Origin of the sequence: Microbacterium sp. NPDC057658, assembly GCF_042799975.1 — a bacterium.
In the GTDB taxonomy this organism is placed as follows: domain Bacteria; phylum Actinomycetota; class Actinomycetes; order Actinomycetales; family Microbacteriaceae; genus Microbacterium.
The window spans coordinates 1,937,576-1,991,808 of record NZ_JBHVHT010000001.1; the positions used below are offsets into that span (position 1 = coordinate 1,937,576).

Annotated in this window: 60 protein-coding genes, 1 tRNA gene and 1 other RNA gene (2 of these 62 running past the window's edge); 41 read left to right on the plus strand and 21 right to left on the minus strand. The window is 69.7% G+C overall.

All coding sequences use genetic code 11. The features are described 5' to 3' along the window. Positions 1–196: the 3' end of a GDSL-type esterase/lipase family protein gene (locus tag ACFU8V_RS09135; protein ID WP_025103208.1), read on the plus strand. The gene continues 1,745 nt to the left of window position 1, outside the view; only the last 196 of its 1,941 coding nucleotides appear in the window; its start codon lies beyond the left edge, outside the window; its stop codon occupies positions 194–196. A gap of 13 nt (positions 197–209) precedes the next feature. Here ACFU8V_RS09135 and ACFU8V_RS09140 read toward each other — a convergent pair whose 3' ends face one another. After that, complete coding sequence (locus tag ACFU8V_RS09140; RefSeq protein ID WP_378870610.1) at positions 210–1,520, minus strand: UDP-glucose dehydrogenase family protein; 1,311 nt, start codon at positions 1,518–1,520, stop codon at positions 210–212. 358 nt (positions 1,521–1,878) lie between these two features. Here ACFU8V_RS09140 and ACFU8V_RS09145 point away from each other — a divergent pair, with 358 nt between their 5' ends. The 5 genes from ACFU8V_RS09145 (at position 1,879) to ACFU8V_RS09165 (ending at position 7,301) form a co-directional block, all read left to right on the plus strand. Beyond that, the gene (locus ACFU8V_RS09145) at positions 1,879–4,152 is read left to right on the plus strand and encodes a polyribonucleotide nucleotidyltransferase (protein WP_378870612.1); all 2,274 of its coding nucleotides are present in this window, start codon (positions 1,879–1,881) and stop codon (positions 4,150–4,152) included. A 214-nt stretch (positions 4,153–4,366) separates the two neighbouring features. Then, complete coding sequence (locus tag ACFU8V_RS09150; RefSeq protein WP_025103211.1) at positions 4,367–5,395, plus strand: aldo/keto reductase; 1,029 nt, start codon at positions 4,367–4,369, stop codon at positions 5,393–5,395. Positions 5,396–5,468: 73 nt separating this feature from the next. Further along, on the plus strand, positions 5,469–6,071 hold the full coding sequence (locus ACFU8V_RS09155; RefSeq protein WP_025103212.1) for a histidine phosphatase family protein: 603 nt from the start codon (positions 5,469–5,471) through the stop codon (positions 6,069–6,071). Between the two features lie 55 nt (positions 6,072–6,126). Beyond that, a complete protein-coding gene (gene dapB / locus ACFU8V_RS09160) occupies positions 6,127–6,867 on the plus strand; it encodes a 4-hydroxy-tetrahydrodipicolinate reductase (protein ID WP_378870616.1) in 741 nt (246 codons plus the stop codon). Beyond that, a complete protein-coding gene (locus ACFU8V_RS09165) occupies positions 6,867–7,301 on the plus strand; it encodes a hypothetical protein (RefSeq protein ID WP_082749918.1) in 435 nt (144 codons plus the stop codon). Before dapB ends, ACFU8V_RS09165 begins: the two co-directional genes overlap by 1 nt. A gap of 12 nt (positions 7,302–7,313) precedes the next feature. On the opposite strand, the gene ACFU8V_RS09170 is transcribed toward ACFU8V_RS09165, so the two are convergent. From ACFU8V_RS09170 to ACFU8V_RS09180, 3 genes are all read right to left on the minus strand, one after another. Continuing rightward, complete coding sequence (locus ACFU8V_RS09170; protein WP_085607318.1) at positions 7,314–7,739, minus strand: OsmC family peroxiredoxin; 426 nt, start codon at positions 7,737–7,739, stop codon at positions 7,314–7,316. An 84-nt stretch (positions 7,740–7,823) separates the two neighbouring features. Then, positions 7,824–8,396 carry a DUF4395 domain-containing protein gene (locus tag ACFU8V_RS09175; RefSeq protein WP_249522009.1) on the minus strand — a complete coding sequence of 191 codons (573 nt, stop codon included), beginning with the start codon at positions 8,394–8,396 and terminating at the stop codon, positions 7,824–7,826. A 20-nt stretch (positions 8,397–8,416) separates the two neighbouring features. Further along, positions 8,417–8,830, minus strand: coding sequence for a thioredoxin family protein (locus tag ACFU8V_RS09180; RefSeq protein WP_338565905.1), 414 nt, complete (start codon positions 8,828–8,830; stop codon positions 8,417–8,419). Positions 8,831–8,943: 113 nt separating this feature from the next. On the opposite strand from ACFU8V_RS09180, the gene ACFU8V_RS09185 reads away from it, so the two are divergent. From ACFU8V_RS09185 to ACFU8V_RS09195, 3 genes are read left to right on the plus strand one after another with little or no spacing between them, the layout of a single operon-like run. Then, the gene (locus tag ACFU8V_RS09185; RefSeq protein WP_085607322.1) at positions 8,944–9,753 is read left to right on the plus strand and encodes a thymidylate synthase; all 810 of its coding nucleotides are present in this window, start codon (positions 8,944–8,946) and stop codon (positions 9,751–9,753) included. After that, positions 9,750–10,226, plus strand: a complete 477-nt coding sequence (locus tag ACFU8V_RS09190) for a dihydrofolate reductase (protein ID WP_062634903.1) — start codon at positions 9,750–9,752, stop codon at positions 10,224–10,226. Before ACFU8V_RS09185 ends, ACFU8V_RS09190 begins: the two co-directional genes overlap by 4 nt. Continuing rightward, positions 10,226–10,987 (plus strand): SDR family oxidoreductase, encoded by a 762-nt coding sequence (locus tag ACFU8V_RS09195; RefSeq protein ID WP_126893037.1) that lies wholly within the window; start codon positions 10,226–10,228, stop codon positions 10,985–10,987. The genes ACFU8V_RS09190 and ACFU8V_RS09195 overlap by 1 nt, the downstream gene beginning before the upstream one ends. A gap of 7 nt (positions 10,988–10,994) precedes the next feature. Here ACFU8V_RS09195 and ACFU8V_RS09200 read toward each other — a convergent pair whose 3' ends face one another. Next, entirely contained in the window at positions 10,995–11,534 is a 540-nt protein-coding gene (locus ACFU8V_RS09200) for an NUDIX domain-containing protein (protein ID WP_126893036.1), read from the minus strand. 78 nt (positions 11,535–11,612) lie between these two features. On the opposite strand from ACFU8V_RS09200, the gene dapA reads away from it, so the two are divergent. From dapA to dapF, 13 genes are all read left to right on the plus strand, one after another. Next, the gene (gene dapA / locus ACFU8V_RS09205) at positions 11,613–12,590 is read left to right on the plus strand and encodes a 4-hydroxy-tetrahydrodipicolinate synthase (RefSeq protein WP_126893035.1); all 978 of its coding nucleotides are present in this window, start codon (positions 11,613–11,615) and stop codon (positions 12,588–12,590) included. A 53-nt stretch (positions 12,591–12,643) separates the two neighbouring features. Next, a complete protein-coding gene (locus tag ACFU8V_RS09210) occupies positions 12,644–14,320 on the plus strand; it encodes a ribonuclease J (protein WP_378870626.1) in 1,677 nt (558 codons plus the stop codon). Between the two features lie 91 nt (positions 14,321–14,411). Further along, positions 14,412–17,126, plus strand: a complete 2,715-nt coding sequence (locus tag ACFU8V_RS09215; RefSeq protein ID WP_025103224.1) for a DNA translocase FtsK — start codon at positions 14,412–14,414, stop codon at positions 17,124–17,126. Then, complete coding sequence (gene pgsA, locus ACFU8V_RS09220) at positions 17,126–17,701, plus strand: CDP-diacylglycerol--glycerol-3-phosphate 3-phosphatidyltransferase (protein ID WP_025103225.1); 576 nt, start codon at positions 17,126–17,128, stop codon at positions 17,699–17,701. The genes ACFU8V_RS09215 and pgsA overlap by 1 nt, the downstream gene beginning before the upstream one ends. Then, positions 17,698–18,186, plus strand: coding sequence for a CinA family protein (locus tag ACFU8V_RS09225; RefSeq protein ID WP_338565912.1), 489 nt, complete (start codon positions 17,698–17,700; stop codon positions 18,184–18,186). The genes pgsA and ACFU8V_RS09225 overlap by 4 nt, the downstream gene beginning before the upstream one ends. A gap of 141 nt (positions 18,187–18,327) precedes the next feature. Then, a complete protein-coding gene (locus ACFU8V_RS09230; protein ID WP_025103227.1) occupies positions 18,328–18,636 on the plus strand; it encodes a helix-turn-helix domain-containing protein in 309 nt (102 codons plus the stop codon). A gap of 18 nt (positions 18,637–18,654) precedes the next feature. After that, positions 18,655–18,879 (plus strand): DUF3046 domain-containing protein, encoded by a 225-nt coding sequence (locus ACFU8V_RS09235; RefSeq protein ID WP_025103228.1) that lies wholly within the window; start codon positions 18,655–18,657, stop codon positions 18,877–18,879. A gap of 260 nt (positions 18,880–19,139) precedes the next feature. Continuing rightward, positions 19,140–20,186, plus strand: coding sequence for a recombinase RecA (gene recA, locus ACFU8V_RS09240; RefSeq protein WP_025103229.1), 1,047 nt, complete (start codon positions 19,140–19,142; stop codon positions 20,184–20,186). A 389-nt stretch (positions 20,187–20,575) separates the two neighbouring features. Further along, complete coding sequence (locus ACFU8V_RS09245; protein ID WP_231729436.1) at positions 20,576–21,049, plus strand: regulatory protein RecX; 474 nt, start codon at positions 20,576–20,578, stop codon at positions 21,047–21,049. Between the two features lie 49 nt (positions 21,050–21,098). After that, positions 21,099–22,643 carry a tRNA (N6-isopentenyl adenosine(37)-C2)-methylthiotransferase MiaB gene (gene miaB, locus ACFU8V_RS09250; RefSeq protein WP_060921069.1) on the plus strand — a complete coding sequence of 515 codons (1,545 nt, stop codon included), beginning with the start codon at positions 21,099–21,101 and terminating at the stop codon, positions 22,641–22,643. Next, positions 22,640–23,551 (plus strand): tRNA (adenosine(37)-N6)-dimethylallyltransferase MiaA, encoded by a 912-nt coding sequence (gene miaA / locus ACFU8V_RS09255; protein ID WP_025103232.1) that lies wholly within the window; start codon positions 22,640–22,642, stop codon positions 23,549–23,551. The genes miaB and miaA overlap by 4 nt, the downstream gene beginning before the upstream one ends. A gap of 34 nt (positions 23,552–23,585) precedes the next feature. After that, positions 23,586–24,134 (plus strand): dihydrofolate reductase family protein, encoded by a 549-nt coding sequence (locus ACFU8V_RS09260; protein ID WP_025103233.1) that lies wholly within the window; start codon positions 23,586–23,588, stop codon positions 24,132–24,134. A gap of 9 nt (positions 24,135–24,143) precedes the next feature. Beyond that, entirely contained in the window at positions 24,144–25,016 is an 873-nt protein-coding gene (dapF, locus tag ACFU8V_RS09265; RefSeq protein WP_378870635.1) for a diaminopimelate epimerase, read from the plus strand. 20 nt (positions 25,017–25,036) lie between these two features. On the opposite strand, the gene ACFU8V_RS09270 is transcribed toward dapF, so the two are convergent. After that, positions 25,037–25,678: a class I SAM-dependent methyltransferase gene (locus ACFU8V_RS09270; protein WP_025103235.1), complete on the minus strand. Its 642-nt coding sequence runs from the start codon at positions 25,676–25,678 to the stop codon at positions 25,037–25,039. A 66-nt stretch (positions 25,679–25,744) separates the two neighbouring features. On the opposite strand from ACFU8V_RS09270, the gene hflX reads away from it, so the two are divergent. Further along, a complete protein-coding gene (hflX, locus tag ACFU8V_RS09275) occupies positions 25,745–27,256 on the plus strand; it encodes a GTPase HflX (RefSeq protein ID WP_126893028.1) in 1,512 nt (503 codons plus the stop codon). Positions 27,257–27,266: 10 nt separating this feature from the next. On the opposite strand, the gene ACFU8V_RS09280 is transcribed toward hflX, so the two are convergent. Then, positions 27,267–27,932 (minus strand): SIMPL domain-containing protein, encoded by a 666-nt coding sequence (locus ACFU8V_RS09280; protein WP_303708454.1) that lies wholly within the window; start codon positions 27,930–27,932, stop codon positions 27,267–27,269. A gap of 142 nt (positions 27,933–28,074) precedes the next feature. On the opposite strand from ACFU8V_RS09280, the gene ssrA reads away from it, so the two are divergent. Continuing rightward, positions 28,075–28,444, plus strand: a transfer-messenger RNA (tmRNA) gene (gene ssrA / locus ACFU8V_RS09285). Positions 28,445–28,573: 129 nt separating this feature from the next. After that, a complete protein-coding gene (locus ACFU8V_RS09290) occupies positions 28,574–29,083 on the plus strand; it encodes a hypothetical protein (protein ID WP_378870640.1) in 510 nt (169 codons plus the stop codon). Between the two features lie 27 nt (positions 29,084–29,110). Here the strand turns inward: ACFU8V_RS09290 and ACFU8V_RS09295 are convergent, their stop codons facing one another. Next, complete coding sequence (locus ACFU8V_RS09295) at positions 29,111–29,455, minus strand: hypothetical protein (RefSeq protein WP_378870643.1); 345 nt, start codon at positions 29,453–29,455, stop codon at positions 29,111–29,113. A gap of 213 nt (positions 29,456–29,668) precedes the next feature. Here ACFU8V_RS09295 and ACFU8V_RS09300 point away from each other — a divergent pair, with 213 nt between their 5' ends. Both ACFU8V_RS09300 and ACFU8V_RS09305 read left to right on the plus strand, forming a co-directional pair. Then, positions 29,669–29,896, plus strand: a complete 228-nt coding sequence (locus ACFU8V_RS09300; RefSeq protein WP_025103246.1) for a DUF2188 domain-containing protein — start codon at positions 29,669–29,671, stop codon at positions 29,894–29,896. Between the two features lie 67 nt (positions 29,897–29,963). Beyond that, positions 29,964–30,278 (plus strand): hypothetical protein, encoded by a 315-nt coding sequence (locus ACFU8V_RS09305; RefSeq protein WP_025103247.1) that lies wholly within the window; start codon positions 29,964–29,966, stop codon positions 30,276–30,278. Positions 30,279–30,335: 57 nt separating this feature from the next. Here the strand turns inward: ACFU8V_RS09305 and ACFU8V_RS09310 are convergent, their stop codons facing one another. From ACFU8V_RS09310 to ACFU8V_RS09320, 3 genes are all read right to left on the minus strand, one after another. After that, positions 30,336–30,509, minus strand: coding sequence for a hypothetical protein (locus tag ACFU8V_RS09310; protein ID WP_157544451.1), 174 nt, complete (start codon positions 30,507–30,509; stop codon positions 30,336–30,338). A 94-nt stretch (positions 30,510–30,603) separates the two neighbouring features. Next, complete coding sequence (locus tag ACFU8V_RS09315; RefSeq protein WP_025103249.1) at positions 30,604–31,152, minus strand: hypothetical protein; 549 nt, start codon at positions 31,150–31,152, stop codon at positions 30,604–30,606. A gap of 16 nt (positions 31,153–31,168) precedes the next feature. Next, the gene (locus tag ACFU8V_RS09320; protein ID WP_025103250.1) at positions 31,169–31,966 is read right to left on the minus strand and encodes an inositol monophosphatase family protein; all 798 of its coding nucleotides are present in this window, start codon (positions 31,964–31,966) and stop codon (positions 31,169–31,171) included. Positions 31,967–32,121: 155 nt separating this feature from the next. Here ACFU8V_RS09320 and ACFU8V_RS09325 point away from each other — a divergent pair. Next, positions 32,122–32,194, plus strand: a tRNA-Lys gene (locus ACFU8V_RS09325). Between the two features lie 197 nt (positions 32,195–32,391). Here the strand turns inward: ACFU8V_RS09325 and ACFU8V_RS09330 are convergent. The 8 genes from ACFU8V_RS09330 to ACFU8V_RS09365 form a co-directional block, all read right to left on the minus strand. Beyond that, on the minus strand, positions 32,392–32,667 hold the full coding sequence (locus ACFU8V_RS09330; RefSeq protein ID WP_025103251.1) for a hypothetical protein: 276 nt from the start codon (positions 32,665–32,667) through the stop codon (positions 32,392–32,394). 29 nt (positions 32,668–32,696) lie between these two features. Beyond that, the gene (locus ACFU8V_RS09335) at positions 32,697–32,966 is read right to left on the minus strand and encodes a hypothetical protein (protein WP_126893022.1); all 270 of its coding nucleotides are present in this window, start codon (positions 32,964–32,966) and stop codon (positions 32,697–32,699) included. Between the two features lie 64 nt (positions 32,967–33,030). After that, the gene (locus ACFU8V_RS09340) at positions 33,031–33,372 is read right to left on the minus strand and encodes a hypothetical protein (protein WP_025103253.1); all 342 of its coding nucleotides are present in this window, start codon (positions 33,370–33,372) and stop codon (positions 33,031–33,033) included. A gap of 145 nt (positions 33,373–33,517) precedes the next feature. Then, a complete protein-coding gene (locus tag ACFU8V_RS09345) occupies positions 33,518–34,210 on the minus strand; it encodes an SOS response-associated peptidase (protein WP_378870651.1) in 693 nt (230 codons plus the stop codon). A 78-nt stretch (positions 34,211–34,288) separates the two neighbouring features. Further along, positions 34,289–34,771, minus strand: a complete 483-nt coding sequence (locus ACFU8V_RS09350; RefSeq protein WP_025103255.1) for a YbaK/EbsC family protein — start codon at positions 34,769–34,771, stop codon at positions 34,289–34,291. A 22-nt stretch (positions 34,772–34,793) separates the two neighbouring features. Beyond that, the gene (locus ACFU8V_RS09355) at positions 34,794–36,032 is read right to left on the minus strand and encodes an MFS transporter (RefSeq protein WP_025103256.1); all 1,239 of its coding nucleotides are present in this window, start codon (positions 36,030–36,032) and stop codon (positions 34,794–34,796) included. Then, the gene (locus ACFU8V_RS09360) at positions 36,029–36,466 is read right to left on the minus strand and encodes a MarR family winged helix-turn-helix transcriptional regulator (protein ID WP_025103257.1); all 438 of its coding nucleotides are present in this window, start codon (positions 36,464–36,466) and stop codon (positions 36,029–36,031) included. The genes ACFU8V_RS09355 and ACFU8V_RS09360 overlap by 4 nt, the downstream gene beginning before the upstream one ends. A 35-nt stretch (positions 36,467–36,501) precedes the next feature. Continuing rightward, positions 36,502–37,290 carry an IclR family transcriptional regulator gene (locus ACFU8V_RS09365; RefSeq protein WP_025103258.1) on the minus strand — a complete coding sequence of 263 codons (789 nt, stop codon included), beginning with the start codon at positions 37,288–37,290 and terminating at the stop codon, positions 36,502–36,504. 103 nt (positions 37,291–37,393) lie between these two features. Between ACFU8V_RS09365 and ACFU8V_RS09370 the strand changes: the two genes are divergently transcribed. Genes ACFU8V_RS09370 through ACFU8V_RS09380 form a run of 3 tightly spaced genes read left to right on the plus strand, consistent with a single transcriptional unit; the run spans position 37,394 to position 40,014 of the window. Further along, a complete protein-coding gene (locus tag ACFU8V_RS09370; protein ID WP_025103259.1) occupies positions 37,394–38,167 on the plus strand; it encodes a CoA transferase subunit A in 774 nt (257 codons plus the stop codon). Between the two features lies 1 nt (position 38,168). Further along, positions 38,169–38,837: a CoA transferase subunit B gene (locus ACFU8V_RS09375; RefSeq protein WP_025103260.1), complete on the plus strand. Its 669-nt coding sequence runs from the start codon at positions 38,169–38,171 to the stop codon at positions 38,835–38,837. Beyond that, entirely contained in the window at positions 38,830–40,014 is a 1,185-nt protein-coding gene (locus tag ACFU8V_RS09380; protein ID WP_025103261.1) for an acetyl-CoA C-acetyltransferase, read from the plus strand. Before ACFU8V_RS09375 ends, ACFU8V_RS09380 begins: the two co-directional genes overlap by 8 nt. A 21-nt stretch (positions 40,015–40,035) precedes the next feature. Here ACFU8V_RS09380 and ACFU8V_RS09385 read toward each other — a convergent pair whose 3' ends face one another. After that, entirely contained in the window at positions 40,036–40,335 is a 300-nt protein-coding gene (locus tag ACFU8V_RS09385; protein WP_025103262.1) for a hypothetical protein, read from the minus strand. Positions 40,336–40,542: 207 nt separating this feature from the next. On the opposite strand from ACFU8V_RS09385, the gene ACFU8V_RS09390 reads away from it, so the two are divergent. The 8 genes from ACFU8V_RS09390 to ACFU8V_RS09425 all read left to right on the plus strand — a co-directional run bounded on the left by ACFU8V_RS09390 (position 40,543) and on the right by ACFU8V_RS09425 (position 50,678). Then, on the plus strand, positions 40,543–41,799 hold the full coding sequence (locus ACFU8V_RS09390; protein WP_378870658.1) for an MFS transporter: 1,257 nt from the start codon (positions 40,543–40,545) through the stop codon (positions 41,797–41,799). Positions 41,800–41,864: 65 nt separating this feature from the next. After that, a complete protein-coding gene (locus tag ACFU8V_RS09395) occupies positions 41,865–43,271 on the plus strand; it encodes a trehalose-6-phosphate synthase (RefSeq protein WP_025103264.1) in 1,407 nt (468 codons plus the stop codon). Between the two features lie 42 nt (positions 43,272–43,313). Beyond that, positions 43,314–44,111: a trehalose-phosphatase gene (otsB, locus tag ACFU8V_RS09400; protein WP_025103265.1), complete on the plus strand. Its 798-nt coding sequence runs from the start codon at positions 43,314–43,316 to the stop codon at positions 44,109–44,111. Between the two features lie 9 nt (positions 44,112–44,120). Further along, entirely contained in the window at positions 44,121–45,839 is a 1,719-nt protein-coding gene (gene ilvD / locus ACFU8V_RS09405) for a dihydroxy-acid dehydratase (protein WP_025103266.1), read from the plus strand. A gap of 70 nt (positions 45,840–45,909) precedes the next feature. Then, a complete protein-coding gene (locus ACFU8V_RS09410) occupies positions 45,910–47,709 on the plus strand; it encodes an acetolactate synthase large subunit (RefSeq protein WP_025103267.1) in 1,800 nt (599 codons plus the stop codon). A 3-nt stretch (positions 47,710–47,712) separates the two neighbouring features. Next, positions 47,713–48,222 (plus strand): acetolactate synthase small subunit, encoded by a 510-nt coding sequence (ilvN, locus tag ACFU8V_RS09415; RefSeq protein WP_025103268.1) that lies wholly within the window; start codon positions 47,713–47,715, stop codon positions 48,220–48,222. A gap of 59 nt (positions 48,223–48,281) precedes the next feature. Then, on the plus strand, positions 48,282–49,310 hold the full coding sequence (gene ilvC / locus ACFU8V_RS09420; protein WP_025103269.1) for a ketol-acid reductoisomerase: 1,029 nt from the start codon (positions 48,282–48,284) through the stop codon (positions 49,308–49,310). Positions 49,311–49,412: 102 nt separating this feature from the next. Continuing rightward, positions 49,413–50,678 carry an alpha-L-fucosidase gene (locus tag ACFU8V_RS09425; protein WP_025103270.1) on the plus strand — a complete coding sequence of 422 codons (1,266 nt, stop codon included), beginning with the start codon at positions 49,413–49,415 and terminating at the stop codon, positions 50,676–50,678. Between the two features lie 19 nt (positions 50,679–50,697). On the opposite strand, the gene ACFU8V_RS09430 is transcribed toward ACFU8V_RS09425, so the two are convergent. Continuing rightward, complete coding sequence (locus tag ACFU8V_RS09430; protein ID WP_378870666.1) at positions 50,698–51,849, minus strand: ROK family protein; 1,152 nt, start codon at positions 51,847–51,849, stop codon at positions 50,698–50,700. A gap of 199 nt (positions 51,850–52,048) precedes the next feature. On the opposite strand from ACFU8V_RS09430, the gene ACFU8V_RS09435 reads away from it, so the two are divergent. Together ACFU8V_RS09435 and ACFU8V_RS09440 are read left to right on the plus strand one after the other, a co-directional pair. Further along, complete coding sequence (locus tag ACFU8V_RS09435; protein WP_025103272.1) at positions 52,049–53,308, plus strand: ABC transporter substrate-binding protein; 1,260 nt, start codon at positions 52,049–52,051, stop codon at positions 53,306–53,308. Positions 53,309–53,351: 43 nt separating this feature from the next. After that, positions 53,352–54,233: the 5' portion of a carbohydrate ABC transporter permease gene (locus ACFU8V_RS09440; protein WP_025103273.1), read on the plus strand. The gene runs 24 nt beyond the window's last position; only the first 882 of its 906 coding nucleotides appear in the window; it begins with the start codon at positions 53,352–53,354; its stop codon lies off the right edge, out of view.

The window sequence follows — 54,233 nt, forward strand, 5'->3', positions numbered from 1 at the left end:
TGCGCTGGGAGCGCTGGATGCGGCGTTGCACGAGAACGAGCCGATCGGACGAGCGGCCTGGTGGCGGCAGTACGCGCTCCCGTGGGTGTGGCGACGACTGCACGGCCGCGCCGCGGGAGACGGGCGTCGGGCGAAGCACGACGACTACGTCTACCTCGGGCGCTCCACCGTGCCGCAGGACGCCAGCGTGGTCTGACGGGCGCGAGGCCTCAGCGTCGCCCCATCCCGTGGTAGGTCCAGCCGGCAGCTCGCCAGGCGTCGGCGTCCAGACAGTTCCGCCCGTCGATCACGATGCGGCCCCGCACGAGGCCGCCGGCGTGCTGGGGATGGAGCTCCCGGCGGTACTCGTCCCACTCCGTGACGACGACGACCGCATCCGCGTCCCGCAGGGCCTCGTCCCTGGACGAGGCGTACCCGAGCTGCGGATGCCGTGCGCGGGCGTTCTCGATCGCCGCGGGGTCGGTCACCACGACATCGGCGCCCAGTCCGCGCAGCCGCACGGCCACCTCCAGGGCGGGGGAGTCGCGGACGTCGTCGCTGAAGGGCTTGAAGGCCGCGCCGAGGACGGCGATCCTCCTCCCGAAGACGAGGCCGCCGAGCGCATCCACCACGAGGCGCACCGCCCGATCCCGTCGGCGGAGGTTGATGGCGTCCACCTCGTGGAGGAACCCGACGGCCTCCCCGCGTCCGAGCTCCTCGGCGCGCGCCGCGAACGCGCGGATGTCCTTGGGCAGGCAGCCGCCCCCGAACCCGATCCCCGAGCCGAGGTAGCGGCGGCCGATGCGCGAGTCGTGTCCGAGTGCTTCGGCGAGGAGGGTGACGTCCGCTCCGGCCGCCTCGGCGATCTCGGCCATGGCGTTGATGAACGAGATCTTCGTCGCGAGGAACGCGTTGGCGGCGCCCTTCACGAGCTCAGCGGTGGCGAGGTCGGTGACGAGGAAGGGCGCGCCCGCGTCGATCGCCGCGGCGTACACGCGGCGGAGCAGGTCGACGGCGGCGGCGCCCTGCCGGGTGTCCTCGGCGCCGACCACCAGACGGTCGGGGCGGAGGGTGTCGTGGACGGCCCAGCCCTCCCGGAGGAACTCGGGGTTCCAGGCGAGCGTCGCGCCGGTCTCCGCGATCCGACGGGCGAGACGGGCCGCGGTGCCCACGGGGACCGTCGACTTCCCGGCGACCACCGCGTCCGGCTGCAGGTGGGGGAGCAGCCCGTCGATCGCCGCGTCGACGAAGCGGAGGTCGGCTGCGGGCCTGGAGGCGGACTGCGGGGTGCCGACCGCGAGGAAGTGCACCTCCGCCCCGGCAGCGGCCGCCGGATCCGCGGCGAAGCGCAACCGCCCTGACCGCACTCCCTCCTCGAGGAGCTCGGCGAGGCCGGGCTCGAAGAAGGGCGCGGCGCCCGCGGTGAGGTCGGCGACCTTGCCCTCGTCCACGTCGATCCCCACGACATCGTGACCGAGCGAGGCCATCGCCGCGGCGTGCACCGCTCCCAGATACCCGCATCCGATCACTGACATCCGCATGCGCTCAGCACAGCCGAGCCTTCTCTCGCTCCGGCGCACGCGCGGTGAACACCGGGTGACGGTCGGGTGTCGGGACCGGGTCGCGCGCGGAGCCCGGGTCTTTTGGGCACACGCTGGTAGTGTGGTCGAGGGCGACCCCGGTCACCCGACAATTTCACATCGACTCATGGAGCGATCGGCGGAGAAGCTGGTCCCCTGTGGTGGGTTCCTCGGCGCATGTCGGGTGACTTTCTACTGGTGGCCAGCGCAGGCGAGATTCGCGGGAATGCCCGCGCGCCCGAACCCTTCCGTTCCGCTCCTTTGAACACGCTCGCGCGTCACACGGATTCGCGAGTCTAAACAAAGAAGGAGAGACCTCTTGGAAGGTCCTGAAATCACCGCCACCGAGGCCGTTCTCGACAACGGCCGTTTCGGCACCCGCACCATCCGCTTCGAGACCGGCCGCCTCGCGCAGCAGGCTCAGGGCGCCGTCGCCGCCTACCTGGACGGCGAGACCATGCTCCTGTCGGCCACGAGCGCGGGCAAGCACCCGCGCGAGGGCTTCGACTTCTTCCCGCTGACGGTCGACGTCGAGGAGCGCTCCTACGCCGCCGGCAAGATCCCCGGCTCGTTCTTCCGTCGTGAGGGTCGTCCCTCGACCGAGGCGATCCTGGTCTGCCGTCTGATCGACCGTCCGCTGCGCCCGTCGTTCGTCGACGGCCTGCGCAACGAGGTCCAGATCGTCATCACGGTCCTCTCGATCGCGCCGGGCGAGTTCTACGACGCCCTCGCGATCAACGCCGCGTCCGCGTCCACCCAGATCTCGGGTCTGCCGTTCTCGGGCCCCGTCGCCGGTGTGCGCCTCGCGTTCATCCCCGGTCACGGCCAGCACGAGGACCAGTGGGTCGCGTTCCCGACCGCCGAGCAGGTCTCCGAGGCCGTGTTCGACCTCATCGTCGCCGGCCGCGTGGTCACCAAGGCCGACGGCTCCGAGGACGTCGCGATCATGATGGTCGAGGCCGAGGCGACCGAGGGCAGCTGGAACCTGATCAAGGCCGGCGCCACCAAGCCCGACGAGACCATCGTGGCCCAGGGCCTCGAGGCCTCGAAGCCGTTCATCGCCCAGCTCGTCAAGGCCCAGGCCGAGCTCGCCGCCACCGCGTCGAAGGAGCCGGGCGTGTACCCGGTCTTCCCCGCGTACAGCGACGAGGTCTACGACTTCGTGTCCGAGCGCGCGTTCGCCGAGCTGAGCGACGTCTACCAGATCGCCGACAAGACCGAGCGCCAGAACGCCGACGACGCGATCAAGGACCGCGTCAAGGCCGAGCTCATCGAGGCCACCGAGGAGGGCTCGCTCCCGGCTGCGGCCCCGCTGGAGTTCTCCGCGGCGTACAAGTCCGTCACGAAGAAGATCGTGCGTGGTCGCATCCTCACCGAGGGCACCCGCATCGACGGCCGCGGGCTGGCGGACATCCGTCCGCTCGACGCCGAGGTGCAGGTCATCCCGCGCGTGCACGGCTCCGCGATCTTCCAGCGCGGCGAGACCCAGATCATGGGTGTCACCACGCTGAACATGCTCAAGATGGAGCAGCAGATCGACTCGCTGTCGCCCACGACCAGCAAGCGCTACATGCACCACTACAACTTCCCGCCCTACTCGACCGGTGAGACCGGCCGCGTGGGTTCGCCGAAGCGTCGCGAGATCGGGCACGGCTTCCTCGCCGAGCGCGCTCTGGTGCCGGTTCTGCCGAGCCGCGAGGAGTTCCCGTACGCGATCCGTCAGGTGTCCGAGGCGCTGAGCTCCAACGGCTCCACCTCGATGGGCTCCGTCTGCGCGTCGACCCTCTCGCTCCTCAACGCGGGTGTGCCGCTGCGCGCCCCCGTCGCCGGCATCGCGATGGGCCTCGTCTCCGACGAGGTCAACGGGGAGACCCGGTACGCGGCGCTGACCGACATCCTGGGTGCGGAGGACGCGCTCGGTGACATGGACTTCAAGGTCGCCGGCACGAGCGAGTTCGTCACCGCCATCCAGCTCGACACGAAGCTCGACGGCATCCCGTCGTCGGTGCTCGCGGGCGCGCTGACCCAGGCCAAGGACGCTCGTCTGACGATCCTCAACGTCCTGAACGCCGCGATCGACGCTCCCGACGAGATGGCACCCACCGCGCCACGCGTCATCAGCGTCCAGATCCCGGTCGACAAGATCGGCGAGCTGATCGGCCCGAAGGGCAAGACGATCAACGCGATCCAGGACGAGACCGGTGCGCAGATCTCCATCGAGGAGGACGGCACCGTCTACATCGGCGCGACCGACGGCCCCTCGGCCGAGGCCGCCCGTGCCCAGGTCAACGCGATCGCCAACCCGACCAACCCGGAGGTCGGCGAGCAGTTCCTCGGCACCGTCGTGAAGATCGCCACCTTCGGCGCCTTCATCTCGCTGCTGCCGGGCAAGGACGGTCTGCTGCACGTCACCGAGGTGCGCAAGCTCGCCGGTGGCAAGCGTGTGGAGAACGTCGAGGACGTGCTCTCCGTCGGCCAGAAGATCCTCGTGAAGATCACGAAGATCGACGACCGCGGCAAGCTGTCGCTCGAGCCCGTGCTCGACGATGCGCCCGCTGCGGACGAGGCTCCGGCCGAGGACGCCGCCGAGTAAGACAACGGATGACACGGAACCCGGGTCTCTCCGTCGGAGGGGCCCGGGTTCCGTCGTCTGTGCCGTGATCGAAACGTTATGGGAAGTTTGCGCGCCGTTCCCCGGATTGGTCGGGACGTTCGCGCACGTCGCATACCCTCGAAGTACGCACCGGGGGGTGCCAGCGAAGCAGTGATGTCGATCGGCTCCGGCCGATCACGGCGGGGGTGAGAGTATGCGGTTGTTCAGCGTAGGCGCAGGAACACCTGCTGAACGCGCCCCGCAGGAGCACGAGGACCACCCGTCCGCCCCCATCCCGATCGTCGGGCCCGGCGTGGGGGAGTCCATCCGCGCCGCCCTCGGCGAGACCGGGTACGAGACGTTCCCGCTGATGCTCGGCGCCGCGGAGTTCGGATGGAACGTCGATCTCGAGACGAGCCACGGCATCCTCGACCGCTACGTGGAGTTCGGCGGCAACGCCATCCATACCGCGGACGGGTTCTCCGGCGGGCGGAGCGAGCATATCCTCGGGCAGTGGCTGCGGTCGCGGGACCAGCGCGAGCGGGTGGTCCTGAGCGTGCGCATCGGAGCGCACGCCGACAACCCCGGCCTGGGATCGGTCAACCTCGTCCGTGCCGTCGAGGGGTCGCTGACCCGGCTCGGCGTCGAGCGCATCGACGTGCTGTACCTGGACGCCACGCTGGATGCGACGACCAACCTCGAAGACACCCTGGCCACGGTCGAGTGGCTCGTCGAGGCGGGGAAGATCGGGGCGCTCGGCGCGTACGGCTTCACGCCGGAGAGGCTCGTCGAGGCGCGGATCCTCGCGTCGGCGGGATATCCGCGCATCACGGTCATCGACACGCCGTACAACCTCGTCCGTCGGCAGCCGTTCGAGGGCGACCTGCGGCTCGTCGCCGGCGCGCAGAACCTCGCCGTGACGCCGTCCCACGCGCTGGAGCACGGATTCCTGTCCGGCCGTCACCGGACGAAGGCGGTCGCGTCGCGCGGCGTCCGCGGCGAGCAGCTCCGGGGTCACCTCAACCGCCGAGGGACCAAGGTGCTGCGTGCGCTGGATCAGGTCGCGGCGGAGCTCGCCGTGCCTGTCGCGGCCGTGTCCATCGCGTGGCTGCTCGCGCAGCGCACGGTCGCCGCGCCGATCGTGAACACGTTCGCGACCGACCACGTCGACGAGCTCATGCAGGGCGCGGGCGTGACGCTGTCCCGGGTACAGGTCGCCGACCTCACCCGCGCGGGCGCCTGAGCTCGCGGCGCCCGTGACATAGGGTGGAAGAGGAAGACCGGCGGATGCTGGCGACGAGGCGAGCGAGCGAGTTGTGACGCACTACATATATCTGGTCAGACACGGTGAACATCAGGATGCCGAGCACGGCCTCGCCGACGGACCCCTCTCCCCGCGCGGTCAGCGGCAGGCGGAGCTCATCGCGGATCGCCTGTCCGGCCTCCCGCTCGACGCCGTCTGGCATTCGCCGCTCCTCCGCGCCGCGGAGACGGCGCGAGCGATCGCCGGCCGACTCCCCTCCGTGGATCCGGAGCCCTCCGCTCTGCTCTTCGACTGCGTGCCGACGGGGATGACGGAGGAGACGCCGGCCGTGTTCGAGCCCTTCTTCGGCTCCGTGACCGAGGCGGAGATCGAGGCGGGCCGCGCGCAGATGTCCGATGCCGTCAACGAGTTCCTCGTGCGGAAGACCGGCGACGTGCACGAGGTGCTCATCACCCACAACTTCGTGATCTCGTGGTTCGTGCGCGAGGTGCTCGCCGCACCGGACTGGCGCTGGATGACCCTGAACCAGTCGCACTGCGGGTTGACGGTGATCGCGCAGAAGCAGGGACGGCCATGGACCCTGCTCACGCACAACGACACCGGCCATCTTCCGATGGAGCTGCGGACGGGCATCCCGGACGCGCTGCTGGTCTGATCGACGCCTCCGCGCGCCGCGACCCCCGGCCGACGCCCGGAAATAGACTGGACGCATGACCACGAAGGTAGCCCTCGTCGGCGGGACCGGAAAGCTCGGGACGATCATCGCTGCGGTGATCGAGGAGCTCGAGGGCTTCGAGGTGAGCCGGGTGCTGACGTCGGCGAGCGACCTGTCGGAGCTCGCGGGCGCCGACCTCGTGATCGATGCCTCAACCCCGCAGGTCAGCATCGACGTGGTGCGCACGGCCGTGGAGTACGGGCTCAACATCCTCGTGGCCACCTCCGGCTGGTCGGCGGAGCGGATCGCCCTCGTCCGGCCGCTCGTCGAAGCCGCCGACACGGGAGCGGTGTTCATCCCGAACTTCTCCCTCGGCTCCGTTCTCGGCTCGGCCCTCGCGGCGGCCGCCGCGCCCTACTTCGGCTCGGTCGAGATCGTCGAGGCACACCGGGAGACGAAGGTGGACTCGCCCAGCGGGACAGCCGTCCGCACGGCGGAGCTCATCGCCGCCGCGCGCGCGACGCAGGGTCCGGTGAGTGCGCCGCATGCCGATCAGCGCGCCCGAGGTCAGCAGGTCGGCAGCGTGCCCATCCACTCGCTCCGCCGCCCCGGGGTGATCGCCAAGCAGGAGGTGATCCTGTCCGGTCCGGGGGAGTCGCTGACCTTCACGCATGACACCACCGACCCGGGCCTGGCGTATGCGCCGGGGATCCGCCTGGCCGTGCCCTATGCGGCCACCGCCACCGGCGTCGTGGTGGGCCTGGAGAACATGCTCGACATCGGCATCCGCTCGTGATGTCGCGGATCGGGGTCGGGCTGATGGCCGCGGCCCTCCTGCTCTACCTCGTGGTGGCGGGCTGGCTCGCCGTCATGTTCCTCGCCGTGGGCACGCCTGTCTCCATCGGGATGGGCATCACGCTCCTCGTGCTCGCACCCGTGGGCGGGTGGGCGCTGGTGCGCGAGATGCTCTTCGGGTTCGGTGCCGACCGTCTGGGACGCCTGCTCGACGCCGAGGGCGGTATGCCGCCCGTGGAGACCGAGCTCACGCCCAGCGGACGCATCGCCCGCAAGGATGCCGACGCGCTCGTCGCGCGCTACACGGCGGAGGCGGAGGCGGCGCCCACCGACTGGCGGGCGCGCTATCGCCTCGGCGTCGTGCAGGACGCGGCGGGACGCCGCAAGGACGCCAGGGCGAGCATCCGACAGGCGATCAGCCTCTCCCGCGCCTGAGGTCCACGCGGCTCAGGCGAGAGTCGCCTCGAGCGTGATCTCGATGCCCGCGAGAGCCTGGGACACCGGGCAACCGGTCTTCGCCCCCTCGGCGATCTCCTGGAACTTCTCCGCGGTCAGACCCGGCACGGTCGCGTTGACGTTGAGGTGGCTGCCGGTGATGCCGACGCCCGGCTTGAAGGTGACCGAGGCGCTGGTGTCGACGCGCTCCGGGGGCGTGCCGTTCTCGGTGAGTGCGTGCGAGAGCGCCATGCTGAAGCAGGAGGCATGGGCCGCGGCGATGAGCTCCTCCGGCGTCGTGGTCGTCTCGCTGCCCTCGCTGCGGGACTTCCAGTCGATCGGGAACGTCCCCAGATGCGAGGAGGAGAAGGCGACCGTGCCGGAACCCTCCGTGAGCGATCCGGTCCAGGTGGCGGCGGCTTCACTGGTGACGGGCATGGTTCCTCCGGTTCTGACGCCACCGGGGGAGCGGCGTCGCTTGCTCGTCAGCCTACCGAGCGACCGGGCCTTCGGGAACCGGCGTCAGGCGGCGCGGCGCGGTCGGCCGGTGAGCCCGACGCGCTGCAGCAGGAGGTAGAGCTGGCACCCGAGGCACAGTCCGAACACGGCGTTGAGGAAGGCGGCGAGGAACGCGGCGGCGGTGGCGATCGGAAGGGCCCACGGCACCCCGGCGAGGTGGAGCAGGAGGCCGAATCCCACGACGACGAGACCAACGCCCTGGGCGAACCGCGGGGGACGCGGATCCTCCAGCTCTGCGGGCGGCGCGAGGCGCGGACGGACGAGGCGGCGGTAGAGGACGCCCCACGGGGCGGTGGCGGGAGAGACGACGCCCCAGAGGAACAGGAGCGCGATCAGTGTGGCGAGGAGGAAGCCCGGGTCGAGGACACGCGCGACCGGCCCCGCGGCGGAGACCGCCCACCCGCCTCCTCCGATGAACGCGAACTCCGACGACGCCGTGAGCGCGAACCAGCCATCGGTGGTCCGCGCGGTGGAGATCCCGATGAGGGCCAGGAACGTCGCGACGGCGAGCAGGAGTGCGGTGATCCCGGCGGCGAAGCGGGGCCCGCGCGGATCGATTCCGGGGGGAGGGTTCATCATCTGCTCCAGACGGGGTCTCAGACGGCGGCGAGGGCGTGGGTCAGGCTCTCGCGAGCGGGTATGCCCGCGAACCGGGCCCTGACGCGCCCGGTGGCGTCGAGCACGAAGGTGGTCGGTGTCTGCAGCACACGGTAGCGCGCCGAGAGATCCGGGCGGTGCGTGAGATCGACCTCGATGTGCGCGAGGCCGGCGTCCTCGGACGCAAAGGTGCCGAGAAGACGACGCACCTGGGGGCAGCGGGCGCAGGTCTCCGTGCTGAACTGCACGAGCGTCGCCGTGGCCCCCAGCACCGCGTCCTCCGCATCAGCGGGATCGAACCGCAGGTCGCCGCCGTCGCGGCGGCGACCCTCTCTCCCGCGGAGCACGAGCCCGACCACGGTGGCGAGCACCAGAAGCGCGGCCAGGGCGGCGAAAGCGAGCGCGGGGGACATCCCTCGAGGCTAGAGCCGTGATCGCAGAAGCGTCGCGATGTTTCGGTCCGTGACGTGCGGATCGCGTCACGGCCACCGCCCCCGCCGGGAGCGGGGCGGGTATCCTGACAACCATGAGCGCCGCTGTCCCGACTCCGTACGAAGACCTGCTCCGCGACGTGCTCGAGACGGGCACGCACAAGAGCGATCGCACCGGGACCGGGACCACGAGCGTGTTCGGGCGGCAGATCCGCTTCGATCTCGCGCAGGGCTTCCCCCTCATCACCACGAAGCGCGTCCACTTCAAGTCCATCGCGTACGAGCTGCTCTGGTTTCTGCGTGGCGACTCCAACGTCCGGTGGCTTCAGGAGAACGGCGTCTCGATCTGGGACGAGTGGGCGGACGAGGACGGCGACCTCGGCCCGGTGTACGGCGTCCAGTGGCGGTCCTGGCCGACTCCCGACGGCGGCAGCATCGATCAGCTGACCGAGGTCATCGAGCAGATCCGGCGCTCACCCGACTCGCGGCGCCTGCTCGTCTCCGCCTGGAATCCCGCGGACATCCCGGACATGGCCCTCGCACCGTGCCACGCACTGTTCCAGTTCTACGTCGCCGACGGAAAGCTCTCCTGCCAGCTCTACCAGCGCAGCGCCGACATGTTCCTCGGCGTCCCCTTCAACATCGCCTCCTACGCGCTGCTGACGATGATGATCGCGCAGCAGGTGGGGCTGGAGCCCGGCGACTTCGTGTGGACCGGCGGGGACTGCCACGTCTACGACAACCACGTCGAGCAGGTGCGCGAGCAGCTCACGCGAGAGGCCTACCCGTACCCGACGCTGCGCTTCGCGCGGAAGCCGGAGTCGATCTTCGACTACCGGTTCGAGGACTTCGTCGTCGAGGACTACCAGCACCACGCACCGATCAGGGCGGCGGTGGCGGTATGACCTGGGTGGGGCTCATCTGGGCCGAGGCCGCCGGAGGCGTGATCGGCGCCGAGGGCGGCATGCCCTGGTACGTGCCGGAGGATCTGGCGCACTTCAAGGAGACCACGCAGGGCGCTCCGGTCGTCATGGGACGCAAGACCTGGGATTCGCTGCCCGAGCGATTCCGCCCCCTGCCCGGTCGCGACAACATCGTCGTGACCCGCCAGCAGGACTGGACGGCGGAGGGCGCCCGCCGTGCGTCCACGGTGTCCGAGGCCGTGCGCGGCCAGGAGAAGGTGTGGATCATCGGCGGTGCGGAGATCTTCCGTCAGGTGATCGCGGACGCCGACCGGCTCGAGGTCACGGAGCTCGACCTCACGGTCGACGGCGACACGTTCGCTCCGCCCAAGACCGGGTGGCGCGTGGTGGACGAGGGGGACTGGCAGACGTCCCGCACCGGCGTCCGGTATCGCTTCCTGAGGTACGAGCGCTGATGCCCACCGCACTGATCACCGGAGCCAGCGCGGGGCTGGGCGCCGAGTTCGCCCGTCAGCTGGCACGTCGACGCGCCGACCTCGTGCTCGTGGCCCGCTCGGAGGAGTCGCTCTCGGCTCTCGCGGGGGAGTTGCGCGGCGAGTGGGGAGTGGCTGTCGAGGTGCTCCCGGCCGATCTGTCCGAGGAGGCCGGCGTCGAGCTCGTCGCGGCTCGGCTCCGTGATCGGGACGATCCGATCGACCTGCTCGTGAACAACGCCGGGTTCGGATTGCCGTTGCAGTTCGCCGACAACGACATCGAGGACGAGGTGCGGCATCTGCGTGTGCACGTCGAGGCCTCCATGCGCCTGATGCACGCGGCCCTGCAGACCATGCGGGGGCGGGGCGGTCGGATCATCAACGTCGCCTCGGTGGCCGGTTTCATCTCGCGGTCGACGTACTCCGCCTGCAAGGCCTGGCTCATCGACTTCAGCCGGTGGGCGAACATCGCCTACGGCCCGGACGGCGTGAGCGTCACGGCGCTTTGCCCCGGTTTCACGCACACGTCCTTCCACGAGCGGATGGGTCTCGCGGTCGGCGAGGAGGGCGTGCCGACCTTCCTGTGGCTCGATGCCCGAGACGTCGTGCGCGAGGGGCTCCGCGACGCGGCGCGGGGCAAGGCCGTGTCCATCCCCTCCGTGCGGTACAAGGCCGTCGTGGCCGCGACGAAGGTGCTGCCCCGGTCCCTCACCGCGGCGGTCGCCCGTCGGGGTCGGGTCTGACCCGCCGTCAGCGGAACCTCCCGAGACGGATCCCGGCGAGGGCGATGGCGGCGATCGTCTCGCCGTCCGTGATGCGGCCGTCGGCGATCATCCGCAGGACCTCGCTGAACGCCACCCACTCCACGGTGTCGATGCCCTCTTCCGCGCGGCTGTCGACCGCATCGTCGACGCGCTCGATCTCCCGGGCCAGGAAGACGTGCTCCGTGGCCTCCGCGACGCCGTCGAGCGCGTGCGTCGTACCCAGATGCTCCCACCGGAGCGCCCGGTACCCGGACTCCTCGAGGAGCTCGCGTTCTGCGGCGGCACGCGGGTCCTCGCCGTCGGTGCCGCCGGCGGGCACCTCGACGGACGTGCCGATCGTGTAGCGATCGACGGTGACCAGGCAGACCCGGTCGTCGGCGTCCATCGCGACGATGAACACCGCCGGGTTCCGCACCGTCATGACGCCGTAGACGCCCCGGCCACCCGGTCCGGTGACGTCGTCCTCGCGGACGCGGATCCAGGCGTTCTCGTAGGTCGTGCGTGAGGCGTGCGTGATCCAACCCATGGTGCGAGCCTACGGCCGACAGGGGAGGAGGACCGGACGCGTCCGCGACAGCGGCATCCGACCCGATACGCTGGACGCATGACGCACTCGGGCAACCCCTTCGGACAGGTTCTCGTCGCGCTCGTCACTCCGATGACGGCCGACGGCGAAGTCGACTGGCCCGCCGTCGAGAAGCACATCGATGACGTGATCACCGCAGGCGCGGACGGCATCGTCGTGACGGGAACGACCGGCGAGACCTCGACCCTGACGGACCCGGAGAAGCTCAAGCTCGTCGAGGTCGGCAAGTCCGTCTCGGCGGGACGCGCGAAGATCATCACGGGTGGCGGATCGAACGAGACCGCGCACGCCATCGAGCTGTACAAGGCCAGCGAGAAGGCCGGCGCCGACGGCATCATGATCGTCACGCCGTACTACAACAAGCCGACGCAGGCGGGCATCCTCACGCACTTCCGGCTCGTCGCCGATGCGACCGACCTGCCGGTCATCCTGTACGACATCCCCGGGCGGACCGGTGTCCCGATCAAGTACGAGACGATCCTCCGGCTCGCCAAGCACCCGAACATCGTCGCCGTGAAGGATGCGAAGGGCGACTTCTCCGAGGTGAGCCGTGTGCTCAACCAGACCGACCTCATGTACTTCTCCGGTGACGACGCGAACGTGCTGCCGCACCTTTCGATCGGCGCGACCGGCCTCATCGGCGTGACGGCGAACGTCGCCGCCGCTCCGTACCGGACCATCATCGACGCGGTGAACCGTGGCGACCTCGCCACCGCGACCGCCGAGCACAAGCGACTGGAGCCGCTGGTCCGGGCCGTCATGACGCACGTCCCCGGCACGGTCGCCGCGAAGTACATCCTGCACGGGCTGGGCCGCATCTCCAGTCCGCGTGTCCGCCTTCCCCTCGTCGGCCCGGAGGAGTGGGAGGCCGCCCTCATCGAGGACGAGCTCGATCTCGTCAGCGGCGTGCCGGGGGCGGACTTCTCGAACTTCCGGCCCGACCGCAACGCGGCCGCGGGCGGCGCCCTGCCGAAGGTGCACGGCACGACGCGCTGAGCCGCGTCACCCTGAACGAACGGACGCGTGGAGTGTCCGACTGAGGAGACAGCATGTCCATTCCCCTGGCCGAACCGTCCGCTCTCGACGAAGGGACGCTCCGGGTCATCCCGATCGGCGGCCTGGGGGAGATCGGTCGCAACATGACCGTGTTCGAGTACGCGGGCAAGATCCTCATCGTGGACTGCGGGGTGCTCTTCCCGGAGGAGCACCAGCCCGGCGTCGACCTCATCCTCCCCGACTTCGAGCCGATCCGTGACCGTCTCGACGACATCGTGGGCGTGGTGCTGACGCACGGGCACGAGGACCACATCGGGGCGGTTCCGTACCTGCTGCGGCTGAAGAGCGACATCCCGCTGATCGGCTCCGGACTCACGCTCGCCCTCGTCGAGGCGAAGCTGAAGGAGCACCGCATCAAGGCCTTCACCCTGACCGTGAAGGAAGGCCAGCACGAGAAGGTCGGGCCGTTCGACCTCGAGTTCGTCGCGGTGAACCACTCCATTCCGGACGCGCTGGCCGTCGCGATCCGCACCCCCGCGGGCATGGCCCTCGCCACCGGCGACTTCAAGATGGACCAGCTGCCCCTGGACGGCCGCATCACCGATCTGCGCGCGTTCTCGCGCCTGGGGGAGGAGGGCGTCGACCTCTTCCTCGTCGACTCCACCAACGCCGACGTCCCCGGCTTCACGCCCACGGAGCGCTCCATCGGCCCGGTCCTCGACCAGGTCATCGGCAAGGCTCCGCGCCGCGTGATCGTCGCGAGCTTCTCCAGCCACGTGCACCGCGTGCAGCAGGTGATCGACGCCGCGCACGCGCACGGGCGTCGGGTCGCGTTCCTCGGCCGCAGCATGGTCCGCAACATGACGATCGCGGAGCAGCTCGGCTACCTCAAGGTGCCGGCGGGCGTGCTGATCGACTTCAAGAAGGCACGCGACCTCCCGGACGAGCAGATCGTCTACATGTCGACCGGTTCGCAGGGCGAGCCGATGGCCGTGCTGAGCCGCATGGCCAACATGGACCACGCCATCGAGGTGAGCGAGGGCGACACCGTGATCCTGGCGTCGAGCCTCATCCCGGGCAACGAGAACGCCGTCTACCGCGTCATCGACGGGCTCACGAAGCTGGGCGCGAACGTCGTGCACAAGGCCAACGCGCGGGTGCACGTGTCGGGGCACGCCGCGGCCGGCGAGCTGCTCTACTGCTACAACATCCTCAAGCCGAAGAACGTCCTCCCTGTCCACGGGGAGTACCGGCACCTGATCGCCAACGCCAAGCTCGCCCAGGACACCGGGATCCCCGAGCAGAAAACGATCATCGCCTCCAACGGCACCGTGATCGACCTGAAGGACGGCGTCGCCCGGGTGGCCGGGCAGCTCGACCTCGGGTTCGTCTACGTCGACGGCTCGACCGTCGGCGAGATCACCGATGCCGACCTCAAGGACCGTCGCATCCTCGGCGAGGAGGGGTTCATCTCGGTCATCGTCGTCGTGGATGCCGCGACCGGGCGCATCATCTCGGGGCCGGAGATCCACGCGCGCGGCGTCGCCGAGGACGACGCCGTGTTCGACGACGTCGCTCCGAAGATCGTCGCCGCGCTGAAGGAGGCGTCCGGCAACGGCGTGCGCGACACGCACGCGCTGTCGCAGGTCGTCCGTCGGACGATCGGCCGCTGGGTGAACCAGAAGCTGCGTCGTCGCCCGATGATCGTCCCTCTCGTCATCGAGGCCTGACCCTCGGATCACGGCGTGCCGTCGCGCGCCGTGATCGTCGAGTTCCGCGTGGTGACGCGGAGATGTCGGTCGCGGGTCGTACCGTGGAGGCATGGCCAGGAGCAGCACCAAGACCGAGCGCGCCTCGACGAGCGCCCCGTCGCGCCCCAAGCGGCAGGCGGCTCCGAAGGCGCAGCCCGCACCCAAGAAGTACATCGACGAGGCGGACAAGCCGCCCGTCGCCGCGCGCGCCTGGAACGGGCTCGCGCACGGCGTCGGCGGACTCTTCCGGGCCTTCGGGCCGGAAACGCTGCAGAAGGACGACCGCAGGGACGGATTCCCGTTCCTGCTGGTGATCCTGGCGGCGCTCGGTGCCGTCAACGAGTGGTTCTTCATCGGCAACGAGGTCGCGGCGAACATCAGCGCCTACTCGGTGGGGCTCTTCGTCGGTCGGGTGGCCTTCATCATGCCGGTGCTGCTGCTTCTCCTGGCGGGATGGCTGTTCCGGCACCCGTCGTCCGTGCACGACAACGGGCGCATCGGGATCGGCTTCGGGATGTTCGTGCTCGCTCTGGCGGGCATCTTCCACGTCGCCGGCCCTCGTCCCCACCCGAACCAGGGCATGCCCGCGCTGAGCGAGTCGGGTGGTCTGCTCGGATGGCTCGTGGGGCAGCCCCTGACGTACCTGACCGACATTCCGGCGTACCTCATCCTCGGGCTGCTCGCCGCCCTGAGCATCCTCATCCTCACGAAGACGCCGCCGAACCGCATCGGTGCCCGCCTGGGAGACCTCTACGCGTGGATGTTCGACGCGGAGCGCCCGGAGAAGCCGGCGAAGGACACCGCGGCCGCGGTCGACGAGGCCGACAAGGTCGACGACCCGGACGTGCTGCCCTGGTGGCGACGCAACAAGACCGGTCGCGAGGAAGACCCCGACGAGGGCACGCTCGCGTCCGACGACATCACCGCGCTCCTGTCCACCACGGAGGCCACGCCGGCATACGACCAGGCCGTGACGGTGGCGAACCCGTACGACGCGGCGACCGAGGTGCTCAGCGACGTGCGCTCCGTGACGGACGCGCTCGCGGAGCAGCAGACGACCGCGCTGCTGGACGACGAGTCGGACACCGGCGAGATGCCGGAGCTGCCCGGACTGGACGGCTTCGGCACGGAGGGCCCCGGCGACCGCGGTCCGCAGGCCCCCGTGGCCCCCTACATCCTCCCGTCGCCGGGCGTGCTGTCCGAGGGACCGCCTTCGGTGGCCCGCTCGGAGGCGAACGACCGCATCGTCGAGCAGATCACCAGCGTCCTCGACCAGTTCAAGGTCGACGCCAAGGTCACCGGCTTCTCCCGCGGTCCGACGGTCACGCAGTACGAGGTCGAGGTCGGCCACGGCGTCAAGGTCGAGAAGATCCTGCAGCTCAGCAACAACTTCGCCTACGCGGTCGCCTCCAACGACGTACGCATCCTCTCGCCGATCCCCGGCAAGAGCGCGATCGGCATCGAGATCCCGAACACCGACCGCGAGACGGTCGCCCTCGGCGACGTGCTGCGCTCGGCGGCCGCGCAGAAGAGCACGCACCCGCTCACGATCGGCGTCGGCAAGGACGTGGGCGGCAACTTCGTCGTCGCCAACCTCGCGAAGATGCCGCACCTCCTGGTGGCGGGCTCGACGGGGTCCGGTAAGTCCAGCTTCGTGAACTCGATGATCACGAGCCTGCTCATGCGGGCGCGCCCGTCCGACGTGCGCATGGTCCTCATCGACCCGAAGCGTGTGGAGCTGACGAGCTACGCCGGTGTCCCGCACCTGATCACCCCCATCATCACGAACCCGAAGAAGGCCGCCGAGGCGCTGCAGTGGGTCGTGAAGGAGATGGACATGCGGTACGACGACCTCGCGTCGTTCGGCTTCCGCCACATCGACGACTTCAACCGCGCCGTGCGTGCGGGCGAGGTGGAGGTGCCCCCGGGCAGCGAACGGGTGCTCAAGCCGTACCCGTACCTCCTCGTCGTGGTCGACGAGCTCGCGGACCTCATGATGGTCGCCCCGCGCGACGTCGAGGACTCGATCGTCCGCATCACGCAGCTCGCCCGAGCCTCCGGCATCCACCTGGTGCTCGCCACGCAGCGCCCGAGCGTCGACGTCGTCACCGGCCTCATCAAGGCGAACGTGCCGTCCCGTCTCGCGTTCGCGGTCACAAGCGTCACCGACAGCCGCGTGATCCTCGACAGCCCCGGCGCCGACAAGCTCATCGGACAGGGTGACGCGCTCTTCTCGCCCATGGGCTCGTCGAAGCCGTTCCGACTGCAGGGTGCGTGGGTCGACGAGAAGGAGATCGACGCGGTCGTCAAGCACGTCACGCGTCAGGCGCGTCCCGAGTACCGTGCCGACGTCCAGGAGGCGATGGAGCCGACGAAGAAGAAGGAGGTCGACGAGGACATCGGCGACGACCTCGAGCTCCTGCTCGCGGCGGCCGAGCTCATCGTCTCCTCGCAGTTCGGATCGACGTCGATGCTGCAGCGCAAGCTGCGGGTCGGCTTCGCCAAGGCCGGACGCCTCATGGATCTCCTCGAGTCGCGCGAGGTCGTCGGCCCCTCGGAGGGCTCGAAGGCGCGCGATGTGCTCGCGACCCCCGAGCAGTTGCCGCAGGTCATGGCGAAGCTCCGCGGCGAAGACGTTCCGTCGGCTCCTGCGGCTCCGGCTGCGCCCGCCGCCGCAGCGGTGCCGCCGGCCGAACGGGATCCGTTGGAGGCGCAGTACGACGGTCTGCCGGTCGTCGAAGCGGAGGGCGACGAAGACGCCTGGGGCCTGACGGGACGCGACTGATGGCGATCCCTCGGCAGCTCCCCAACGCCATCACGGTGGCGCGCATCCCGCTCGCCGTGGTGTTCTTCGTCCTCCTGCTCGTCGGCGGGACGTACGGCCTCGCCGATCTCACCGTGCGCTGGATTGCCGCCGTCCTCTTCATCGTCGCCATCTCGACCGACTGGGTCGACGGCTACCTCGCACGTCGCTACGACATCGTCAGCGACTTCGGCAAGCTCTGGGATCCGATCGCGGACAAGCTCCTCACCGGCGCCGGATTCGTCGGGTTGGCGATCCTGGGCGAGGTCTCCTGGTGGATCGTCGTGATCATCCTCGTCCGCGAGTGGGGGATCACCATCCACCGGCTGGTCGTCGCGAGCGAGCACGTTGTCGCGGCCGCCTGGATGGGCAAGATCAAGACGGCCTTCCAGGGCGTCGCCCTCGGCTGGGCTCTCCTGCCGCTGCACGTGTTCATCGGGCTCGGCCCGTGGACCGTCGTGACGACCGTCCTCATGGTCATCGTGCTCGTGCTCACCGTCGTCAGCGGGATCGACTACATCGTCGCGCAGGTGCGCGGCGCGCGTCAGAGCCGATGAGCGGCACGACGCCGGCCGAGGCTCTGGAAGCTCTGCGTGAGCGCGGCTGGACCCTCGGTGTCGCGGAGTCGCTCACCGGCGGTGCGGTGTGCGCGGCGCTCGTCGCGGTTCCCGGCGCCTCCGCGGTGCTCCTCGGCGGCGTCGTCGCCTACGCCACCCCCGTCAAGCACACGCTGCTCGGCGTCGACACCGAGCTATTGGAGCGATACGGACCGGTGCACCCGGAGGTCGCGCGGCAGATGGCTGCCGGAGTGCGCGAGGCCGTCGGGGTGGACGGTCTCCCCGCCGATGTCGGGGTGTCCACCACGGGGATCGCGGGCCCGGAGTCCCCGGATGGGCAGCCCGTGGGCACCGTCCACATCGGCGTGGTCACCCCGACGGTGAGCCGGACCCGACCGTTCCGCTTCGAAGGGGACCGCGAAGCGGTGCGAGCACAGACGGTCGCGGCGGTCCTCGACGTGCTGGCTGCTGCGCTGCGGGAATAGCGACCCGCCGCGTCATGTTGATACGGATGTGCTCACATTTAAACCACAGAGTGCAAGGGTAGATTCTGTGCAAGCCAGGAGGACTAGACTGGCCGTCTCTTCGAGGGAGACCTCGATTCACGAACTGCGGAGGAGGTTCCGATGATTCTTGTACGACAGGAGATCGGCGACGTGCTGAGGGACTTCCGTCTGCAGAAGGGGCGGACGCTCCGGCAGGTCGCGAGCAAGGCATCCGTCGCTCTCGGTTATCTCAGTGAGGTCGAGCGCGGACAGAAGGAGGCCTCGAGCGAGATCCTCGCCTCGGTGGCAGAGGCGCTCGACGTCCCCATCTCCACGATCATGCGCGAGGTCGGGGACCGCATCTCGGTGCTCGAAGGAATCCAGGTCTTCCCGGACGTCGTTCCGGACGACCTGGTCGCGTCCGTGGAGCCCGAGCTCTCGCTCCGCTGACACGCGGAGATCACCCTTATGCGACGCAGTGAGTTCCTGCGCGCCGTCGACGCCGAGTTCCATACCCGAGCCTCTTCTCTGGTGAATGACCTCGTGCTCTCCGGCATGGGGGGACGAACGGCGCTCGAGGCTCTCGAAGCCGGGGTACCTCCGCGCGACATCTGGCTCGCGCTCTGCGCCGACATGGATGTCCCCGAATCCCGTCGCCACGGCGTGGGGCGTCTGGAGCCGCGCGGCCGGTGACGGCGGCTTCCCGGGTGTGCGGAAGTCCGACACGCCGGACCGGCGTGTTGTCGAAAATCTGTTCGAACCAGGCGTAGTCTTCTGCACAAGTGGTCAGACGGTTCTGGTCCCCACGATCCGCGGCTCCTCGACGCAATGTCGGAGGCCCGCCGTACCGTGAGGTCCAGGCTGAAAAGCCATACGCCTTGTCGGAGAGTTCCTTCCGCCGGAAGAGCCGCGACAGCCTACAGGCGGCAGCACACGCGCAGAAGGAGCACACCATGCCATCACCCGCCGACCGCGAGAAGTCCCTCGAGACCGCCCTCGCCCAGATCGACCGCCAGTTCGGAAAGGGCTCGGTCATGCGGCTGGGCAGCGATGAGCGTGCCCCTGTGGCCGTCATCCCCACCGGCTCCATCGCCCTTGACGTCGCCCTCGGCGTGGGAGGTCTGCCGCGTGGCCGCATCGTCGAGATCTACGGCCCGGAGTCCTCGGGTAAGACGACGCTGACGCTGCACGCCATCGCCAACGCCCAGCGGGCCGGCGGTATCGCGGCATTCATCGACGCGGAGCACGCGCTCGACCCCGACTACGCCGCGAAGCTCGGCGTCGACATCGACGCCCTTCTCGTCTCGCAGCCCGACACGGGTGAGCAGGCTCTCGAGATCGCCGACATGCTCGTGCGCTCCGGTGCCATCGACCTCATCGTCGTCGACTCGGTGGCGGCCCTGGTGCCGCGTGCGGAGATCGAGGGCGAGATGGGAGACTCCCACGTGGGTCTCCAGGCCCGCCTCATGTCGCAGGCGCTGCGGAAGCTCACCGGTGGTCTGAACCAGACGAACACGACGATGATCTTCATCAACCAGCTGCGCGAGAAGATCGGCGTGTTCTTCGGCTCCCCGGAGACCACTGCCGGTGGTAAGGCGCTGAAGTTCTACGCCTCCGTGCGTATGGACATCCGCCGCATCGAGACGCTCAAGGACGGCACGGACGCCGTGGGTAACCGCACCCGCGTCAAGATCGTCAAGAACAAGATGGCCCCGCCCTTCAAGCAGGCGGAGTTCGACATCCTCTACGGCGTCGGCATCTCCCGCGAGGGCAGCCTGATCGACTTCGGCGTCGAGCACGGCATCGTCAAGAAGTCGGGATCGTGGTACACCTACGACGGCGATCAGCTGGGCCAGGGCAAGGAGAACGCGCGCACGTTCCTGCTCAACAACGCCGACATCGCCCTGGCGATCGAGAGTCAGATCAAGCAGAAGCTCGGTATCGGCGGCCCGGCCGCGGCTCCGGGTGCTGATGAGCTGGCCGAGCGTCGCCCGGCCTGATGAGTGACCAGCGTGGGGGCGATTCCGAGCGGATCGCCCCCATCATCCCTCTCTTCGGCGGACCCACGCGTGCGGAGCATCCGGCCGCAGGCGGTGCAGACGAGTCGTCGTCCGCGCCGCCTGCGCGGTCGGGGCCGCCCGCGGACGGGGCGGGACTCTGGCGCTCGACGTGGCACGAGCCCGCGTCGGCAGGGTCCCCGTCGGTCGACGACGGTTCTCCCAGCGCGAGGCACCCCGCCCGGGGTGCCGCGGCGCGGGCCGCTTCCCGAGGCGGGAAGACCACCACATTGCGCGCCGTCGGCGATGCGTCCCGATCGCCCGGAGGGGGCGAGAGCGCGGAGAACGGCCCCTCGGCGGCGGAGATCCGAGCGACGGCGGAGGAATCGTTGGTGCGGAAGCTCCGCACGCGGTCGCTGTCCGTCTCCGAGGCCCGGCTGGTGTTGAAAGGGCACGGGCTTGCGACGGACGCCGTCGAAGACGTGGTCGACGACTTCGTACGGCGCGGATACCTCGACGACGCCGTGCTCGCCGAGCTCCTCGTCACGTCCGGCGTCGAACGCAAGGGCCAGGGGCGGGTCGCGCTGTCTCGAGCGCTCGCGCAGCGGGGCATTCCTCGTGACGTCATCGACGCCGCGCTCGACGAGCTGCCCGACGACGATGCGGAGCGGGCACTGGAGTTCGCCCGGACCAAAGCGCGTTCGATGGGACGCCTCGACCCCGACGCGGCGCTCCGCCGGTTGGTCGGGCAGCTGTCGCGCCGCGGGTACGGGGGATCGGTCGCCATGAACGCGGCGAAGACGGCGCTGCGGGAAGCCTCGTTCGGCGGGGGCGTCTCCGGCGTCCGGTTCGTGGATTCCGACTGACGGTTCGCACGCGATCTGCTCTCGGCGACGCTCGTACAATGGGAGCATCATGACTATCCCCCGCAGTGAACCGACGATCATCAGCGCGTCGTCGGCGGCCGTCGACGATGACGGGCGCCAGCGATCCTACGAAGTGCGCACCTTCGGCTGCCAGATGAACGTCCACGACTCCGAGCGTCTGTCCGGATCCCTGGAGAGCGCTGGCTACATCCGCGCCGAGGCCGGAGCCGAGGCCGACGTGGTGATCATCAACACCTGCGCCGTCCGGGACAACGCCGCCGGGAAGCTCTACGGGACGCTCGGGCACCTGGCCGCCGTCAAGCGCCGCAAGGCCGGGATGCAGATCGCCGTCGGCGGCTGCCTGGCGCAGATGGACAAGCAGGCCGTGCTCGACAAGGCCCCCTGGGTCGACGTGGTCTTCGGCACGCACAACATGGGATCCTTGCCCGGCCTCTTGGAGCGCGCGCGCCACAACGGTGACGCCGAACTCGAGATCCTCGAGTCCCTCGAGGTCTTCCCGTCGACGCTTCCCACCAAGCGCGACTCCGCGCACAGCGGCTGGGTGTCGATCTCCGTCGGCTGCAACAACACCTGCACCTTCTGCATCGTCCCGAGCCTCCGGGGCAAGGAGAAGGACCGTCGCCCGGGCGACATCCTCAACGAGATCCGTCTGCTGGTGGAGGACGGCGCCATCGAGGTGACGCTCCTCGGGCAGAACGTGAACTCCTACGGGGTGGAGTTCGGGGATCGTCAGGCGTTCGGAAAGCTCCTCCGCGCCGCCGGCGAGATCGAGGGGCTCGAGCGCATCCGCTTCACGAGCCCGCATCCCGCCGCCTTCACAGACGACGTGATCGACGCGATGGCGGAGACGCCCGCCGTCATGCCGCAGCTCCACATGCCGCTGCAGTCGGGGAGCGACCGGATCCTCAAGGCGATGCGTCGCTCCTACCGCAGCGAGCGCTTCCTGGGCATCCTGGACCGCGTCCGCGAGCGCATCCCGCACGCGGCCATCACGACCGACATCATCGTCGGCTTCCCCGGCGAGACCGAGGAGGACTTCGAGGACACGATGCGCGTCGTCGAGCAGTCGCGCTTCTCCGGAGCCTTCACCTTCCAGTACTCGATCCGCGAAGGCACCCCTGCGGCCACGATGCCGGACCAGGTGCCCAAGGACGTCGTGCAGGCTCGCTACGACCGGCTGATCGCGCTCCAGGAGCGCATCTCGCTCGAGGAGAACCAGAAGCAGGTCGGCCGGGAGGTCGAAGTTCTCGTGTCCACGGGCGAAGGCAAGAAGGACACGGAGACGCGTCGCCTGACCGGGCGGGCGCAGGACAACCGGCTCGTGCACTTCGAGGTCACTCCCGGGTCCGAGCTGCCGCGCCCAGGGGATGTCGTCACGGTGACGGTGACGCACGCCGCGCCGTTCCACCTCCTCGCCGACGACCCGACGGGTGCCCCGCTCCGCATCCGTCGGACGCGTGGTGGCGACGCCTGGGATCGGGGACAGGCCGAGTCGTGCGCCGTGCCGGCACCGAGCGACGGCGCTCCGCGCGCCGTCTCCCTCGGCCTGCCGACCCTCCGCGTCGGAGTGTGACCGCGCCTCGGCTCTGGGCCGTCGTCGGCGCGACCGGCACGGGGAAGAGCGATCTGGCGCTCGATCTCGCCGAGGAGCTCCGGCGACGCGGCAACCCGGCGGAGATCGTCAACGCCGACGCTATGCAGCTCTACCGCGGCATGGACATCGGCACCGCGAAGCTGTCGGTCGCCGAACGTCGCGGCATTCCGCACCACCTCTTCGACGCGCGAGAGGTGACGCAGGACGCTGCCGTGGCCTGGTATCAGCCGCTCGCACGAGAGGCCGTGCAGCAGATCCACGCGGCGGGAGGGGACGCGATCCTCGTCGGTGGATCGGGACTCTACGTGTCGAGCGTCGTCTACGAGTTCCACTTCCCGCCCCGGGACCCCGCCATCCGCGAGCGTCTCGAGCAGGAACTCGATCGCGAGGGTGTCGGGTCCCTGCTCCAGCGGTTGCGTGAGCGTGATCCGGGGGTCGCGGCCCGAGTGGACCCGCGCAACGGGAGACGCGTGATCCGCGCGCTCGAGATCATCGAGCAGGGGAGCGCGACGCATGGTGCCGTCCTCCCCGAGACGCCGACGCTCTGGTATCCGCACACGCGTCTGATCGGGCTGCACGTGGATCGGGGCGAACTCGTCGCCCGCCTCGATGCGCGTGTGCGTCGGATGTGGGAGCACGGCCTGGTGGCCGAGGTCGCCGGGCTGCGGGACCGCGGTCTGGAGCGCGGGACGACAGCCCCGCGGGCGATCGGATACGCACAGGCGCTCGCACAGCTGGACGGTCGCTCCACCGCCGAAGAGGCGATCGCCGAGACGCAGGCTCTCACGCGACGCTATGCACGTCGACAGGTGTCGTGGTTCAAGCGCTACCCGGAGCTGGAGTGGGTGACGCCACCCGTGGCCGTCGCCGACCTGTTGCGGGACTGACCGCGATGTCGGTGGCCCGTGCGAGCATGCGCGTATGGCCACTCACTACTTCACCGCGTCCAGCCTGGACGGCTTCATCGCCACTGCCGAGCACTCCCTGGACTGGCTGCTGAGCCAGGACATCGACATGGAGGGTCCGATGGCGTACCCCGCCTTCGAGAAGAGCATCGGTGCGCTGGTGATGGGGGCATCCACGTTCGAGTGGGTCATGCGCCATGAGGAGGGCCGCTGGACGTACACGCAGCCCACGTGGGTGCTGTCGCATCGTGACCTTGCGGTGCCGGCCGGGGCCGATGTCCGGGTGACGAGTGCCGACATCCGCGACGTGCACAGCGCGATGCTCGACGCCGCGGGTGGCAAGGATCTTTGGGTGGTCGGCGGGGGAGACCTCGCCGGGCAGTTCGCCGACGCGGGGCTGCTGGACGAGGTCTGGGTGCAGTACGCACCGGTGACCCTCGGGAGCGGCGCCCCGCTGTTGCCGCGGCGGCTCGATCTGGAACTGATCGAGGTGGCTCGCAACCGCAGCTTCCTCTGCGGGCGCTATCGCGTCGCACGGCCGGGCGCAGGGTCGTCGGCTCCCTAGACTGGTCCCATGGTCGCATTCACCAAGGGGCACGGTACCGGCAACGACTTCATCATCATCGCCGACCCCGACGGGCAGCTGGAGTTGACGGCGCAGCAGGTCGCCGTGCTCTGCGATCGCCACTTCGGCATCGGCGCGGACGGCGTGCTGCGCGTCGTGCGCTCGTCCGCGATCCCGGAGGGTGCAGCCGCCCTGGCAGAAGAGCCGGATGCCGAATGGTTCATGGACTATCGCAACGCCGACGGCTCCGTCGCGGAGATGTGCGGGAACGGGATCCGGGTCTTCGCCCACTACCTCGTCCGCTCGGGTCTCGCGGCGATCGAGCCCGGCAGCACGCTCCCGATCGGCACCAGAGCCGGCGTCCGTGACGTCACCCGCAGCGTGAGCGGCTATCAGGTCGACCTCGGCGCGTGGAAGCTGTCGGGACACGACCCGCTGGTGCGCGCGGACGGGCTGACCGTCACCCGTCCGGGACTGGGCATCGACGTCGGGAACCCGCACGTCGTGGTGGCACTGGCCTCGGACGCGGAGCTCGGACTGCTGGAACTCACCCGCACGCCCGAGCTGGAGCCGGCTCCGCCCGCGGGAGCCAACGTCGAGTTCGTGGTGCCCGGTGAGCCCCTCGTGCGCGACGGCATCGGGCACGTGCGGATGCGTGTCTTCGAGCGCGGCGTCGGCGAGACACTGAGCTGCGGGACGGGTGTCGCCGCCACGGCTCTCGCTGTGCGCTACTGGGCCGGCGCACAGGCCCCCGACAACTGGCAGGTCGAGGTTCCGGGCGGCACGCTCGGAGTTCGCATGTTCCCCGCCGAAGACGGGGAGCACGTCGCCCTGTCCGGGCCCGCGCAACTCGTCTATCAGGGTGAGGTCGACCTCGTTTGAGAGGTCGCGGGGCGGACCTCTCAAACGAGGTCGATGGGCTCCGTCGGCGGTGTTCCGTGCTTGCGCACCTTGAGGATGCGGTACCCCTTGCCGGTCGCCGTCCGGAAGACGCTGTAGCCGGGCTGGAAGGTCGCCGCGATCCAGCGCTGCAGGGAGTCGGCGCCGAGGTTCCGCTGGACGACGAGCCACGCATCGCTGCGCTCATCGAGCCTCGGGATCCACTTCTCGAGCAGACCGTGCAGCTCGTTCTTCCCCACCCGGATCGGGGGGTTGGACCGGATCGTGCGGAAGGTCACGTCGGCGGGAACATCTTGGGGCAGCGCGGCGTTGACATTGGTGAGGCCGAGGGCTGCGGCGTTGCGACGCACGAGGTCCAGAGCCCGCTCGTTCACATCGACCGCCCAGACGGTCGCGTGCGGAGCGGCCAGCGCCATCGACAGGGAGATCGGCCCCCACCCGCTGCCGAGGTCGAGAAGATGACCTCCCGGTGGAACCGGAGGCATGTTGGCGAGAAGCACTGCGGTGCCGGCGTCGAGTCGATCCGGGCTGAATACGCCACCCGCGGTGGTCACTTCGAGCTCACGTCCTGCCAGGGATACGCGGATCTTGCGCAGGTTCTCGGGGCTAGCCGGGGCCGCAGTGAAGTAGTGGTCGGACCCCATACGGTGAGCGTACCGGACGGCGCGGGCTAAGGTTAAGGCTCGCGAGGAAACCAGAGACAGGAACGGATGACGGAGACGAAGACACCCTCCACCGACGACCAGACGGTCGACCGCGTGCTGGCGAACGCAGAGAAGCGCTCGGAGGTGCGGATGTTCGGCGCCGCGCAGGCGCTCCAGGACGAAGCGACGGCGGCGCACTCGACCGCAGACGGCGACCAGTGGGACCTCGAGGACCGGCATGCGCTGCGGCGTGTGGGCGGTCTGTCGACGGAGCTCGAAGACGTCACCGAGGTCGAGTATCGCCAGCTGCGGCTCGAGAACGTCGTGCTCGTCGGCGTGTATCCGCAGGGCGCCCAGGAGGACGCGGAGAACTCGTTGCGCGAGCTCGCCGCGCTCGCGGAGACGGCAGGCGCCGTCGTGCTCGACGGCGTGCTGCAGCGCCGTCCGCACCCGGACGCCGCCACCTACCTGGGACGCGGCAAAGCGCAGGAGTTGAAGGACATCGTCGCCGCCGTCGGCGCCGACACCGTGATCGCCGACACCGAGCTGGCCCCCAGCCAGCGTCGTGCGCTCGAAGACGTCGTGAAGGTCAAGGTGATCGACCGGACCACCGTGATCCTCGACATCTTCAGCCAGCATGCCAAGAGCCGAGAAGGTAAGGCCCAGGTCGAGCTCGCGCAGCTCGAATATCTGCTGCCGCGCCTGCGCGGCTGGGGTGAGTCGATGAGCCGCCAAGCCGGTGGACAGGTCGGCGCCGGAGGCGCGGGCATGGGCTCGCGCGGACCCGGCGAGACGAAGATCGAGCTCGACCGCCGACGCATCCGGACGAAGATGGCGCTCCTGCGCAAGCAGATCCGCGACTTCGCGCCCGCGCGCGAGGCGAAGCGGGCCGAACGCAAGCGCAACACCATCCCCTCCGTCGCCATCGCCGGGTACACGAACGCCGGGAAGTCGAGTCTGCTCAACGCTCTGACGAGCGCGGGCGTGCTCGTGGAGAACGCGCTGTTCGCGACCCTCGATGCGACCGTCCGTCGGTCCGAGACCGAAGACGGCCGCGTGTACACGCTCACCGACACGGTGGGATTCGTGCGCAACCTGCCGCACCAGCTCGTCGAAGCCTTCCGCTCCACGTTGGAGGAGGTCGGTGACGCGGACGTCGTGCTGCATGTGGTCGACGGCTCGCACCCCGACCCGGCCGGCCAGCTGCAGACCGTGCGCGACGTGATGGGCGATGTCGGCGTGCGCGACATGCCGGAGATCGTCGTCTTCAACAAGGCCGACCTCATCCCCGAGGACGAGCGGCTCGTGCTGCGCGGCCTGGAGCCGCAGGCGCACTTCGTCTCGTCGCGGTCCGGCGAGGGCATCGTCGAGCTCCGCGCGGCGATCGAGGAGGCGCTGCCGAAGCCGGCCGTCGAGCTCCACGCCGTGATCCCGTACGACCGCGGTGACCTCGTCGCGGCGATCCACGAGACCGGGATGCTGCTGTCCGTCGAGCACCAGGAGGCAGGGACCGCGGTGCACGCGCACGTGTCCGAGCGTCTCGCCGCCGACCTCGCGGCCTACGTCGTCAGCGACTGACGGCGGAGGCTCAGCGAGCGAGGAAGCGCGCCTCGACGGTCGCCGTGAGGACGATGTCCTGCGGCTCGTACTCCATGGCCGGCGCGGTGTCGGCCGCGAAAGCGACGGCACCGCGCGCCTTCCCCAGCGGTGTGCCGGGCGTCGGCGCCGTGGTGGAGAGCAGGCCGGTATCGGCGATCTCCAGGGGAGCCACGTCGGCGAGGCCGAGCGCGGCGGCGTAGGCCTCGGCTCTCGTCACGGCCACGTGGACGGCCTGCGTGGCCACCTCTCGTTCCACGCGAACGCGGGTCTCGGGGGTGAGGTGCCAGTCGACACCGCCGACCTCGACGCCATCCCAGGCGGAGATGTCGGAGATCCAGACCGACAGTTCCGACGCCTCGGCGAAGGTCGCGGTGACGTCGATGCTCGCGTAGTAGACCGGGGCGAGACGCTTCCCGTCGGCGTTCCACGGGCGCTCCGCACGGACCGAGAGGCGGGTGCTGCTCCAGTCGAGAGCGGAGCCGGCTTCCACGCGGCCCACGATGCTGGTCCGCACGGGCTCGGCCAAGCGCATCACATGGTCGACGACCGCGGCGCGGTCCGGCCCTTCCGCGCGGACCGCGACGTGGACGGTGGCGCGCTCCGGAGCCAGACGGGCCTCGTGCTCGCCGCGGACGGTGACAGTCACATCGCTCATGGCGCCGACTCTACGCGACCTCCGCGGGCGGCGTGGAATGGCGACGCGGGCGGAAACGTTGTATCCTGTGATGCTCGGGTGCTCGTCGCCCGAGGCTGACAATTCCACAGTGTGACAGCGGCTCCTTCGAGAGAAGGACCACGGGGCTGATCGGTTTCGACAGCGCCTGTGAATCCACGAGAAGCGGGCCGAGGATGCAGAGTTATCTCGTAAACGCTCTCTGCAAAACAATAGTTGCCGAATCCAAGCGCAACGACTTCGCCCTCGCTGCCTAAGCGAGCCCGATAGTCCGTCAGACCGTATGTGATTCCGATACGGATCCTGGCGTCATCTAGGAATCTTGCTGCGTGACGGCGTCTGGACGTCACGTGGGACTCTTCCCAGGCTGGGCTCGTCGACTTAGGTGTCTGTGACAAAGGTCGGAGCCGAGCAGAACGCTTCCACAGACTGCGCCCGGAGAAGGCGTGGAGACTCAGCGTTGGACGGGGGTTCGATTCCCCCCAGCTCCACCAGGTCGCTGTCGCACAGAACGAGGCCCGCCTCCCTGGTCATGTATCCGGGGAGGCGGGCTTCTTCGTGTCGGGGAACGGGCCGCAGAGACCCCCGCGGGGTCGGAACGTCGAGCTGGCTACGATGGGAGGGTGTCGTCCGAACCCCGCCCGTCCGTGCGGAGTCGGCGGCGCCGCACCGGCTGGCTCGTCGCGGTGATCGCGGTGGTGGTGGCAGCCGTGCTCCTCGTCGCCGCAGCGGGGGTGCTGGGGCGGAGGGGGGACCTGGTCACGAACGTGACCATCGCGCTGAGCTATGTCGGCGACGACGGGCGGACGTACTCGTGTACCTACGACTACAGGACCCCGCACCGCGCGCCGATGCCCCCGGAGATCGCGGAAGAGATGAACGACCGCGATTGGTCTCAGACGGGCCAGCTCATCTACGAATGGGCGAAGACCCATCCGGCCGAGTCCTGGTCCACAGAGGACGAGCTTCCTGCCGACGACCCCGGATCGACCAGAGCAGACAGCTCGTGGGCCCTCGCGCTCGACCGCTACATCACCTTCCCACCGTGGACGATCGAGACCGCGGAGGGGCCCGAGTACGCGCTCTGGTGGGAAGCCCGCCGGGGAAGCGACTGCGAAGACGGCCTGCGATAGGCTCCGCGGCGCGGTGACCGCGATCGACTATGCGGTCACCCAGCGGACGCCGTCGGCGTCGGGGGTGAAGCGGCGCCCGGCGTCCGTCTTCAGCTCCTCCATGAGCGGGATGATGACGCTCCACAGCGCCCAGTGCTCCGGAGTGCCTTCACCACCTTGTGCCCTCCCTTCCCACCGGGCGGCTGCCGGAAGCGGAACGCGGAAGCCGAACCGGGTCCCCGTCGAGTCGGTGACCTCTGCGCTCAGCGACCCCGCTCCGGCCGCCAACTGCGTCAGGGTGAAATCCCGGGGGACGATGAGTGTTCCCCGCCCACGGTCCCAGGCCTCGCGGACCGCCGTCAGGAACGGCCCCGCGATGATGTCGGTCGTCATCAGAAGTCTCCTTCCCCGATCGGCGGGACAGCGCCCGCCCGTTCGACTCCCTCACCGCGATGATCGCAGGCGCGAGGGCCGGGTGTCTGTCCCCTCTTCGGGGGACGCGAACGGATCTGCGGTCGCGTACGACCGATCCGGCGCGGGCGCAAGGGGGTCGGAGACGAGCGGCATCGCGCGCTACCAATGGGATTCACGACGAAGGGAGACGCCATGCCGAAGGGCGATGTCGACACGTTCCACCAGGAAGGCGGCTGGTTCAATCGCGTCCAGGGCGAGGTGAACACGTTCAGCGGGCCGCATGACACGAAGGACGAGGCGGTCGGCGTCGGGCGTGAGACCGCTCGGGCGCGTCAGGTCGAGCACCTCATCCGACGGGAGGACGGCACGATCGGGGAGCGGAACAGCTACGGCAACGACCCGAGGGACGTCCGCGGCTGAGACGCGGGTGGGGAGGCGTGGCATGACGGCCCTGGTGGCGGAGTCGGGCGAGGCCTACCATTCGCACATGGGGTTCATCATGTACGACAGCACGAGCCAGCTCCACATCGAGGACCGCGCGCTCGCGCACCTCAAGGTCGTGATCGCGACGAAGCTCCGACGCAACGAGAGCTTCACGGTGTCGTGGACCCACCCCGAGGGCGATGCGTACGGACGCTCCACGATCTGGCTGCATCCGTCGATCCCGCTGCGCTTCACGTTCGAAGGGCGGGAGCCGCCCAAGCTGAACCCGAAGTGGATCGACGACCTCATGCAATCGGCGAACTCCACCGGAGGCATCACGCTCGTCGACGAGATCGTCCAAGGCTCCACGACCGAGTGACATGGCAGGAGCCCCGCCTCTTCGCGAGGCGGGGCTCCTGGCATCCGGACGAGCGGCTCAGTGCGAGCGGTCCGGGTCTTCGGCGCGCACGTCGTCGCCGTCGTCGTCCGAGTCCGTGGGCGGAACGGTGCGCGGCTCGCCCTTGTTGTCCTCGGCGCCGAGGTTGTCGTTCTCCTCGGGGCCGGGGGAGGGCTCGGTGCTGATGTCGTTGCGGTCGCTGTCGTTACCCATGCGCATTCCTTTCCTCGACGGATGTCACCAGCCTCGTCCGTCTGCGGCCTCAGGCCCAGCGGCTTGACAACACCAGCCCGAGTGGTGTGCGGCGTCAGCGCTGTCCCTCGATGAGGAGGAGCCCCTGCTTCGTGTCGGCGACCTTCACCCAGCCGTCCCCGAAGAGATACGTCATGCCGTACCCGTCCTCGTCCGTGCTCATGGCGAACTGCGGGTCCTCGGTGACGTACGTGCCCTGAGCGTCTTCCTCGCTCCGCCACCCCTCCTCCTCGAGCCCCGCCTGTGCGCGCTCCGCCTCCTCGGCGGACAGGGGGGACCAGCCGTACATCTGACCGTGGTCCGAGGGCACGCTGAAGTCCGCCCAGAAGCAGAGGAGTCCCTGCGTCAGCTCGACGTCCCCGACGCGGAACTCGCGTGGCTCTGCCGTCCAGCCGGCGTCGGTGAGGGCCGCGACGGTGCCTTCGGAGATCATCGACTCGCACGTGAGCTCGTCCCCGCCCGGTGTCGCGCTCGCGCCGCCGTCTCCCGTGGGAGCAGCCGAGCCCGGCGCCGACGGCTCAGGGGGGCCGCCACCCGTGCACGCCGTCAGGGCGGCTCCCGCGAGCACGAGACCGGTCAGGATCGCGAGTCGTCGGGTGGTCATCGTGGCCTCGGGGTAGTCAGTCGTGCAGGAGACGGAGGAACTCGTCGTGAAGGGTGCCGTTGGTAGCGAGTGTCGAGCGGGCGGAGATCGTCTCGGAGCCGTCGAATGCCGTCATGCGCCCACCGGCCTCATTCACGATCGCCACAGCCGCTGCGATGTCGTACTCCTTCACATCGAACTCCGCGACCGCCTCCAGTCGCCCTTCGGCGAGGAGCATGTAGGCGTAGACGTCGCCGTACGCCCGATCGCGCCAGACGTGCGCGCTCAGGCGCAGCAGGGCATCCAGCTGCCCGGCGTCACGCCACTGCGCGATGCTCTGGAAGCTCACGCTGGCCTCGTCCAGCGAGGAGACGGTGGAGGTGGCGAGACGGCGCTCGTTGCGGTCGCTGACGGTCCAGGCGCCATGTCCGGCCGCCGCCCACCAGCGTCGACCGAGGGCGGGCATGCTGACCACGCCGACGCGCGGCACGCCGTCGATCGCGAGGGCGATCATCGTGCCCCACAGCGGGACACCGCGGAGGAAGTTCGCGGTGCCGTCGATCGGGTCGATGATCCACTGCCGGGCGGTGCTGCCCTGAGCGCCGAATTCTTCGCCGAAGATGCCGTCGTCGGGACGTTCCTCCTCGAGGATCCGGCGGATCGCCCGCTCCGTCGCCAGGTCGGCGTCCGTCACGTGCGAGTGGTCCGCCTTCGTGGAGATCTCCAGGTCGGCGGCGTCGAAACGCGGGAGCGACTGGGCATCCGCGGCGTCGGCTAGGCGGAGGGCGAGCTGGAGATCGGCGCGCAGGTCGGCGGCGTCGGGAGTGGCGGTCACGCTCTCAGGATAGTCGCCGCCCCGACGGCGCCCGCAGAGACCATCGGCCAGGATGAGGGGGCGAAACGCCCGAGCCACGCCCGGGCCGCGCTGGATTTCGTGTCGGCGCCAACCGCTGGTAATGTAATTCCTCGGTCGGGGTTATCCCGGGCCACGCACCTCTAGCTCAATCGGCAGAGCAACTGACTCTTAATCAGTGGGTTCAGGGTTCAAGTCCCTGGGGGTGCACGGAACAAGCCTCAGAGATCTCGCCATCTCCGGGGCTTTTTCTCTGCCTGTTTCGGGGCTGGATCGCTCAGGGCGGGATCGAAACCGTGCCTCTCGCGGCCGGGAGAGGCACCTTCTCGAACCGGCATGGGGCGGAGGCGACGACCTGCCGACGCGGGGATCGGAAACGCGCGCTGTGGCGGCGGGTGGCGCGCGCGTCAGGCCCGGCGGACCGAGAGCAGCTGCCAGCCCTCCGGGACCTTCGCCTCGATGCCCGCCATGTCCTCGGCCTCGATCTGCTCGACGCCGTCGACGCGCTGGAACGTCCCCGTGGCCTCCATCTTCGCCTCACCCTTGAGCATGCGCACCGGGGCGGAAGTGAGCGCGTAGCCCGGCTCACGATGAGCATCGAGCTGGGCGTGGACGTCTTCGAGGGATGTCCCGGTGACGTCGACGGTCATGGATCCTCGGGGGCGGATGAGGGCGACAAGCATCCGTCCAGTCTACGAGCGGACCGTGCTGCTCAGAGATCCCAGTCGAGCGTGGAGCGCACGTCGATGGGGGCGTCGTGGCCGGCGTCCTCGCGGATCAGGTAGACGACGACACGCGACTGCGCGGTGATGAGCACGCTCGTCAGAGCGTCGCCGGTCGCCAAGTCGATGAACGTCGGTTGCGAGCGCGCCGCTGCCTCGATCCGAGACATGAGGTCCGCGACATCCGTGCTGCGAGGCAGGAGGAAGTCGTGCCCATCGATCTCGATGTGCGTCGTCGTCATTCCCGTCTGGTTCCCCATGGGCTCCACGGTACGAACCACCTCGATCCCCGACAAGAGGGGTTGAACCCTGTCGACCCTCGTGTTAGGAGCGGGTGAGCGCGCTCTCGCTGCCGTCCGGCTGCTGCTGGTCCGCAGGCTCGGGGACGAGGTACAGACCGCTCGGGGCGTTGGCGGTGAATGCGAGGGCCTCGATCCAGGCGCGGTTGACGCTGGGCTGGCGACTGCCGTGGTACTTGTACACCAGCGAGCTTCCGGCATGGATCCAGACCGTCGTGCGGCCGCCGCCCATGCTGACGTCGTCCTTCCAGGTGAAGCCGAAGGGCTCGCCACGGCGGAGCTTCGCGGTCATGACCAGCTGGATGTGAGTGAGAGCGCGGTCTTCGATGTCGACCTTGACGCTGTTCTCGTAGATGAACTTGCCCATCGCAAGACTCCCTTCTCTCCACGGGAACCTGTGCCAAGAGGCGCGGCCGGGGTGACCGCTGGTGTGGGGTGTGCTCAGCGTTTCACACATCCGCCCGATCTCCTATCCCACCGGGGTGTCGTGCGTCCGCGCGTGTCGCCGCGTTTCACCCGACCGGGTCGAGGAGCGTGGGATCCGCGGGATCGACGGTGCGCGTGTTGCTCACTTTGCGGTCGACGACGTAGCCGTGCAGCGTCGCGGCGACATCGGCGGAGGTGTGGTCGAGCATCGCCAGCGTGTCGAGCTTGGTCTGCCCGGTGAGCTTCTCCGGTGTGAGCCAGGCGTCCCAAGTGTTCGGGGTCAGGAAGGCGGGCATCCGGTCGTGCACCTCCCCACCGGCGTCGCGTGCCTCCCGGGTGACGACGACGAAGCAGCGCACCTTCTCTCCCTCATGCTCCATCGACCAGGTGAGGCCGGCGGCGGCGAGCAGGCCGTCACCGTGGAGGAAGTGCGGGGTCTTGTGGCCCTTCTCACCCGTCCATTCGAAGTACCCGCGCATCGGCACGAGGCACCGCGCGGCGGAGAACGCCGGCGCCCAGAATCCGGCGGCGAGCTTCTCCATCCGTGCGTTGATCAGCGGGGCGCGCTGCGGACGGTTGGGGGGACTCTGCCAGTCCCACCGCACGAGTTCGAGGATGCGGCCCTCGCCGCGGTCCCGGACGATGGGGGCGCTCTCGGTGGGGGCGATCGAGTACGCGCCATGCCAGGACTTCCACCAGTCCTCCGGTCGGCCGCCCTCGGCGACGAACTCCCGGATCAGCTCGTCCGTCGTCGCGTCGTTCGCGAATCGTCCGCACATGTCATCGCCTCCGTCTGGCCGGTCGCTCGCGCCGCGGCCGGCATCGCCTCCATCATGGGGCATGGCGCGGACATCGGGTCAGACGACCTCGATCACCGTGCCGGCGGTCAGATCCGACAGCTGGGCGAAGGTCAGCGGCATGACGGTGTGCGGGTGGCCCGCCGCCGCCCACACCACGTCGTACACCTGCAGCGCGCTGTCGATGAAGGTCGGGAGGGACGTGGGATGGCCGACGGGCGCCACTCCGCCGATCGCCTGTCCGGTGGCGTCGCGCACGGTGGCGGGCGGTGCCATGACGACCTCGCTCGCCCCCACGCTTCGCGCCAGGACGGCGAGGTTCGCCCGGTGCCCGCCGCTGGTCATGACGAGGACGGGGCGGCCGTCGGCGAGGAAGACGAGACTGTTGGCGATCGCGGCGACGTCGCAGCCGATGGCGGCGGCCGCCTCGGCGGCGGTGCGCGCCGAGTCCGGAAGAACCCGGATCTCGGTCTCGACACCGGCCGCGAGGAGGTGTTCCTGCACCCGTCGGCTGCGCTCGGGGAGGGGAGGAGCGTCGGTCATGCCCCCACGGTAGCCGAGCAGGTCAGCCGGCGTCACCGACGAGGATCGCCGCCGCGTCCTCGGCGGTCGCATCAGCCGGCTCGTCGTCGATGTGCGCGAGGACCTTCCGGCCGAGGAGGATCGTCAGCGCGGCCAGCAGGACGGCGGCGGCGGCGAAGAGGTACGGCACGGTGGCGCTGAACAGGTGCCACAGCAGGGCGGCGATCGGCGGGGCCATCGCGCCGCCGAGGAAGCGGACTGCGGAGTAGGCCGAAGAGGCGACGGAGCGGGGGAGGTCTGTCGCCTCCATGACGGCTTCGGTCAGCACGGTGTTCATGATGCCGAGGAGCAGACCGCCGACGATGATGCACACGACGAGAGCGGCCGGTTCGGCGACCACGAGTCCCGCGACCACGAGATCGACGGCGAGCAGGGGCAGCACGGTGAGGATCACGTGCGTCCGCGGCATCCGGCGCATCAGCACCGGCGCGACCCACACGCTGGTGATCGCGAGGGCGACACCCCAGCCGAAGAAGGTCAGGCCGATGCCCATCGCGCCGAAGCCCAGGGGGAAGGGCGAGAACGCGAGCAGCACGAAGAAGCCGATGTTGTAGAACAGGGCGGCCACGGCGAGGATCGCGAGCGCGGGACGGCGCAGGGCCGTGAAGGGGGCGGAGAACTTCACCGGCGTGCGCTTCTCGCCCGGACCCCGCAGCAGCACGAGCACGGCGATGAAGGCGATGGCCATCAGGGCCACGACGCCGAAGAACGGGCCGCGCCAGCTCTGCTCGCCGAGGATGCCGCCGAGCAGGGGACCCACGGCGATGCCGAGGCCGAGTGCCGCCTCATACAGCACGATGGCCGCGCTGCTGCCGCCGGATGCGGCGCCGACGATCGTGGCCAGCGCCGTCGAGATGAACAGCGCGTTGCCCAGCCCCCAGCCGGCACGGAAGCCGATGACCGCGTCGACGCTGCCGCTGATCGCGCAGAGGAAGGCGAACACGACGATCAGGCCGAGACCGACGAGGAGGGTCGCCTTGGCGCCGATCCGGCTGGAGATCCAGCTGGTGACGAGCATCGCGAGGCCGGTGACGAGGAGGTAGCTGGTGAACAGCAGTTCCGTCTCGACCGGCGTGGCCTCGAGGGACTCCGCGATGGCCGGGAGGATCGGATCGACGAGGCCGATGCCCATGAAAGCGACGACGCACGCGAAGGCGACGGCCCATACCTGGGCCGGCTGCCGCCAGACCGAGGGGGCGGGTGTAGCGGGGGCGGTGTTCAACGGATGTCTCCTGTCCGGTCGGCAGAGGTGCGGGCGGCGAGGATCTCGGCCGCACGGGTGAGGGCATGCCAGTCGTCGTCGTCGAGGTCGGCGAACCGCGGTGCGATCGTCTCCCGGAACTCGGAGCGCCAGGCGGCCAGGGCCGCCGTGCCGTCGGGGGTCGCGGCGACGACGGTGGCACGGGAATCGTCGGGGTCGGGGGAGCGGCGGACGAGGCCCTCGCGTTCGAGGGTGCCGAGCAACCGGGTCATCCCGGGCTGTGTCGTGCGGGCCGCCGCGGCGAGCTCGCCGACGCGACGGGGACCCGACTGGTCGAGCAGGCTGAGCACCCGCCATTGCGCGGCGGGCGCCTCGTTCCCCGCGTCCTGGGCGGCGATGCGACCCAGCGCGTAGCCCGAGAGCACGAGCGACGGGATGACCTCAGAGCGATTCATACCAGAAAGTATATACCGGCTGGTATGTATTAAGGTCACCGTCGGGCGTGCGCGATCCTCGCCGAGAGCTGATGCGCGTGAGCGAGGAGGATCCGGCCCAGCTCGGCCTGACGCTCCGGGCCGAAGCGGAAGGCGACACCGGTGAGGCTGAGCGCCCACTCCGGGCGTCCGGCGCGGTCGAACACCGCCGCGCCGAGGCCCCAGCTCCCCTCGACGATCAGGCCGGGGTTGACGGCGAACCCGCGTTCCTTCGTCTCGGCGAGGCGCTTCCGCAACGGGCGCTCGCCATGAGCGCGTCCCCAGTTCTCGACGAGCTCCGGATGGCGCTCCAGGTAGGCATCCACATCGTGGTCGGGGAGGAACGCGAGGATCGCGAGGCCGGCGCTCGCCACGCCGAGCGGGAAGCGCACCCCCTCGCTCAGCACGAACGAGCGGATGGGGAACGACCCCTCCTCGCGCAGCAGGCAGACCGTCTCGTCCGCGCGGCGGACGGAGAAGAACGCGCTCTCCTCAGTCTTCACGGCGAGCGACCGCACGATGTCCCGGGCCAGGGCCGTCACGTCGTATCGTGCGGCGGCCACGGATCCCATGAGGAAGAGCTCGGGTCCGGGCATCCAGCGCGTGCTGTCGGCGTCGCGGTCGACGAGTCCCTCCGCGCGGAGGGCGCTGAGCAGGCGATGCGCGGTGGGCCGGGAGAGGCCGGCGCTGCCGGCGAGTTCCTGCAGGGTGGCGCCGTCGGTGCCGGCGGCCGTCACCAGTCGCAGGAGCCGCGCTGCCCGCGCGACCGCCTGAGTGCCGGGGACCGGGTTCGTCGCAGTGTCCACATAGTGGACGCTAGTGGCGCGGGCGTCCACATCGCAAGAGGGCGCTGGTCATGGCTCCGCCGGGGCGGGAGGCTGGTGGGGACACGGAACCGAAGGAGCAGACGTGATCGACAAGCAATGGGAGTCCGCGGCGGCCGCGGTCGCCGACATCCCGGACGGCGCCTCGCTCGCGGTCGGAGGCTTCGGGCTCTCCGGGAACCCGATCGCCCTCATCGAGGCGCTCCTCGCCCAGGGCACGACAGACCTGAGCGTCGTCAGCAACAACTGCGGGGTGGACGACTGGGGCCTCGGCATCCTGCTCGCCGCGCAGCGCATCCGGAAGATGACGTCGTCGTACGTGGGGGAGAACAAGGAGTTCGAGCGGCAGTTCCTGTCCGGGGAGCTCGAGCTGGAGCTGACCCCGCAGGGCACGCTCGCCGAGAAGCTGCGGGCGGGAGGATCCGGAATCGCGGCGTTCTTCACCCAGACGGGCGTCGGCACCCAGGTGGCCGAGGGCGGTCTGCCTCGCCGGTACCACGCCGATGGCTCGATCGCGGTGGCCTCGCCGCGCAAGGACGTACGCACGTTCACGGTGCACGGCGAACCGCGCGAGTTCGTGCTGGAGGAGGCGATCACCACCGACTTCGCCCTGGTCCATGCGGTCCGCGGCGACCGGCACGGCAACCTCGTGTTCCGGAAGGCGGCGCGGAACTTCAACCCGCTCGCTGCGATGGCCGGGCGCGTGTGCATCGCGCAGGTGGAGCGGCTCGTCGAACCGGGAGAGCTCGACCCGGACGCGATCCACCTGCCCGGCGTCTTCGTGCACCGGATCGTCGAAGTCGGCGAGGACATCCCCCAGCGCATCGAGCGACGGACCGTCGCCGCGGAAGGAGCCTGACATGGCGCTCACGAGAGACCAGATGGCCGCGCGTGCGGCGGCCGAGCTGCCGGACGGCGCGTATGTGAACCTCGGCATCGGCCTGCCCACGCTCGTGCCGAACCACGTCCCGTCCGACGTGACCGTGGTGCTGCAGTCGGAGAACGGCATCCTCGGGGTCGGGCCCTATCCGCGGGAGGACGAGGTCGACCCGGATCTCATCAACGCGGGGAAGGAGACGGTGACCACGCTGCCCGGGGCGGCGTTCTTCGACTCCGCCCTCAGCTTCGGCATGATCCGCGGCGGGAAGATCGATGCCGCGATCCTCGGGGCGATGCAGGTCTCCGCCACGGGAGATCTCGCGAACTGGATGATCCCCGGCAAGATGGTCAAGGGCCCAGGGGGTGCGATGGACCTCGTGCACGGCGCCGGACGGGTGATCGTGCTGATGGAGCACGTCGCCAAGGACGGCTCGGCGAAGATCGTCGACGCGTGCACGCTGCCGTTGACCGGACGCGGCGTCGTGGACCGGATCATCACGGACCTCGCGGTGATCGACGTGACGCCGGACGGGCTCGTCCTGGTCGAGCTCGCGCCCGACGTCTCGGTGGAGCAAGTGCGGCAGGCCACGGAGCCGCCTCTCCGCCTCGCCCCGGAACTGGACAACGGAAGGACCGAGATCAATGAGTGAGAACGATGTCGTCATCGTCGCCGCGGCGCGCACCCCGCAGGGGCGGCTGAAAGGACAGCTCGCCGCCTTCACCGCGCCGCAGCTCGGATCGTTCGCGATCCGCGGTGCGCTGGAGCAGGGCGGGGTGGACCCGGCAGACGTCGATGCGGTCATCGTGGGGCAGGTGCTCGCCGCGGGGTCGGGACAGAACGCCGCCCGTCAGGCCGCCATCGGCGCCGGGATCGGCTGGGACGTCCCCGCCCACTCCGTGAACAAGGTGTGCCTGTCCGGTCTCACGGCCGTGATCGACGCGGCGCGCATGATCCGGACCGGGGACGCCGAGGTCGTCGTCGCCGCTGGCATGGAGTCCATGACCCGCGCACCGCACCTGCTCATGGGATCGCGCGATGGCTGGACCTACGGCACCGTCGAGGTCCTCGACCACATGGCCTACGACGGGCTGACGGACGCCTACGACCGGGAGAGCATGGGCGCGTCCACTGAGCGGCACAACGCGCGCTACGAACTCACCCGGGAGGCCCAGGACCAGGTCGCCGCGCTCTCGCATCAGCGGGCCGCCGCCGCGCAGGAGAGCGGTGTGCTCGACGCGGAGATCGTCGCCGTCGAGGTGCCGCAGCGCCGGGGCGAACCCGTGCGGGTGACCCGAGACGAGGGGGTGCGCCCCGAGACCACGGTGGAGACCCTCGCGGGACTGCGCGCCGCCTTCGCCGAGGGCGGCTCGATCACGGCGGGCAACTCATCCCAGATCTCGGACGGCGCCTCCGCCGTCGTCGTCACGACTCGCGGGACGGCCGAGGCCAAGGGCTGGCCGGTGCTCGTGACCGTCGGGGCGAGCGGCCAGACCGCCGGCCCGGACAACTCGCTCCAGGCGCAGCCGGCGCGGGCGATCGAGCAGGCATGCCGGAAACAGGGCATCACGCCGCAGGACCTCGACCTCGTGGAGATCAACGAGGCGTTCGGGGCCGTCGTGGCCCGCTCGCAGACCGAGCTCGGGCTGGACGGGGAGATCGTCAACGTGCACGGCGGCGGCATCGCGATCGGTCATCCGATCGGTGCCTCCGGCAACCGCCTCGTGGTGCACGTCGCGCACGAGCTGGCCCGCCGGGGAGGCGGAACCGCGGCGGTCGGCCTGTGCGGCGGCGGCGGTCAGGGCGAGGCACTCATCCTCACCCGGTGACGCGGGAGGCGCGGGGGTGCGTCAGGACCGCTTGTCCTGGGCGTGCCCCTGCGCGTCGGCGAGGGCCTTCTGCGAACGGAACTGCAGACGCTGCGCCTTCTTGGACTTCTTCACCGACTGCGGGGAGTCCGCGTCCACCGGCACGCCGTGGCGCTCACGGCGCATGTCGACGACCGCGCCGACCGCGAGCGCCATGGTGATGCCCCAGCTCACCCACGACAGGAGCGAGCGCCAGGTGATGGGTTCGTTGCGGGTGCCGCGCAGCAGCGAGATCCCAGCCGAGATCGCGGCGACGAGTCCGGTGCTGAAGAGGTAGCGCATGCCCCTACGGTACCCGCAGGGAGCGCACGCGGGTCGGTGGCTTGACAAGGCGGGGGAGCGACTGGCAGGGCATGCGTCCTGAGGCACCGGATATCATGGGAGGGTCGCGGTTCGCCCGCGGCCGCAGAAACCGTGTATCTACCGGCCGTCGGCATCTCCGGCGGACAGCGGCGGCACCCGACATCGCGTCGTCGACGCGCGAGAGCCATGACACACGCCAGCACCACGCCCGATATCGCCGAGCCGAGCCTCTTCCGCCTCGCCGGCCTGCCCTACTTCCTCATCGCGTTCATCGCGCGTCTGCCCTTCGCCATGATGGTGGTCGGCGTGCTGACCGTCGTCGTGTCGGCGCGGGAATCCGTGTCGCTCGGCGGGCTCACGTCCGCTGCGGTCGGTCTCGGCACCGCCTGCTTCGGCCCGCTCCTGGGCGCCGCCGCCGACCGCTTCGGCCAGCGCACGGTCCTCCTCGCGCTCGCCGTGGGCAACGCGGCGATGCTCCTGCTCTTCACCGCGGTGGTCTACGGTCCGGCCGCCGACGGCTTCGTGCTCCTCACCGCGATCGGCATCGGTGCGACGGCTCCGCAGGTGGCGCCGCTCTCGCGCTCCCGTCTGGTCACGATCATCGGCGAGCGGATGCCGGCGGAGCGCCGCGCCCGCACCGTCGCTGGCACGATGGCGTACGAGTCGGCCGCCGACGAGACCGTCTTCGTGTTCGGTCCTTTCCTCGTGGGCGTCCTCGCCTCGGCACTCGCGCCCTGGGCCCCGCTGGTCGGCGCCGCCGTGCTGACCCTGGTGTTCGTCGGGGCCTTCGCGCTGCACCCGAGCGGACGGCATGTCTCGCAGGAACGCACCGAGGACGGTCGGGCGCCCTCCGCCGTGTCCGAGCTGTTCCGGCCGCAGCTCCTCATCGTCGTCCTCGGCATCCTCGGCGTCGGCATCTTCTTCGGAACCATGCTCACCTCGCTCACGTCGTTCATGGCCGACCTCGGCGCCCCGGAGCAGGCGGGCCTGCTGTACGGCGTGATGGGCGTCGGCTCCGCGCTGCTGGCCCTGGGTGTCGCGTGGCTCCCCGCGCGGTTCTCGCTCCGGGCGCGATGGCTCGTCTTCTCCGGAGTCCTCCTCGCCGGCTCGCTGCTGCTCGGCATCGTCGACTCGCCGGCGGGGATGATGCTCGCCCTGGCCATCATGGGCATCGGCATCGGCCCGACCCTCGTCACCCAGTACAGCTTCGGAGCGGCGCGGAGCCCCCGTGGCCGATCGGCGACGGTGATGACGATGCTCGGCTCCGGCGTGATCGTCGGCCAGTCGATCGGCGCCGCGGTGGCGGGGGAGGTCGCGGAGAGCCTCGGCACGTCGGCCGCCCTCGTGCTTCCGATGATCGCGGCCGGCATCGCGTTCGCGGCGGGTCTCGCCAACTGGGCCCTCAGCGGTCTGCACCGCGGAACGTCCGCTGTCAAGGCCTGAGCGCGGACCAGCGGTCGGCGCTCATCCTCGGTAGGTTGGAAGCTCCTGGACCGAGGAGTGCCCCTGTGACCGCTGCTGATTTCGTCGTCGTCGCCAACCGCCTCCCGGTGGACCGGGTCGTGGGGCCCGACGGCGAGGAGACCTGGCGGACGTCGCCCGGCGGCCTCGTCGCCGCCCTCGAGCCGATGATGCGCCGCGTGCACGGCGCCTGGGTCGGCTGGCCCGGTCAGCCGGACGTGGAGCTCGAGGCCTTCGACGCCGACGGGATCCATCTCATCCCGGTGTCGCTGAGCTCCGAGGAGGTCGCGGACTACTACGAGGGCTTCGCCAACGACACGATCTGGCCGCTCTACCACGACGTCATCGCCCCGCCGCAGTACCACCGTGAGTGGTGGGAGGCGTATGTGCGGGTCAACCGCCGGTTCGCCGAGGCCGCCGCGGCCGCCGCCGCTGAGGACGGCACCGTCTGGGTCCACGACTACCAGCTCCAGCTGGTGCCCCAGATGGTCCGCGAGCTGCGCCCCGACGTCACGATCGGCTACTTCCACCACATCCCGTTCCCCGCGCACGGCCTCTACGCGCAGCTTCCGTGGCGCGACCAGGTCCTCCGCGGACTGCTCGGCGCCGACGTCATCGGCTTCCAGCGGGCGCAGGACGCGACCTACTTCCTCACCGCGGTGCGACGACGGCTGCGCTACGAGGTGAAGGGGCCGAACATCACGGTCCCGGAGCAGGGCGGCTCGCGGACGGCGATCGCCAAGGCGTTCCCGATCTCCATCGACACCGCGCCGTACCTCGAACTCGCCGCGCGGGAGGACGTCCGGGCGCGGGCCGCGGAGATCCGCGCCAGCCTCGGCAACCCCAAGCGCATCCTCCTCGGCGTCGACCGCCTGGACTACACCAAGGGCATCGGGCACCGGATCAAGGCCTACGGCGAGCTCCTCGAAGACGGCCGCCTAGACGTGGAGGACGTCACGCTCATCCAGGTGGCGAGCCCGAGCCGGGAGCGGGTGGACGCCTATGCGCACCTCCGGGACGAGATCGAGCTCGCGGTGGCCCGCATCAACGGCGACCATGACACGGTCGGCCACTCCGCCATCCGCTACCTGCATCAGGGGTACCCGCGCGAGGAGATGGTCGCCCTGTACCTCGCGGCGGACGTCATGCTCGTGACGGCGCTGCGCGACGGTATGAACCTCGTCGCGAAGGAGTACATCGCCACGCGGACGGACAACCGCGGCGTGCTGGTGCTCAGCGAGTTCACCGGCGCGGCGGACGAGCTCCGTCAGGCCGTGCGCGTCAACCCGCACGACATCGCCGGGCTCAAGGACGCGATCATGGAGGCCGTGGAGATGTCGCCCGCCGAGCAGGGACGCCGCATGCGGTCCCTGCGCCGACGTGTTCTCGACAACGACGTGAACGCCTGGTCGTCGTCCTTCCTCGAGGCCCTCGCGGACGTCCGCAGCCGCTGACCGCCTTCCTGCACCCCCTACTTCCTCTCGATCGGAGACACCGTGACGCGCCCCTGGATCCCCGGAACCGCCGACGCCGACCTCACCGCCCTCGCGACGACGCCGCGCCTGGTGGTCGCCCTCGACTTCGACGGCACCGCCTCCCCGCTCGTCGTGGACCCCATGGCCGCGCGGGCGCTTCCCGAGGTGGCCGTGCAGATGAATCGCCTCGCTGCGATGCCCGACACCGTGGTCGCCTACGTCTCCGGGCGCAGCATGCACGACCTCCGGGAGATCACCGAGCACACCGACGACTCCGTCGTGGTGCTCGCCGGCTCCCACGGCGCGCAGTACTGGTTCCCCGGCGAGGGGGCCGCCGACGCGCCGGGCGATGCGACCGAGACCGGGGCGCGGGAGGAGCTGTGGGCGGCCGCGCAGCCGATCATCGACCGCTACGAGGGGGCGGAGCTGGAGCCCAAGACCTTCGGCATGGGCGTGCACACCCGCCGCGCGGACCGGGACACCGAGGAGAAGGTCTTCGCCGAGATCGACGCCCTCGTCGCCGAACGCTTCCCGCACTGGCGGCGGCGCGCCGGTCACCGGGTGCTGGAGTTCTCGTCGCGGAACGAGGGCAAGGACGCCGCGATGATCGCCCTCCGGGAGCGCTTCGACGCGACGGGCATCCTCTTCGCCGGCGACGACGTGACCGACGAGGATGCGATGCGCGTGCTGCAGGAGGGCGACCTCGGCGTGCGCGTCGGACCAGGGGAGAGCGCCGCGACCCTCCGTGTGGACTCCCCACAACAGATCGCCGCGCTTCTGGAGACGCTCGCGAACGAGAGGGCCGTCGCGCAGGAATAGACTCTCGTCATGTCCTCGCATGATCCCTCCGCCAGCGCGCCCATCGACATCAAGCCCCGCAGTCGCGTCGTCACCGACGGCATCGAGGCCACGACCTCCCGCGGCATGCTCCGCGCCGTCGGCATGGGGGATGCCGACTGGGACAAGCCGCAGATCGGCATCGCGTCCAGCTGGAACGAGATCACGCCCTGCAACCTGAGCCTCGACCGGCTCGCGCAGGGCGCGAAGGAGGGCGTGCACTCCGGCGGCGGGTACCCGCTGCAGTTCGGAACCATCTCCGTCTCGGACGGCATCTCGATGGGCCATGAGGGGATGCACTTCTCGCTCGTGTCCCGCGAGGTCATCGCCGACTCGGTCGAGACCGTGATGATGGCCGAGCGCCTCGACGGCTCCGTCCTCCTCGCCGGCTGCGACAAGTCCATCCCCGGCATGCTCATGGCCAGCGCGCGCCTCGACCTGTCGAGCGTCTTCCTCTACGCCGGGTCGATCGCACCGGGCTGGGTCAAGCTCTCCGACGGCACCGAGAAGGACGTCACGATCATCGACTCGTTCGAGGCGGTCGGTGCCTGCCGTGCCGGCCTCATGAGCGAGGAGGACCTCAAGCGCATCGAGTGCGCCATCGCTCCTGGTGAGGGCGCGTGCGGCGGCATGTACACGGCCAACACCATGGCCTCCGTCGCGGAGGCGCTCGGGCTCAGCCTCCCGGGCTCCGCCGCGCCGCCCGCCGCCGACCGCCGTCGCGACTACTTCGCGCACCGCTCGGGCGAGGCGGTCGTGAACCTGCTCCGCCAGGGGATCACGACGCGCGACATCCTCACCAAGGAGGCGTTCGAGAACGCGATCGCCCTCGCGATGGCCCTCGGCGGCTCGACCAACGTCGTCCTCCACCTCCTCGCGATCGCCCGCGAGGCGGAGGTCGAGCTGAGCCTGCACGACTTCAACCGCATCGGCGACAAGGTCCCGCACGTGGCCGACATGAAGCCGTTCGGCAAGTACGTCATGAACGACGTCGACCGGCACGGCGGCATCCCCGTGATCATGAAGGCGATGCTCGATGAAGGGCTGCTGCACGGCGACGCGCTCACCGTCACCGGCAAGACGCTCGCCGAGAACCTCGCCGAGCTCGACCCGCAGCCGATCGACGGCGAGGTCATCCACACGTTCGACAATCCCATCCACGCCACCGGCGGACTCACGATCCTGCACGGATCGCTCGCGCCGGAGGGTGCCGTCGTCAAGACCGCCGGCTTCGACGCTGCCGTCTTCGAGGGTCCCGCGCGGGTCTTCGAGCGGGAGCGCGCCGCCATGGACGCGGTCGCCGAGGGCAGCATCGAGCCGGGGACGGTCATCGTCATCCGGTACGAGGGCCCCAAGGGCGGACCGGGCATGCGCGAGATGCTCGCCATCACCGCGGCCATCAAGGGCGCGGGGCTCGGAAAAGATGTACTACTCTTGACGGACGGACGATTCTCAGGCGGCACAACCGGCCTGTGCATCGGCCACATAGCACCCGAAGCGGTGGACGCAGGTCCTATCGCCTTCGTGCGCGATGGTGATCTGATACGGGTCGATATCGCAGCTCGCTCTCTCGATCTACTCATCGACGAGGCAGAGCTCGCCTCCCGCCGCTCTGGCTGGGAGCCGCTTCCCCCGCGCTACACCCGAGGCGTTCTTGCCAAGTACTCGCGCCTCGTGCGGTCCGCCGCCGAGGGCGCGACGACCGGCTGATCCATCGACCGGCTCAGCAACCGCTCGATCGGAGCGCCGGTGTCCCGCACAGTTCATCAGAAGGAAAGTCATGACTGCTGACTCCGTCTCGGCCGTGCCGAGGCCGCCCGCCCGCCCATCCGCTCCGGAGATCACCGGTGCGGAGGCCGTCGTCCGCTCGCTCGAGCTTCTCGGCGTCACGGACGTCTTCGGCCTTCCCGGCGGCGCGATCCTCCCGGTCTACGACCCGCTCATGGACGCCTCGCAGCTCCGCCACATCCTCGTGCGGCACGAGCAGGGCGCGGGCCACGCGGCCGAGGGCTACGCGTCCGCATCCGGCAAGGTCGGCGTGTGCATCGCCACCTCCGGTCCCGGAGCGACCAACCTCGTCACGGCGATCGCCGACGCCTACATGGACTCGGTGCCGCTGCTGGCGATCACCGGTCAGGTGTTCTCGACGCTGATGGGCACGGATGCGTTCCAGGAGGCCGACATCGTGGGGATCACGATGCCGATCACGAAGCACTCGTTCCTGGTGAAGGACGCCGCGGACATCCCCGGCGCCATCGCCGCGGCCTACGAGATCGCCGGCACCGGGCGCCCCGGTCCGGTGCTCGTGGACATCACCAAGGATGCGCAGCAGGCGACGGCACCGTTCGTGTGGCCGCCGAAGATCGACCTCCCCGGGTACCGACCGGTGACCAAGGCGCACGGCAAGCAGATCCAGGCGGCCGCCGCCCTCCTCGCGGAGGCGAAGAAGCCGGTGCTGTACGTGGGCGGAGGCGTCGTCCGCGGCCGGGCCGCGGCCGAGCTGCTCGAGCTCGCCGAGTCGACCGGCGCGCCCGTCGTGACGACGCTGATGGCGCGCGGCGCGTTCCCGGACTCGCACCCGCAGCACCTGGGCATGCCCGGCATGCACGGCACCGTTCCCGCCGTGCTCGCGCTGCAGGAGGCCGACCTCCTCGTCTCGCTCGGCGCCCGGTTCGACGATCGCGTCACCGGCAAGGCCGCGCTGTTCGCGCCGCACGCGAAGGTCGTGCACGTCGACATCGATCCGGCGGAGATCTCCAAGATCCGCACGGCCGACGTGCCGATCGTGGGCGACGTGCGCGACGTGCTCACCGACCTCGACGCCGCCTTCCGCGGAGCGACGGCCGACGCGAAGCCCGACATCGAGGAGTGGTGGTCGTACCTCGACGGGCTCCGGAACGAGTTCCCGCTCGGGTACGCGCCGACGACCGACGGTCTGCTCGCCCCGCAGTACGTGATCCAGCGCATCGGCGAGCTCACCGGTCCGGAGGGCATCTTCGCCTCCGGTGTGGGGCAGCACCAGATGTGGGCCGCGCAGTTCATCAAGTACGAGCGTCCGAACGCCTGGCTGAACTCCGGCGGAGCGGGCACGATGGGCTACTCGGTGCCGGCGGCCATGGGCGCCAAGGTCGCGGAGCCGGAGCGCCAGGTCTGGGCGATCGACGGCGACGGCTGCTTCCAGATGACCAATCAGGAGCTCGCCACCTGTGCGATCAACAACATCCCGATCAAGGTCGCGATCATCAACAACTCGTCGCTGGGCATGGTCCGGCAGTGGCAGACGCTCTTCTACGACGGCCGTCATTCCAACACCGACCTGAACACCGGGCACGGCACGATCCGCATCCCCGACTTCGTGAAGCTCGCGGAGGCGTACGGCTGCCTCGCGATCCGCGTGGAGAAGGAGGAGGAGGTCGACGCCGCCATCCAGCTCGCGCTGGAGACGAACGACCGCCCCGTGGTGATCGACTTCGTCGTGAGTGCCGACTCCATGGTGTGGCCGATGGTGCCGCAGGGGGTCAGCAACAGCTATGTCCAGTACGCGCGCGACCACGCGCCCGCGTTCGACGAGGAGGACTGAGCCATGTCGACCCACGTCCTGAGCCTGCTGGTGGAGAACACCCCCGGCCTCCTGACCCGCGTCGCCGGCCTGTTCGCGCGCCGGGGCTTCAACATCGACTCCCTCGCCGTCGGCGTGACCGAGGTGCCGGGGATCTCCCGCATCACGGTCGTCGTCGACGTGGAGGAGCTGCCGCTCGAGCAGGTGACCAAGCAGCTCAACAAGCTGATCAACGTCATCAAGATCGTCGAGCTGGACCCGGCGTCGTCCGTGCAGCGCGAGCACATGCTCGTGAAGGTGCGCACGGACAACGCCAGCCGTTCGAACGTGATCGAGGTCGTCAACCTCTTCCGCGCCTCGGTCGTCGACTACGCCGCCGACGCCCTCGTGATCGAGGTCACCGGAGACAAGGGCAAGGTCGAGGCGCTGCTGCGCGCTCTGGAGCCCTTCGGCATCAAGGAGATCGCCCAGTCCGGCCTCCTCGCGATCGGCCGCGGCGGCAAGAGCATCACCGAGCGCGTCCTGCGCGGCTGACCCTTCGACAGACTCAGGGACCGCGCGTCCCGCACAACCACAACCAAGGAGAGAAACCAGTGAGCACCGAGATCTTCTACGACGACGACGCCGACCTGTCCCTGATCCAGGGCAAGAAGGTCGCCATCGTCGGCTACGGCTCGCAGGGCCACGCCCACGCCCAGAACCTGCGCGACTCGGGTGTCGAGGTCGCGATCGCCCTCAAGGAGGGCTCGAAGTCCGCCGCGAAGGCCGAGGAGGCCGGCTTCCCCGTGAAGACCGTCGCCGAGGCGACCGAGTGGGCCGACGTCATCATGATCCTCGCGCCGGACCAGCACCAGCGCACGATCTACAGCGAGTCGATCGCCCCGAACCTGACGGCGGGCAAGACCCTGGCGTTCGCGCACGGCTTCAACATCCGCTTCGGCTACATCGACGCTCCCGAGGGTGTCGACGTGATCCTCGTCGCGCCGAAGGCTCCCGGCCACACCGTGCGCCGCGAGTTCGTCGCCGGTCGCGGCATCCCGGACATCATCGCCGTCGAGCGCGACGCGTCCGGCCAGGCCTGGGACCTCGCGCTCTCGTACGCGAAGGCGATCGGCGGCACCCGCGCCGGCGTCATCAAGACGACCTTCACCGAGGAGACCGAGACCGACCTGTTCGGCGAGCAGGCCGTGCTCTGCGGTGGCATGAGCCACCTGGTGCAGGCGGGCTTCGAGACCCTCGTCGAGGCGGGCTACCAGCCGCAGATCGCCTACTTCGAGGTGCTGCACGAGCTCAAGCTCATCGTCGACCTCATGTGGGAGGGCGGCATCGCCAAGCAGCGCTGGTCGATCTCCGACACCGCCGAGTTCGGCGACTACGTCTCCGGTCCGCGCGTGATCGACGAGCGCGTCAAGGAGAGCATGAAGGGCGTCCTGTCCGACATCCAGTCCGGTGCGTTCGCGAAGCGCTTCATCGAGGACCAGGACAACGGGGCCGAGGAGTTCCTCGCCCTCCGCGCCAAGGAGGAGCAGCACCCCATCGAGGCGACCGGCAAGGAGCTGCGTTCGCTCTTCGCCTGGAAGCAGCAGGACGAGGACTACGTCGACGGCAGCGCCGCGCGCTGATTCGACTCGCGAACGAACGGGCGTTCCTCCGGGGGCGCCCGTTCGGCGTTCGGTACGGCATTCAGCGGCGCAGACATCGGATGTCTGTGCCAGGATGGACGCATGCGACAGGAATGGTTTGATGACGCCCGCTTCGGCATGTTCGTCCACTTCGGCCTCTACAGCGGGGCCGCGCGGCACGAGTGGGTGCAGAACTACGAACGCCTCACCGACGAGGAGTACCGCCCCTACTTCGACAACTTCGACCCCGACCTCTTCGATGCCGCGGCCCTGGCGAAGACCGCCAAGGAGACGGGGATGGGTTACGTCGTGCTCACGACGAAGCACCACGACGGCTTCTGCCTCTGGGACTCGAAGCTGACCGACTTCACCTCCGTCACGGCGGTCGGGCGGGACCTCGTGCGCGAGTACGTCGACGCTCTCCGTGCCGAGGGCATCCGTGTCGGCCTCTACCACTCGGTCATCGACTGGCATCACCCCGATTTCACGGTGGACTGGAACCACCCCCGACGTGACGACGAGAACGCGCACGCCCTGAACGAGGGGCGTGACATGGCCCGCTACCGGGAGTACCTGCACGGTCAGGTCCGCGAGCTGCTCACCGAGTACGGCGACATCGACTACCTGTTCTTCGACTTCACCTACCCGGAGTCCAAGGACGGCTGGGAGGGCAAGGGGCCGCAGGACTGGGACGCCGAGGCGCTGCTCGCGCTGTGCCGTGAGCTGCAGCCGGAGATGCTCGTCAACGACCGGCTCGGCATCCCCGCGGACTTCGTGACGCCCGAGCAGTACCAGCCGACGGCTCCGATCGTCCGCGACGGGTTGCCCCTCGTATGGGAGGCGTGCCAGACGCTCAACGGCTCCTGGGGCTATCACCGGGACAACACCGACCAGAAGTCGCCGGTGCTGCTCGTGCAGATGCTCGTCGACTCGGTGTCGATGGGCGGCAACATGCTGCTCAACATCGGTCCGGACGGGCGCGGGGCGATCGCGCCCCGGGACGCGGCGACCCTCGCCGAGATCGGGGAGTGGATGCGGCTCCACGACCGCGCCGTGATCGGGGCCGGCCACGCGCCGTTCACGCCGCCCCGAGAGGGCGTGTACACGCTCCGCGGCGACCGGCTCTACCTGAGCCTGTTCAGCTGGCCGCTGGGCTTCGTGCATCTGCCCGGTCTTGCGGGCAAGGTCTCGTATGCGCGCCTGCTGAACGACGGGTCCTGGCTGCGCACGAGCGTCAGCGACCCGGACCAGCAGGCCGACCTGATGACGCCGGCGGGCGAGGCCGAGGGGACGCTCACGGTGCACCTCCCGGTACGCCGTCCCGACGTGCTGATGCCGGTCATCGAGCTGCGGCTGACGGGGGAGTGAGGCCGTCGGTGGCGACGGCTCAGGCCGTCGCCACCGGGATCTCCATGCCCTCCAGCGCGAGGCGCGCGGCGCCGTGCAGGATCGCGTCCGCGCCGGTGGCCGCAGCCTCGATCCGCAGGCGCTGGGTCGCGAGCGGGTGGCAGGCCTCGTAGACCCGGCTGCGCACCGCGGCGATGAACGGCTCGGAGGCGCTCATGCTCCCGGTGAGGAAGAGGGCGTGCGGGTTGAAGAAGTTCACGACCCCGGAGAGCGCCTGACCCAGGTGGGTCCCGGCGGTGCGGACGAGCGTCGTCGCCAGCGGGTCCGCGTCCCGTGCCAGTGTCAGCACGTCGGCCGTGGTGCGGACGTCGGTGTTGCCGCGCTCGCGCATCTGGCGGACGAGGCTCGCGCCGCTGGCCACAGTCTCCAGGCAGCCGGTGTTGCCGCAGGAGCAGGGGATGTCCCCGCTGCCGTCGATCCGCGTGTGCGTGATGTCGCCGGCCGCAGCGGTGGCCCCGCGGTGGATGTGGCCGTCCACGATGATCCCGCTGCCGATCGCGGTGCCCGCCTTGACGGTGATGCTGTGCTGGGTGTGCCCGAGCTGGCGACGGTGCTCGCCGAGGGCGGCGAGATTCGCGTCGTTGTCGACGACGACGGGGACGCCGTGGCGCTCCGCGAGGTGCTCGCCGACGCGGAATCCGGGCCACCCCGGCATCCGCGAGGGCTGATCCACGGAGCCGGTCGCGACGTCGACGGGGCCGGGCAGGCTCACGCCGATCGCGTGGACCCGCGTCTCGGCGAGCAGGCGCTCGAACACCTCCGACACTCTCTCCAGCGTGGCCTCCGGGCCGTCCGCGACGTCGATCGCGATGGTCTCCGAGTGGAGCAGGCCGCCGCTGAGGTCGTGCCGCCCGATGCGGGCATGGCGCCCGCCGAGATCGGCGGACAGCACGATGCCGTCGCCGGCGATCCGGAGCACGCGCGGCCGTCGTCCGCCGCGGGAGGTGCCGGCCCCGGCCTCCTCCAGCACGCCCGCATCGAGAAGCGCCTGCACGCGCAGGCCGACGGTGGAGGCGGCCACGCCGAGAGCGGTGGCGAGCTCCGAGCGGGAGCGGGCCTGACCGCGCGCGACGAAGTCGAGGATGCGCCGGGTGTGCGGATCGTCGACGGGGGTGTCGGCGGGGTTCGTCATGGAGGCCCTTCGTCTCGGAGCATCGTCAGCGTAGCGGGGGTGTCGCATGTTTCGGGGGAGTGACGAATTATCACCACCCTATAAACATCGGATGTTCAGCTTGCGGCACCTTGCGAACTATGACAGCGTAACTTCATACGAAATCCTAATTGGTTAGTTCGAGTCTCGAAATAACCGTTCCCTTCTCAGGAGGCATTCAATGAAGAAGTTGCGTGTGGGGGCTGTCGCCGCTGTCGCGGGCGTGGCCGTGGCGATGACCGGCTGTGCGAGCAGCGGGGGATCCGGAGGCTCGGCCGACGGCGACACCATCGTCGTGGACATGTGGGCCGGCAGCGAGTCGGACGTCGACGCGCTGGAGGCGCAGATCGAGTTCGCGCAGAAGCAGAACCCGGACATCAAGATCAAGCTGCAGACTTCGCCGTGGAGCGACTTCTTCACGAAGCTCACCACCAACATGGCCAGCGGCAACATGGCCTGCATCACCGGCATGAGCGGTGCGCAGCTCGGCGGCTACACGGCGGGCTTCCGTCAGCTGAGCGACGAGGACCTCGAGACCGCCGGCATCGACTGGTCGGAGTTCAACCCGAGCGCGGACGGCATCCTCAGCTTCGAGGGCAAGGTCTACGGCGTGCCGTTCGACGTCGCCACCATGCTCGTCTACTACAACCAGGACATGCTGACGGCCACCGGCGCCGCGACTCCGGAGATCGGCTGGACGTTCGACGACTTCGCCACGATCGCGGCCGACGCCACGAAGGACGGCAAGTACGGCTTTGGCATGGGCATGGGCGGCTACCAGTGGATGTCGATGCCGATCGCCTACTCCGCCACGCAGCCCGCCTCCGAGGACGGCACACTGCACATCGACGACGAGGACTTCGTCGACGCGGCGTCCTGGTACGCCGGCCTGGTCACCGAGAAGAAGGTCGCGGCTCCGGTCGCCTCCGCGTCGGACACCGGCTGGGGCGAGAACCAGTACACGGGCGGCAACGCGGCGATGGCCGTCGACGGCACCTGGAACGCGGTCAGCTACCTCAACAACGAGTCCGGCTTCGCCGCCGGCATGGTGCCGCTGCCCGCCGGCGTGGACGGCAACCCCGGCCCGATCCTCGGCTCCGGCTACGGCATCGCCGAGAACTGCAAGAACCCGGAGGCCGCGCTGAAGGTGCTCGGCTCCCTCGTCGGCGAGGACGCGCAGGACTACATCGCCTCGTCCGGCCGCTCCTACCCGGCCCGCACCTCGTCGCAGCCGCTGTACTTCGAGTCGATCGACGAGCAGTACCGGGACCAGGTCCAGTCGGTGTTCGAGGCCGCGTTCGGCGACACGGTGCCGCTCTACATGACCAAGAACTGGCAGAAGCTCGACAGCTACATCCAGCCCAACCTCGTCAGCGTCTACAACGGCCAGATGACGATGGAGGAGCTGCTGTCGAACGCCCAGGCGCAGTTCGGCGAGTGAGCCGGATCCGGCCCGCACAGCAGTAACAGAGAGAGACGACGAGATGACGATCACGACGAGACGTCGAGGATCGCTCGCCAAGGTCGAGGGCCGCCAGGCGCTGGGTTTCGCAAGCCCGGCCCTGGTGGGCCTCGCCCTGTTCACGATCGTGCCCGTGGGGCTGTCGATCGTGATGAGCGTGTTCGACTGGCCGACCTTCGGCGAACGCACCTTCAACGGGGTGGACAACTACGTCAAGCTGTTCACCAGCAGCCCGGACTTCTGGCCCGCGCTGCGGAACTCGGCCGTGTACACGCTGCTGTACGTGCCGTTGAGTGTCGCTCTCTCGCTCGTGCTCGCCCTCGGACTCGGCCCCCGCATCCGCGGCCGCGGTGCCCTGCGCGTCCTCTTCTTCATCCCCGTCGTGACCCCGATGGTCGCGAACGTCCTGGTGTGGAAGATGATGCTGCAGCCCCAGGGGCTCTTCAACGGCCTCTCGGTCACCTGGTTCGGCATCGAGCTGCCAAACTTCCTCGCCGACCCCAACTGGGCGATGATCATGGTCGTCGTCATGAGCGTCTGGCAGGGTCTCGGCTACAACATGCTGATCTTCTCGGCAGCCCTCGAGCAGCTCCCGGAGAGCGTGCTGGAGGCCGCCAGCATCGATGGTGCGCAGGGGTTCCGGCGGGTCTGGAGCATCATCATCCCGATGATCTCGCCGTCGATCTTCTTCGCGACGATCATGACGATGATCACCTCGCTCCAGGTCTTCGTCCAGCCGCAGATGCTCACCGGAGGCGGCCCCGGCAACGCCACCAAGCCGCTCGTGATGTACATCTGGGAGCAGGGCTTCACGTTCGGCGACCTCGGGCTCGCCGCCGCCGCCGCATGGATCCTCTTCGCGATCATCATCGCGATCACGGGCATCCAGTTCGCCGCACAGAAG

Bases quoted from the DNA above. Each gene is read 5' to 3' on its own strand.
- ACFU8V_RS09140 (WP_378870610.1), bottom strand. From the start codon at position 1,520: ATGCGGATGTCAGTGATCGGATGCGGGTATCTGGGAGCGGTGCACGCC.
- ACFU8V_RS09150 (WP_025103211.1), top strand. From the start codon at position 4,367: ATGCGGTTGTTCAGCGTAGGCGCAGGAACACCTGCTGAACGCGCCCCG.
- dapB (WP_378870616.1), top strand. From the start codon at position 6,127: ATGACCACGAAGGTAGCCCTCGTCGGCGGGACCGGAAAGCTCGGGACG.
- ACFU8V_RS09165 (WP_082749918.1), top strand. From the start codon at position 6,867: ATGTCGCGGATCGGGGTCGGGCTGATGGCCGCGGCCCTCCTGCTCTAC.
- ACFU8V_RS09170 (WP_085607318.1), bottom strand. From the start codon at position 7,739: ATGCCCGTCACCAGTGAAGCCGCCGCCACCTGGACCGGATCGCTCACG.
- ACFU8V_RS09175 (WP_249522009.1), bottom strand. From the start codon at position 8,396: ATGAACCCTCCCCCCGGAATCGATCCGCGCGGGCCCCGCTTCGCCGCC.
- ACFU8V_RS09180 (WP_338565905.1), bottom strand. From the start codon at position 8,830: ATGTCCCCCGCGCTCGCTTTCGCCGCCCTGGCCGCGCTTCTGGTGCTC.
- ACFU8V_RS09185 (WP_085607322.1), top strand. From the start codon at position 8,944: ATGAGCGCCGCTGTCCCGACTCCGTACGAAGACCTGCTCCGCGACGTG.
- ACFU8V_RS09190 (WP_062634903.1), top strand. From the start codon at position 9,750: ATGACCTGGGTGGGGCTCATCTGGGCCGAGGCCGCCGGAGGCGTGATC.
- ACFU8V_RS09195 (WP_126893037.1), top strand. From the start codon at position 10,226: ATGCCCACCGCACTGATCACCGGAGCCAGCGCGGGGCTGGGCGCCGAG.
- ACFU8V_RS09200 (WP_126893036.1), bottom strand. From the start codon at position 11,534: ATGGGTTGGATCACGCACGCCTCACGCACGACCTACGAGAACGCCTGG.
- dapA (WP_126893035.1), top strand. From the start codon at position 11,613: ATGACGCACTCGGGCAACCCCTTCGGACAGGTTCTCGTCGCGCTCGTC.
- ACFU8V_RS09210 (WP_378870626.1), top strand. From the start codon at position 12,644: ATGTCCATTCCCCTGGCCGAACCGTCCGCTCTCGACGAAGGGACGCTC.
- ACFU8V_RS09215 (WP_025103224.1), top strand. From the start codon at position 14,412: ATGGCCAGGAGCAGCACCAAGACCGAGCGCGCCTCGACGAGCGCCCCG.
- pgsA (WP_025103225.1), top strand. From the start codon at position 17,126: ATGGCGATCCCTCGGCAGCTCCCCAACGCCATCACGGTGGCGCGCATC.
- ACFU8V_RS09225 (WP_338565912.1), top strand. From the start codon at position 17,698: ATGAGCGGCACGACGCCGGCCGAGGCTCTGGAAGCTCTGCGTGAGCGC.
- ACFU8V_RS09230 (WP_025103227.1), top strand. From the start codon at position 18,328: ATGATTCTTGTACGACAGGAGATCGGCGACGTGCTGAGGGACTTCCGT.
- ACFU8V_RS09235 (WP_025103228.1), top strand. From the start codon at position 18,655: ATGCGACGCAGTGAGTTCCTGCGCGCCGTCGACGCCGAGTTCCATACC.
- recA (WP_025103229.1), top strand. From the start codon at position 19,140: ATGCCATCACCCGCCGACCGCGAGAAGTCCCTCGAGACCGCCCTCGCC.
- miaB (WP_060921069.1), top strand. From the start codon at position 21,099: ATGACTATCCCCCGCAGTGAACCGACGATCATCAGCGCGTCGTCGGCG.
- ACFU8V_RS09260 (WP_025103233.1), top strand. From the start codon at position 23,586: ATGGCCACTCACTACTTCACCGCGTCCAGCCTGGACGGCTTCATCGCC.
- dapF (WP_378870635.1), top strand. From the start codon at position 24,144: ATGGTCGCATTCACCAAGGGGCACGGTACCGGCAACGACTTCATCATC.
- ACFU8V_RS09270 (WP_025103235.1), bottom strand. From the start codon at position 25,678: ATGGGGTCCGACCACTACTTCACTGCGGCCCCGGCTAGCCCCGAGAAC.
- hflX (WP_126893028.1), top strand. From the start codon at position 25,745: ATGACGGAGACGAAGACACCCTCCACCGACGACCAGACGGTCGACCGC.
- ACFU8V_RS09280 (WP_303708454.1), bottom strand. From the start codon at position 27,932: ATGAGCGATGTGACTGTCACCGTCCGCGGCGAGCACGAGGCCCGTCTG.
- ACFU8V_RS09295 (WP_378870643.1), bottom strand. From the start codon at position 29,455: ATGACGACCGACATCATCGCGGGGCCGTTCCTGACGGCGGTCCGCGAG.
- ACFU8V_RS09300 (WP_025103246.1), top strand. From the start codon at position 29,669: ATGCCGAAGGGCGATGTCGACACGTTCCACCAGGAAGGCGGCTGGTTC.
- ACFU8V_RS09305 (WP_025103247.1), top strand. From the start codon at position 29,964: ATGGGGTTCATCATGTACGACAGCACGAGCCAGCTCCACATCGAGGAC.
- ACFU8V_RS09310 (WP_157544451.1), bottom strand. From the start codon at position 30,509: ATGGGTAACGACAGCGACCGCAACGACATCAGCACCGAGCCCTCCCCC.
- ACFU8V_RS09315 (WP_025103249.1), bottom strand. From the start codon at position 31,152: ATGACCACCCGACGACTCGCGATCCTGACCGGTCTCGTGCTCGCGGGA.
- ACFU8V_RS09330 (WP_025103251.1), bottom strand. From the start codon at position 32,667: ATGCTTGTCGCCCTCATCCGCCCCCGAGGATCCATGACCGTCGACGTC.
- ACFU8V_RS09335 (WP_126893022.1), bottom strand. From the start codon at position 32,966: ATGGGGAACCAGACGGGAATGACGACGACGCACATCGAGATCGATGGG.
- ACFU8V_RS09340 (WP_025103253.1), bottom strand. From the start codon at position 33,372: ATGGGCAAGTTCATCTACGAGAACAGCGTCAAGGTCGACATCGAAGAC.
- ACFU8V_RS09345 (WP_378870651.1), bottom strand. From the start codon at position 34,210: ATGTGCGGACGATTCGCGAACGACGCGACGACGGACGAGCTGATCCGG.
- ACFU8V_RS09350 (WP_025103255.1), bottom strand. From the start codon at position 34,771: ATGACCGACGCTCCTCCCCTCCCCGAGCGCAGCCGACGGGTGCAGGAA.
- ACFU8V_RS09360 (WP_025103257.1), bottom strand. From the start codon at position 36,466: ATGAATCGCTCTGAGGTCATCCCGTCGCTCGTGCTCTCGGGCTACGCG.
- ACFU8V_RS09375 (WP_025103260.1), top strand. From the start codon at position 38,169: ATGGCGCTCACGAGAGACCAGATGGCCGCGCGTGCGGCGGCCGAGCTG.
- ACFU8V_RS09380 (WP_025103261.1), top strand. From the start codon at position 38,830: ATGAGTGAGAACGATGTCGTCATCGTCGCCGCGGCGCGCACCCCGCAG.
- ACFU8V_RS09385 (WP_025103262.1), bottom strand. From the start codon at position 40,335: ATGCGCTACCTCTTCAGCACCGGACTCGTCGCCGCGATCTCGGCTGGG.
- ACFU8V_RS09390 (WP_378870658.1), top strand. From the start codon at position 40,543: ATGACACACGCCAGCACCACGCCCGATATCGCCGAGCCGAGCCTCTTC.
- ilvD (WP_025103266.1), top strand. From the start codon at position 44,121: ATGTCCTCGCATGATCCCTCCGCCAGCGCGCCCATCGACATCAAGCCC.
- ACFU8V_RS09410 (WP_025103267.1), top strand. From the start codon at position 45,910: ATGACTGCTGACTCCGTCTCGGCCGTGCCGAGGCCGCCCGCCCGCCCA.
- ilvN (WP_025103268.1), top strand. From the start codon at position 47,713: ATGTCGACCCACGTCCTGAGCCTGCTGGTGGAGAACACCCCCGGCCTC.
- ACFU8V_RS09425 (WP_025103270.1), top strand. From the start codon at position 49,413: ATGCGACAGGAATGGTTTGATGACGCCCGCTTCGGCATGTTCGTCCAC.
- ACFU8V_RS09430 (WP_378870666.1), bottom strand. From the start codon at position 51,849: ATGACGAACCCCGCCGACACCCCCGTCGACGATCCGCACACCCGGCGC.
- ACFU8V_RS09435 (WP_025103272.1), top strand. From the start codon at position 52,049: ATGAAGAAGTTGCGTGTGGGGGCTGTCGCCGCTGTCGCGGGCGTGGCC.